This window comes from Vibrio sp. 10N.286.51.E5 (assembly GCF_041469125.1).
Classification (GTDB): Bacteria; Pseudomonadota; Gammaproteobacteria; order Enterobacterales; family Vibrionaceae; genus Vibrio; species Vibrio crassostreae_C.
Window position 1 is genome coordinate 869 of the sequence record NZ_JBFRJZ010000014.1, and the last position, 56,852, is coordinate 57,720.

A 56,852-nucleotide genomic window follows, 5' to 3' on the forward strand; every position below is an offset into this window, starting at 1 on the left:
TCAGCAGGGAAGAACTTCAATGTGGTTAAGCCCATTTCTAGAGCGGCTTCTACTGTACTCGGGTTGTTGACCCCAGGAATGATATCAATACCAATCTCTTGGCAGGCTCTTACCGTGTTTGGATTAAATCCAGGAGAGACGACAAACGTTGCGCCTGCCTCTTTAGCCGCGATAGCTTGCTCACGATTGAGCACAGTGCCCGCGCCGATCAACATATCTGGTTGTGATTCACGGAGTAGACGAATAGCTTCTACAGCAGCCTCAGAACGGAACGTAATTTCTGCTGCCGGTAAACCATTTTCAGCTAACACTTTACCCAGAGGGATGATGTCTTCAGCGTTGTCGATAGCGATCACAGGGATAACTTTCAGTGTTTTCAGTTGTTGTTTGATGTTAGACATTGGTATTCCTTAAATGGCTGTGATGGCCGCTTGAGTGAGTTCTTTTGCAATAATGGCACCACGATGTTGGATAACGATGCCTGCCATAGTATTGCCGCGCTGGCACGACGTTATTAAGTCTTCGCCCGCAAGGTAAGCCGATAAAAATCCGCCATTGAATGAGTCTCCTGCCGAGGTCGTATCAACGACATGTTCAACAGGCAGGGTCGGCACCGCCCGTGGAGCCGAAGCGGTACCAGAATCTGGATTTATGTCACCCTGAATTGTGGCATCTTGAATGAGACAGCCATCTGCACCCAGTTTGACGATGCATCGCTTAACACCCAGCGCCGTTAGACGTTCGATAGTTTGCTCTGGAGAGCTATCTCCCCAAATTAACTGTTCGTCATCGAATGTGACCAACGCTAAATCCGTCAATGTATACATGGCCTGGTAGCTGTTTTTGACGGTTTGGTTTTCGTCTTGTGGCCAAAGTGCAGGGCGGAAGTTACTGTCGAAGGCAATCTCAACACCTTGTGCCTTCAACTCAACCAAGATGTTCAATAGCTCGATACGATCTTGTTCAGGCAGAATCGCTAATGTGATCCCGCTGAGAAAGACCATATCGACATTGCGCAGTGCCTGCTTTATCTGATTGAAATCTGGGTGCTGTAGCAGGTAGCGTGCAGCCGACTGGTTTCTCCAGTACAGAAAGGTACGTTCACCTGCGTCATCAAGCTGAATTAGGTATAGACCCGGAGTACGTTGGCTGTCTTGTAGAACAAGGTCCGTCGACACCCCCTCTTGTTGCCAGCGTTCTAACATTCCCTTGCTAATCGGGTCTGCGCCCAAAGCCGTGACGTAGGACACTTTTATGTCATCTTGATTGAGGTTGGCCTCGCAGCCGCGGCTTAGATAGACCGCAGCATTGAGTGTGTCCCCGCCAAACGTTTGATGCATTGAGCCGAACGGTTTGCCGTTCAGCTCGATCATGCACTCACCAATAATGGCGATATGTTTCATCGGTTACGCCCTCTCTTCGAAGTAGCGTTTTGCGTTACCAAAGCAGATGTCTTCGACCATAGGGCCAAGCAGTGACATGTCGTTTGGTACCTCGCCGTTTTCAGCCCAACGACCAAGCATGTCACACAGAATTCGGCGGAAGTATTCGTGGCGTGTGTACGACAAGAAGCTGCGAGAGTCAGTCAGCATGCCGACAAACTGGCTAAGCAGACCAAGTTGAGATAACTGTTCCATTTGGCGTTGCATGCCGTCTTTCTGATCGTTGAACCACCAACCAGAACCAAACTGAACTTTGCCCGCGATGCCGCCACCTTGGAAGTTACCAATCATGGTTGCCATCATCTCGTTATCGCGAGGGTTTAAGCAGTAAAGGATGGTGCGAGGTAACTCGTTGCTTTGATCCATTTCGTCTAACAGGTGAGCCAATTCGAAGGCAAACGTCTTATCGCTGATCGAATCAAACCCTGCATCTGCGCCTAACAGTTGGAACATGCGCGTGTTGTTATTGCGCTGAGCACCAATGTGAAGCTGCATTACCCAACCCATTGCGGCGTAGCGCTTGCCTAACCACACCTGAACCGCTGTTGAAAACTGCGCACATTCTAGATCGGTGAGCGTTTCGCCATTGAGGCGTCGAGTTAACAGGGCATCCAAATCCGATTCTGATGGAATAGGTGCGTAGCGAACCACTTCAATACCGTGGTCAGCCGCACGACAGCCATGGGCATTAAAGTGGACTAAACGCTTGTCTAGCGCACTCAACAGATCATCAAATCGACGGATCTCGATATCGGCTACTTGACCAAGTTGGCGCAGGTAATCGACAAAGGTGTCGAGTTCGATTTTGAAGGCTTTATCTGGGCGCCAGCTTGGTAACACTTGTACATCAAATGAATTGTCTTGAGCGATCGCCTTATGGTGTTCAAGAGAATCAATTGGATCGTCTGTCGTACCAGCCATCACCACATTCATCTGCTTCATGATGCCGCGAGCACTAAATTCTGGTGTCGCTAATAGCTCGTTGCCTTCGTGCCAAATTTGGTCTGCGGTTTCTGGACCAAAGAGAGTGCCAGTAATACCAAATGGGCGGCGTAGTTCTAAATGAGTCCAATGGTAAAGTGGGTTGCCCAAGGTTTGAGGGACGGTTCTAGCCCAGGCCATGAACTTATCATAATCGCTTGCGCCTCCAGTAATCAGACGCTCATCAATCCCTGCTGAACGCATACCACGCCATTTGTAGTGGTCACCTTCAAGCCAAATCTTAGACATGTTTTCGAACTGACGATCTTGAGCCACTTCTGCCGGGTTTAGATGGCAGTGATAGTCATAAATCGGCTGGTGGCTTGCGTGTTCATGGTACAAACGACGTGCAGTCTCATTCGACAGTAAAAAGTCTTCACATAAGAAATTCTTCATTGTTTGTACTCCTTATAACGCAGCCACGGTCGCAACGGCACCTTGTTCAATTAATGATTGGTACGCTGAACTTACCGCATCAATGACCTGCGGGTCTTGGCCTAGCTCGGCAGGGAAAATCGCTTCAACCGCAAGTAATGCTGGAACCACAGAAACATTGAGTCCATGCTGGTCGCAGATCTGGCGAAGTGTGTCTGCCATTGGATCGCGGACATCAATCTCATTGCCTTGCTCATCAACGCCAGATACATAGCGCATCCAGCCAGCGATGGCGGTTGCAAGCCACGAGAAATCTGAGCCTTGATCTAAATGGAATCGTAAGCTGCCACCCATACGTTGAGGGATCTTCTGGCTGCCATCCATCGCAATCTGCCACGTCTTGTGCTTCAAGCTTGGGTTAGTGAAGCGGTTGATCAGCAAGGTTGCGTAACCTTCTAAATCAGTCCCTTCAGGCATCGTTAACGAAGGTGCCTGTGATTTCATCATCATGTCAAAAGCGGCTTTTCGGTAGCCAGCATCCGTCATAGTGTCGGAAATATGGTCGTAGCCACCAAGGTATCCAAGGTAAGCAAGGAAAGAGTGACTGCCATTGAGCATACGCAGTTTCATCTCTTCGTAAGGCACCACATCTTCTACGAACTCTGCGCCAGCGACATTCCAATCTGGACGACCTGCCACAAAGTTATCTTCAATCACCCATTGGCGAAAGGGTTCACAGGCGATGCCACATGGGTCTTCACAACCAAGCAGTTCTGCAATTTCTGTCAGTGTTTCTTCTGTTGCTGCGGGTACGATACGGTCAACCATGGTGCATGGGAAGGTGACATTGGTTTCAATCCAATCACGTAATTCTGGGTCAAGCAGTTGAGCAAACTCAATGATCGCTGCTTTTGCTACATGACCGTTCTCTTGCACGTTATCGCAAGACATGACCGTGAATGGTGTTAAGCCACGTTCACGTCGAATTTTGAGCGCTTGCACAATGTAACCTAATGCTGATTTAGGTTCGCTTGGGTTAGCTAGGTCAGCGATGACTAATGGGTTATTTTTGTCGAGTTTTCCTGTCGCTGGGTCTGCGCAGTAGCCTTTCTCTGTGATGGTCATAGAAACGATAGCCACTTGAGGTTCGGCCATTTTTTCTAATACGGTTTCGATGCCGTCTAGGCTTGGGTGAAGAGATTCGGCCACTGAGCCGATCACTTTAACGTCTGTGGATTCAGCGCCTTTTTCAGCAACCGTGTAAAGGTGATCTTGCGTGCGAAGTGATTCAATTAAGTCTTCGCCTCCGAATAGGTTAATTTCGCAAATACCCCAATCAGTGCTGGTCTTGCTGAGCATTTCATTGGTGAACAACGCTTGATGCGCTCGGTGAAATGCACCGAAGCCTAGGTGCACGATACGGCTTTGGAGTGCTGAACGGTCGTAGTCAGGTCGTAGTACAGTGTTTGGCAGCGTAGAGTTAGCAACAGTCTTCATTATTCAGTTCCTTTTCCCGCCAGCGAACCAGCGGGATTTTATTATTTGATAAAGCGTTTGAGTGTTTAGCAGTCTTAGAATCTATCTGTGACCAAATTACGAACCGTAGCCCAGTACCAATTCAGGTAGGAACAAGCTCAGCTCAGGGATAAAAGTAACGGCCATTAGGGCTGCAATAAGTGCGGCATAGAATGGCAATAAAGGCTTGATGACTTTGTCGATGGCAATGTTGGCAACCGAACAACCGATGAACAGAGCACTACCTACTGGCGGTGTACAGATACCGATAGCAAGGTTGAAGGTCATCATGATGCCGAAGTGCACAGGGTCGATGCCTAGGTCTAGCGCGATTGGTAAGAAGATTGGTGTGAAGATAAGAACCGCAGGGGTCATATCCATAAAGATGCCAACAATCAACAGAATCACGTTGATAATCAGTAGGATCATTAGTGGGTCTTCGGAAACCGCGAGTAGAGCATCGGCAATCATGTAAGGTACATCGGCGTTCGCCATTGCCCAAGACATGCCCATTGATGCGCCAACCAGTAATAGAACGATAGATGTTGTTACTGCAGACTCAAGGATGATCTTTGGAATATCACCCCATTTCACTTCGCGGTAGACAAGCACAGCTAAAACAAACGTGTATACCACAGCAATTGCGGAAGCCTCAGTCGCAGTAAAGATACCGCCAATGATGCCGCCCATGATGATGCCGATCAGTGCTAAAGAAGGTGCTGCTTTTAGGAAGGTATTCCATACCATTGATGTGGAAGGACGAGCTGCGACTGGGTAGCCACGACGTTTCGCGATAATACCTGCCACCATCATGATGCTCAGCCCCATCAATAGGCCTGGGATGTAGCCTGCTAAGAACAATGCTGCAATAGAGGTACCACCAGAAACTAATGAGAACACGATCAGCGTGTTGCTGGGTGGGATAAGCAAGCCCGCAGGACATGACGTAATATTTACCGCAGCCGAGTAGTTTTCGTCATATCCATCTTTCTTTTGCAGAGGAGACATAGTGCCACCAACTGCAGCAGCCGATGCAACCGCTGAGCCTGAGATAGACCCAAACATCATGTTTGCCATCACGTTTACGTGGGCGAGTGAACCTGGTAGACGACCACCCAACACTTTCGCGAAGTTGATCAAACGCAGCGCGATGCCGCCTTGGTTCATGATGTTGCCCGCCAAAATGAAGAACGGAATTGCTAATAGTGCAAAGTTATCAAGGCCTGCCGCCATACGTTGAGCAACTACAGCAATTGCAGGCTCAAGCGGTAAGCTCATTAAGATGGTTGCTAGTGACGATAAACCAATCGCAAAAGAGACCGGTACACCGATTGTAAGCAGTACAGCGAAACTACCGAATAATGTCAGTATTACTTGCCATTCCATTGTGAAATCCTTCTATCAATCAAGTTGTGAGTCGGTGATCAAATCGTCACCTGACATTAATTGTTTAACGCGTTCGTAGGTAAATACGACTGAGTAAAAAATCATCAAAGCGCCACTAACCGGTAAGCAGAAGTAGATGTAGCCCATTTCTAAACCTAGAGCGGGAGTCAGTTGTCCCATCGCAAGTGTTTTAGCTGCAAGTTGGCTGCCACCGTGTACTAGAACGATATAAGAGAAAGAAGCGATGGCTATTTGGATAATGATTTCGTTGATTAATTTACGTTTGCCAGTCAGCTTCATCGTAAGTAGGTCGATGGCAAGGTGGCGTTTCAGACCTGTTGTGTAAGCAGCACCAATCAGGGCTACCCACATAAAGAGGTAACGAGCGAGCTCGTCGGTAACAGTACTTGGTTTGCCAATAACATAGCGGGATAGAACCTGCCATATCACGCATAGCACCAAGAAAGACGATAGAGACACTGTAAAGGCGGCCAACCCTCTATTTATGTAACTGACCAATTTATTCATGTTTATTTCCTTTCAACAAAATTGCGTATCTCATAACAATTGGTTTACCAATGTAAGAAACTGTTTCTATGTAGGGATGGGATGTTCAAAAATCTGGCTGAATCATAAGCTATTCATTTTTTGGTTGGCGTGAGCAACTTCACAAATGATTTTGGTTGACCAATTTATGGGTTTTTATTGTGATATTGGTCAATCAATTTTAATTTCAGCTTTGACGGTTCCTTTTTTGAGCCCCAATATGAGCCCATAACAAAAAACACCCTACATTTTGGATAACCAATCCACGGAGAATAAGAATGATGATGACGCGTAAAACTTTGATTAGTGCGGTTGTCGGTGCTGCTTTGACTTTTGGAGCAACAGCTTCTGCTTATGCAGCGACAACATTGAAACTGAGCCATAACCACCCTCGTGACCATGCAGTACATGAAGCGATGACGTTTATGGCGAAAGAAGTACGTGAATTGACTGATGGTGAGGTGCGTATTCGTATTTACCCTGATGCTCAATTGGGTACACAGCGTGAATCTATGGAGCTGATGCAGAACGGCGCTTTAGATATGGTGAAAAGTAATGCTGCTGAGCTAGAAGCTTTTTCTCCTGCTTATTCATCATTCAACATGCCTTACTTATTCCGCGATCAAGCGCACTACTACAGTGTGACTGATGGTGAAGTAGGCCGTGACATTCTTAACTCTTCTCGTGATAGCGGCTTTATTGGTGTGACTTACTACGACGCTGGTGCGCGTAGCTTCTATACCAATAAGCCAATTAACACACCAGAAGATCTGAAAGGTTTGAAAGTTCGTGTTCAACCAAGCCCATCAGCAATTGCGATGGTGAAAGCGTTAGGCGGTAACCCAACGCCACTAGCTTACGGTGAGTTGTACACAGCACTGCAGCAAGGTGTCGTAGATGCGGCTGAAAATAACATTCCTTCTTTCAGCTTGAGCCGTCACAGTGAAGTGTCTAAATACTTCAGCTTAGATGAGCACACGATGGTTCCGGATGTGTTGGTTATCTCAACCAAAGCATACGATAAACTGACTGCAGAACAACAAGATGCGCTAATGAAGGCGGCAAGTGATTCATCTGAATTGATGAAAAAATTGTGGGCTGAATCGGAAGCAAAAGAGCGTGCTAAAGCCGAGAAAATGGGCGTTACTTTTGTGGAACCAGACAAGGCTGCGTTCGCACTAGCGGTTCAACCTATGTACGACGCGCTAGATAAAGCGGACCCAGAATTGAGCGCATTGATTGACCGTATTCAGGCTGTTGAATAACGAGCAAATATAGAAAAAAGAGTAATACAAAAACAAGGTGTTACTGCATTTTAAGATATAGAGGTTGACCAATTATATTTGGTCATTATGATGGCGAGAGAAATACAATGGAAAGAAGTGACAATATCATCATGATGCCTTTCGAGCCGAAAAGACCTTATCAGGAGATAGGGTTAGTACTAAGAAAAGAACTGATTGAAGGCCTGTATAAGGTCGGAGATAGGTTACCTCCAGAACGCGATATTGCTGATCGTCTAGATGTAAGCCGCACTGTGGTGCGTGAAGCGATCATCATGCTGGAGCTTGAAAACTTAGTTGAGGTGAAAAAAGGGTCGGGTGTTTATGTCCTGAACATTCCAACTCATTCTCGCGAGAATGTGGTCAGTGATGACGCTGGTCCATTCGAGATGCTGCAGGCCCGCCAATTACTGGAAAGTAATATCGCGGAGTTTGCGGCAACTCAGGTCACTCCGGGCGACATCATTAAGATGCGCTCTGCACTCGAACTCGAGCGCGAAGAGCTTGCAAGCGGCACTACCGATTGCAGCGGAGATGAAAGATTTCACATGTGTATTGCAGAGGCAACTCAAAACTCTGTGCTGGTAGATATGTTGAAACAATCCTGGGATCGACGCGAAAAGAGTCCAATGTGGAATAAACTCCACTCTCACATCAGTGGTCAAGATTACCGTGAAGAATGGTTAGATGATCACGCTCGTATCCTCGCCGCCTTACAGCGCAAAGACCCTGTCGCTGCTAAGAACGCAATGTGGCAACACCTTGAGAATGTTAAACAGCGTTTGTTAGCGCTCTCAGACATTGATGACCCAAACTTTGATGGTTACTTATTTAGCTCCAACCCAGTGGTGCTGCTTAGCTCAGAAAGCTAGTTCTGAAGCTAATGTTGAATTCAGCGACAAGGCTCCTCTTGAAAGCTGATTCATTCACTAGGTTGTAGATAGGTAATCGTCTTTAGACCGGCGTAGACCGGTGCTATCTCGGGCAGTAATTGTCATTGCTGCCATTAAGAAGTCGTTATTGCATTTAGCTTGATTAATTCGAGCCGGCTAAGTGCGTCTTAAAGAAAGGTAAGTCTCATGGAACAAACGTGGCGTTGGTACGGCCCTAATGATCAAGTTTCGCTAGACGATATTCGTCAAGCGGGCGCAACTGGTATTGTGAATGCACTGCACCATATTCCAAATGGTGAAGTTTGGACAAAAGAAGAAATCCTTAAGCGTAAAGCCATTATCGAAGAGAAAGGTTTAACGTGGTCGGTTGTAGAAAGCGTGCCTGTGCACGAAGAGATCAAAACTCAAACTGGCAACTACCAGCAGTGGATTGATAACTATAAGCAAACTCTGTCTAACCTTGCTGAGTGTGGCATCGATACGGTTTGTTATAACTTCATGCCCGTGTTGGACTGGACGCGTACCGATTTAGAATTTGAAATGCCTGATGGCTCTCGCGCACTGCGTTTTGACCAAATCGCGTTTGCGGCATTTGAGCTGCATATCTTGAAGCGCCCAGGTGCAGAATCGGGCTATTCAGAATCAGAGCAAGCTCAAGCGTTGGATTACTTCAACAACATGACGCCAGAGCAAATTCAGCAACTGACCAATAACATCATCGCTGGCCTGCCAGGCGCTGAAGAAGGTTACACACTAGAAGCGTTTCAAGCACAGCTAGATCGCTATGCGGGAATCGACAAAGACAAGCTACGTGAGCACATGTCTTACTTCCTCGCTGAGCTGATGCCTATCTGTGATGCGAATGGCTTGAAGATGGCGGTTCACCCAGACGATCCACCGCGTCCGATTCTAGGCTTGCCTCGCATCGTTTCAACGATCGAAGACATTGATTGGTTGACCGAGCATGTACCAAGCAAAATGAATGGCTTGACGATGTGTACGGGTTCATACGGTGTTCGTGGCGACAATGACTTGGTCAACATGATCAAAAAGCACGGTGACCGAATTTACTTTACGCACCTGCGTTCAACTAAGCGTGAAGAGAGCAACCCAATGACATTCCACGAAGCAGCCCACCTAGATGGTGATGTGGACATGTACAACGTTGTGATGGCTATTTTGGATGAAGAAAATCGTCGTGCAGAAGTGGGCGATCACCGCTTAATTCCAATGCGTCCGGATCACGGTCATCAAATGCTGGATGACCTAAAGAAAACAACTAACCCAGGTTATTCGGCGATTGGTCGACTGAAAGGCTTAGCTGAAGTTCGTGGTTTAGAGATGGCATTGAAACGCGCTTTCTACACCAAGTAACGACCGCATCTAGCTTTAAAATACGCCTAAAAACCAGAACTCATGTTCTGGTTTTTTTGTATCTGAGCTCAGTAAAACTTCAGAGTTTGGATAACAATAATCACGCTGCTAACTTGGTAAAGGCCAACGGGGTTTGTCCGGTTTGCTGTTTGAAAAAGGCGATAAACGCACTGTTAGATGAGAACTCTAGCAGATGAGCCACATCACCGACTTGTCGGTTTTCTGAGAGCAGTTCAATCGCTTTAAACAAGCGCCATTGCTGTCGCCACTCTTGATAAGCCATGCCTGTTTCGGCTTTGAATAATCGAGTAATCGTTTTGGTGCTTGCGCCAACCGAGTTCGCTAATGTCGAGAGGGCTGGGGCAAGAAAGGAAGCGGTTCGGACTTGTTTGCAAAAGCTTTTAAAGCGGCGATCTGTCGGTAGTGGCAAGATAAACGAGTGTTGGTTAGCGCTGTAAAACTCTTCCCAAAATAGGTTGGCGGTATTGGTGGTTTGCTCGCGGGCAACGTCCCAATCCCAGAAAGCCATCTTATTGATTAGGGCTTTTAAAAGCTCGTTCACTTCCACAATCTCAATCACTTCTGGGCAGGTGTAAATACTGCTATCAAAATAGAGCGACCGATAAGCAACCACGTTGGTCATCTGCGCTCGATGTTTGGTATAAGGCGGGATCCACACGGCTTTGGTCGGCGGCAAAATACAAATGGCGTTTTCTAAGGTCAAGGTGATGCAACCCTGCGGAGCATACAGCAACTGTCCTTTTACGTGGTGATGTATTCCTGAGTCATGCTGACCTAGCTCTGCCGCAATCCCTATTACGGGCGCAGGTAAGCTGTCTGCATCAAACTCAATGGTTTCGCTGATTAATGCCATTTGTCCTAATCTTGTTGTTTTTGGTTTTAATGTTGTTAACGAGCCAAGGTTAGTTTCCCCTAGACTCCTCGTCAAGTTCACTGGTCTTGGAAAAATGATGAAAACAAAACCTTCTTTATGGCAAATGGTGCTATTGCTGATGTTCCCTCAAATCGCAGAAACCATCTATAGCCCGACTCTGGATTCAATATCGAAATCCTTTGATGTCAGTTACACACAAGCTGCTCAAACCCTATCGATTTACTTCTCTGCATTTGCGGTGGGTGTGGTGGTATGGGGCGTGTTAGCTGACAAATGGGGGCGCCGACCAACCATGTTACTGGGCATGGGGTTATTCGCCTGTTCAGCACTTATTGCTATGCAAACCGACAGCTTTACGTGGTTGATGATAGCCAGAGCCATGGGTGCTTTCGGGCTTGCGGTGGGCTCGGTGGTGACACAAACCATGTTGCGCGATGCCTTTAGCGGCGCGGAACTGGCCAAGGTGTTTGGTTACATGGGGATGGGGCTGTCGATTAGTCCAATCATCGGGCTGCTTCTTGGCGGTCAACTAAGCCAAGCGGGCGGGCATCAATATGTGTTTATTGCCTTGTTTATTATGGTGTTAGCGTTGTTGGCACATAGCCTATGGTCATTGCCTGAAACGCAACAATCTAAGCAGCCATTGCAGTTAAAGTCACTCAGTATTCACATGATCAAAGATAGCAATATATGGATGTCTGCGTTGCTGGTTGCGTCGTTCAATATTGCACTGTTTTCCTATTATCAATTGGGTTCATTTGCCTTCATTCAACTTGGATTTAGCGTTGAGCAGTTTGGCTACAGCGGCATTGTGCTTGGGTTCGGGACTCTGTTGGGAAGCTTGGTGAACAAGACATTGTTGAAGAGACAAGTGTCTTCAATGTCTCTGATTGGTATCGCAGCAGGGCTTCAAACATTAGGTGCGGTGGGTGTGTATTTTTCACAACACACGATCTGGTTCTTGCTTCCAATGATGTTGGTGGTTATGGCGTTTGGCATTGCGATTCCCAATGTATTGAGCCGAGCGTTGGTACGTTACCAATCTCAAGCAGGAAGTGCAGGCGCACTGTTTGGTTTGATGTATTACACCTTGATCGGCTCAGGGCTCGCTTTAGCGGGAATGCTCCAAGATCTAGGTGTAGTGTTGGTACTTTGTGGCGCGTTATCTGTTCTGGTGACGATACGCAGTCGACTCCAGCTTAAACGCTAAGTCTCTCATCTGTATTGATAAATTCCGTGTCCTGTTTGGCGCGGAATTTATCATTTCTTGGTTTGTAAATTTGGATATTGACAGGGGTAGAGTGATCGTTCTACTCTGTAGGTAGAACAATCATTCTACACTTTGTCGGGTATTGAGAGAGCACTATGTTGAGAGAACAGATTGCAGCAAGCTTAGAGGTGGCATTTAGCCAGCAAGGTTTTGCTGAGCCGAGCGTTGCACAGCTGAAAACGGCGTGCGATGTAAGCCTAAGAACCTTGTATAAACATTTCCCTTCAAAAGAAGCGATGATCGTTGGTGCCTTGGAATATCGACACCAACGCTACTTAGATTTCTTGTTGGAAACGTCGCCTGAAAAGGGGCTCGCATCGGTTACTCATATCTTCAACAAGCTCCAACAATGGTTAGAAGAGTATGCGCCACATGGGTGCATGTCGATGAATGCGATGGCTGCGTTTCCCGATAATGAGCTTATCAGCCAAGCGGTTACACAGCATAAAGAACAAGTTCGTTTGCTAATAGGCCAGCAGAGCCTGCGAGAGGATCTCGCGACACCGCTGTTTTTACTTCATGAAGGCGTATCAAGCGCGTGGCCAGTCTTAGGCGAAGAAGCAGTGGCATCGGCGCAGAATATGGTGACAAAATTACTCAAGGAAACAGTATGAAATTCGAACTACCAAAGACAATGAAAGGCGCAGAGATGCTAGGACACGGCGGAGCAGAAATGCTGGGGTACCGTGAAGACATTGCTGTTCCACAAATTGAGCCTAATGAAGTGCTGATCAAAGTCATGGCAGCAGGCGTTAATAATACCGACATCAACACGCGAATTGGTTGGTATGCGAAAAGTGATGATTCAGACGATGCCAGCTGGTCTGGCGAAGCGTTGAAATTCCCTCGCATCCAAGGAGCCGATGTGTGCGGTTTCATCGTAGCCGTTGGTAACGAAGTTTCGGCTGAACGTATTGGCGAGCGTGTTCTGATTGAGCCTTGTTTGACTGAAGTTTACGGAAGAGATCTGCCACAGCCATGGTATTTTGGTTCGGAGTGCGATGGTGGTTTTGCTGAATACACCAAAGTAGCAGCTAAGCACGCTTACGCGGTGAACAGCACAATGTCGGATGTTGAATTGGCGTCTTTCCCATGCTCTTACTCGACCGCAGAGAATATGCTGACGCGTGCCAATGTGGCTGAAGCTGATCGCGTGCTTATCTCAGGTGCATCGGGCGGTGTGGGCTCTGCGGCTATTCAGCTAGCAAAAGCTCGCGGCGCGTATGTTATTGCCATCACTAGCCCAAGCAAGAACCAACAGTTACTTGAACTTGGCGCTGATGAAGTGATTGCTCGTGATGCGGATTTGGTTAAAGCGCTAGGCGAAAGCAGCGTGAATGTGGTGATCGATTTAGTCGCCGGTGACAAATGGCCGGAATTCCTTGAAGTGCTGAAACCACATGGTCGCTATGCCGTATCTGGCGCAATTGGTGGCGCTATGGTTGAGCTTGATGTTCGCACTTTGTATCTCAAAGATCTCAGCTTTTTTGGTTGCACGGTTTTAGAACCGCAAGTATTCCAAAACTTGGTTAATCGTATCGAGAAACAGCAGATTGGCGCCATCGTTGCAGAGTCTTATCCGCTAGCCGATATCCATAAAGCGCAAGATGAGTTCTTAAAGAAAAAGCATGTTGGTAAGATCGTGTTGGAAGTGGCAGAACGCTAGTTTTAGTCAGCTTCACGGTTTAGATTTATGGAAGAGCGAGCAAGCGTTATGTGCTCGCTCTTTTTGTTTCTAGCAAATACTGGCGGGCATAGTTTCTCAGTCCGTTGAGTAACAGATCTTATACAGCTGAGAAATTAATGATTCATTTGTCACTGTGTGGTTTATGAATTAACTGTGCGATAATTACCGCCATTATATATCCCTATCTATGTTGTATTTATCTAGGAGCCGTATTGATGTTTAAAAGGGTATTGCAGGCACTATTCTCACCTTTTGTTGATTCAAAAAACAAACCCTCTGCAGAGCCTGCCCAACAAGAGCAACAACAAATCGTTGCTACTGATTCTGTTCAGTCTTCAATCTTTGTTCCGCCGTCGTCCACTCAGCCATCATCATTAATCGTCGATAAGACGCTTAGCCTTCACGATGGTGAGTTCCTTGATTATTTGTTTGGAGAGTCTCGCCTTCGAACGGAGTCAGACCCATTTAGTGATTTTGTCGCTTGTCAGATCGAACGTTTGATTCGCTCTCCAAAAGCCCTGCTTAATGAACTGCCAGTGATGCCAGCCTCTGTAACCACGTTAATGGCAGAATTACAGAGCGACGAGTTTGATGTCGATGCATTGTTAAGAGTGATTGAGCGCGAGCCGAGTATGGCTGCCGATGTGATTAAACTGGCTAACAGCGCCTTCTACAAACGCAGTGAAAAACAAGTTACTGACTTAAAAACTGCTTTCCTCAATATGGGTTCACAAGGGCTAATTGAAGGCGTGGTTAATTCTTACATGAAGAACTTCACGCCGGGGAACAATATTTACTGGCGTCACTTCGGTGAGAAAATTTGGAATCACAGTGTTCAAACCGCGTCGTTTTCTAAGGAGTTGATGAAAGACTCTTCACCTCAAGAAGATCAAGCAGCGGCATACTTTGTTGGGTTAATTCGCAACTTAGGCAAGATGATCATTTTCCAGATGATGGTAGAAGCCTTCAAGCATATTGATCCTTCTGTTCCACCTAACTCGTTGGCATTGAAGCGCCTGATGAACAGCTACTCTATTCGCCTGACTTACACCATTGCTAAGTTCTGGGAACTGCCAGAATCAGTGTTGACCGCAATTGGTTACCAAGAGTCGAGCCGATACGAATGCACGCCACTTGGTCAAGCTGTGTTTGAAGCTAACTACTTGAGTGAGCTGTGCTATTTACTGGAAGAACAAACGATTGAAGTCGAGCAATTTAAGCGCAGATGCAAAGAGACACTGATGTCTCCGGCTGCATACAAAGTGGCTAACCGTATCTATAAAGAGTCTGAATTATCGCTAGTGAGCTAACCCTTAGCCTATTCGACCTACGCTGTGACTGAACATAATGATTGGTTGCAGCTTGGTTGGGCTAGGTTGTGAAATACATTCAGCTACGAAATACGCTTACAAATGGCTAATCCACAGCTTGTCGAGTTCGCACCAACCGAAACCATTTACTTGTGCGCCGTGTATCTTTTCAGAAACCTCTAAGTTGAACGCCTCTTGCTTGAGCTCAGTCACAACCCCAGATTCATGCAACCAATGCCGAAGCACCAACAGTGCATTCATCGCTAACTCAAAGTCTGGTTGGTTTGTTATTGAAGCTAAGCCTTGTTCGATTGTCTCTAGCATCTCAGAAGGTAAAGTTAATTCCTCAAACGGGAAGCGAGTGAAAAAGCTTAACCACGAAGTGAAGGTGTCGTTCTCATCAATAATACTGCACAGCGCGACGTCTTTGGTAGTTAGGTAGTGCCCATATTCCACGCTGGTTTTGTGGTCGCCGGATACTGATAATTGCTCGAAAAGGGTTTGGCATTCAGAGGTGTCTTCAACGGTGAACTCCCGCTCTGTTTTCGACAACGCTGGGTTTTGAATTTTGAAGAAGGTTGAGCCGAATTCCGGTTGGGAAGCATGGACATCGCAACGCACAGTGGTCGTTTTCTCGGGCAGTTTCACGCACACCTGATTTTGAGCGCAGGCTTTGCTCTGTGCCCATTCCGGGTAGACCCACAACTCGACTCGATTAAGAATCGGCGTGCTGTGTGAATACGCGCTATTGCGGCTCAATCTCAACATCTTGCTTGAGAAGATGTCTAATGAGAACGCGCCAGATCCAATCAGCCTATCAGTCGGTGATGAGTGATCGAATACGGAGGCTTCAGCCCTAGCAAGTAGGCGCGGTAAATGCCAATCAGGTTGATTCAATTTCACGACAACCACATTGCCTGCCAAGACAGAGACCTCATCAATATGCTGATAACAGCGACGCCATATTTTGCTTTGGCAGAGCGAGTTAAGGTTGCGTGCTATGTCTTGAGGTTCGAGTGTTCGACCGTTATGAAAGTGAACACCATTGCGAATCTGAAAGTGCCACTGTGTCGCATCTTGATTAGGCTGCCAATGATAAGCCAGATCGCCGCTGAGTTTGCCGTGCTTAACGGAGGTTAGGCGTTGGCAAACTTGCATAACTAAGAAACGTTCGGTGCGTCTAAGCACGCGTTGAGGGTGAAGCGCTTCGAGTTCTCGGTGAAACGGGATGTACGCGATATTCTGCGTCGACGGATTGGTATTGCTTAGAAAGGCTTGCAACTCAGTGCCAGCATTGCGGCCGTTGAAGCTCAAGGTGCTAAACACCTGTTCTATGTTGCCTGCGTCAGCTTGGGTTTGTGCGTATTGGTAACACGCCTCAATGGGTTCAACCAGACACGTGAGTTGTGCCTTCTTGCTGCGGCCTGAGCTAGCTTGCCACTCAATCCAGCCTTGTGCTGTCATCGCTTTGAGTAAGGTCTGAACGTGACGTTCACTCACGTGCAGCAGTGTGGCCAGTTGGTTGACCTGACAATGTGATACTCCAGGCCCAAAAGCCTGAAATATCTTTTCATACAGTTCAAGCTTGCGCTTAAGGTTGCCCAATTTGCTTTTCCTAACGACGAGGTTGAGTTAAATGTGGACAGCCAGAGTCAATCAGTGCTTTTTCCATCGTGCCGAGAACTCGAGAGGTTATCTCTGAGCTTAGGATATTCGATTCAGTTTTGCCTTGAAGCACCAAATCTGAAAAATGGTCGATTTCAAACTCGAATCCATTCCCTGTCACTCGGTAGTTAATGGTCGACTTTTTGCCTTGATGTTCAATCTCAATAAAGGCCGGATTCCACCATTTTTCGTGAATGGTGATTTTGGTTTCAGGTCCACTCAAGTGTGCTGTTCGGGGAAGGTTTTGCACTGTTGATGCCGATATCTTACCGCTTATATCACCAGAGAATGTAAAGCATGCATTGGTATCAACATTCGCTCCCTCATAAAGACACGACATCTCTACCTGAGGTTTTGAAGGGTTTACACCCAGCGTTCGGCACAGATCGTAAAAGAACCAAAGCCCATAGACCCCAACATCGAGTGTTGCTCCGCCTGACAAATCCGGATTGAAGATAAACAAATCGGGCTCATAGTCATGATGGTTACCAAAGCTGGCTTCGATTGAATCTATCTGAATGTTGTTATCGACCAAGAATGATTGGAGCTCACGATATGCGGGAAACACCACGGTTTTCATTGCTTCTAACAGCATCACGCCATTTTGCTTCGCGAGAGCTTTCATCTCAAGCCAGTCACCAAGGTTGGTAAAAGCCGGCTTCTCGACCAATACATGTTTTTTATTCTTTAGAAACAACTCAGTGAGTGGCTGGTGGTATGGGTGAACCGTAGCGATGTAAACCGCTTCAACACTTGGGTCATTCGCCATCTCTTCATAAGAACCATAAGCCTTGTCGCAAGCAAACTTGTTGGCGAACGTGGCTGCGCGTGAGTGATCTCTGGCGGCAACCGCATCAAGCTCACCATGCAGAGAGTGCTCTGTGACTGCGGTTGCGAATCGATTGGCGATATTGCCTAGCCCTGCGATGCCCCATTTAATTTTTCGTTGCGTGTCGCTCATCAGTTGCTCCAAATCGTTGTTTTGTATCAGTGTACTCAGAGACGTCACATACAAATAGAGAACAGATTTCTCAACCTGTTCTCTATTTATTTTATTCTAGTTGAAGCTCAGGATTAGCTCTGTATTGAGTGTTTCCAATCGGCTAGGGCTTTAATGTGTTTTGGCCCGATGCCACAACAGCCACCGATAATATTCGCGCCCAGTGCATGCCAGCGTTTTGCGTAAGCTAAGTAACCTTGGCCATCCAGTTCACGCATTTCTTGAAACATGTCATTAGCTTTATGTTCGCTGCTGATAGGCGCAAAGTTGTTGGCGTAGACACCAATGTCTAAATCACTGCCTATCTCATCGATTACTTTCTTGGCATCGATAATGGCTTGATCCATCACTTCAGGCACTGAGCAATTAAACATAATGCCTGTCGCGTTCGATTGGCAGGCAAGTTTGATGGCGTCTGTTACGCTCTCGCCAGAACGAATATTGGCAGAATCACCCTTGGTGTCTTCCAAACTGAACGCGTAGTAACACGGCTTATCTGACTGCTTAAGAACCGCATGAATGGATTCGAATTCTTGCAGGCTACAGATGGTTTCCGCGATCCAAAGATCGATGTTTGGAGCCTGGGCATCGTAAAGCGTTTGGATGATTGGCGCCGCCTCTTCTACCTTAAATAAGTCTGGTCGGTAGCTGCCAAATGGCGGTGGAATCGCGCCTGCTACTTTCACCGTGTGGGTAGCATTGTCTGCAACTGCTTTAGCCAGCTCACCAGACAGTGTGGCTAGTTCAAAACCGCGTTGCTCGAACAGCTCTTCACCCAAATGAAAAGGCACACAGGCGTAGCTATTGGTGATTAGGATTTCAGCACCTGCATCGACAAAGTTTTGATGCGCTTGGCTAACAAATTCGGGTGCTTCAATCAGCGCTTGAGCACTCCAAAGCGGTTGAGAAAATGGCGCGCCAATTTCTTTGAGTTCTCGGCCCATGCCGCCATCAAGTATGGTTAGTGTTTTCATATTTAATACTATCTAAAACAGTTGCTGAAGTTCTGCCGTCACCATATCAGACAACCTTGTCAGACAGAAGCCATCAAGCCAAGGTTCAACTATCGATGAGGGAGTTTCGTTATAAGCCGTCTAGCGGGCTAGTCGTGCCACTAAAGTGTTGCCCAATAACGTGAGTGTAAATCTGAGTTGTCTTAACATCACTGTGCCCCAGTAGCTCTTGAACCGTTCTGATATCAGAGCCTGACTTTAGAAGTTGCTTAATAAATTGATTGTATAAATAGGCTAGAGCATTGAGAGCTACCTTTTGAGTATTGATGGCTACTTTTTGTTGATTAGCTAAATGAGAAAGAAAGGAGACAACTTCAGCGGCATGCATCTGTTCAGGGTGTTTAAGCTTATGAAAATGAATGAAGTATTTTATCCAGTAACAGTAGGCTTTGATTGTCTTGCGACTATAGCCTCGCATCGTCATATGTTCGCAAATTGCCTGCATGAATTGACTCGCCATATATTCCCCTCACAAAATCTGTACATACAGACAGTTTATTGCTTGTTGAATAATTAATGACTTTAAAAAGAGTGGTTTTTAACTCTGATTGAGCACGAATTTAACGAGAGGCTTATTTTAAATTATTGATTATACTGCAGATTTATGCGTGGTTAAGAATGAGGCCGAGCGTTACATAGTCGGCAATATGTGCTTGCACGTTTTCACACTTATTGTTTAGACCCACTTTTATATTAAATGCATAGCATTCAGTTGGTTATGAGTGACCTTTTTGATATGTTAAGCGGATGGATTCGTGCTTGCACAATATTAAAATGTTATGGCGCAGTCAGACTTTGAAGTCAGTCGCAGCACTTCAATCATAATTCTCGATAAACTTTGTAAAGTCCTAGAGTTAAAACTAGCGTGCGCATAGCGAGGTGAAGATGGAAAAGGCAGAGTTCATTCAAAAACACCTAATTGAGAAGGGTGTCCCTGCAGATTTAACTAAGCCAACAGGGTTTATTTGGTCTAGATATAAAGACCCTTCCCAAAAGCCTCTAGCTTTTCAATCTCCTGCAAAAATACTCATAACCCATGGTTTATTTATGGGGCTATTATGGGGAGCGTTGATGTGGGTGTTTTTTTGGCATTCAGAGCCAAGTAATTGGGTAACGTATCTTGTCTCAGCATCTCTATTTGGTATTTGTATGGGACTTATCAACGTATTTCGCACCATTAAGGCTCGAAAGCTTTTGGGCGAAACAAACTGGGAAAAGTGGTGTCAGCAACACTACAAGTAAAGCGCCATAACAAATAAGGATTAAGGTGTTGCGCAGCCAACACTAAATCCCGAGTGTTGAACAAGCCCGAAGCCACTTTATTAAGTAAATTGTACGATTGAACTTGAAGGGCACATCGCTTTGAGGCTTTTCTCAAAGCGAGCGAAGCTAAGATAAGGTTGCGATAGCAATCATATCAATCAGTTAGCTATTTTTCGTTTCTTTCGTCGTTACATCTCCTCTGCTCTCGTCAATGCCATTCTCCTTGTTATCAATGCCTTTCGGCTAGATGGGTCGACTTACTCCAACACACGCCATCTGATGCTGACAGCAAGGGCATACTCGTATTGCTTTGGTTCTTATCGGTGCGGTTAGCGGCGGCATTATATAGAGCAAGTTCAATAACAACAGTTGAATGCGGGCTCTTAAGGCGTGTGCTTGACCACGTAAAAAACCGTAATCTCGTACTCGCTGCAACCCTTTGGGCAGCGCGTGCTGCAAAATGAGCAGTAAGAACTTCAGAGTGGGCAAGGTGCGCGTTCGCCATGCATTGGTCTGGCTCTCTTTATAGCGGAAGGTGACAGTATCATCTGTGATACTGATGATGTCTTCATCAGGCAGCACACCACGATAGAGATAGCGAGCCAAATAGCTCAACGCAGCCTGACCGTATCCCACTTGTCTGCAATCGACCACCCATTGTTTGGGTATGCCACTCGGCAACCACAACGTTGGGTGTTGATTAAGGGCCTCTAGCATTCTTGCTCGCCATACTTTGGCCAAAGCAAACGCGTTGAAGAGGTAATGCTTGTTGCCTTTGTGCCACGTTTGCCTCGACGCGTCGTATTGGCCTGCCGCCACGATAATGTGCAGATGTGGGTGCAAGTTTCGTTGTCGGCTGTGAGTATGCAACACGGCGGTAAAACCAAGTTCACCTTGCCGTTGTCGGTTGGCAAAATCCTTTAATACCCCTGATGCCACCTTAAACATACCGTTATATATCGCTTTAGGTTGATGTCTTGCCAGCACTCTCAATTGATACGGTAAAGTGAAGGTCACCATGAAATAGTGAACAGGTAACCGTTTTTGCTGTTGACGCTGTAGCCAGTCAGAAGTGGTGCGTTGTTGGCATTGAGGGCAATGGCGATGACCACAAGAAAGAGGCAATCGGTCATCGTGATGGCAGTGACTGCAGAACCATTGTGAGCGTCCTTGTTGCTCTGTTTTGCAACGGAGCATCGTCCCAATAGCTCGATGCATATCGCCATTTATCTGCGCATGATAGTGATGCTTAAGCGCACGATGATGCTGGCGAAGCAGTTCAATGAAAGTACTCATTTTATGCTCCATGTTAAGTCTAGATCATCCGTTAATTGGTTGATGGCCATTGCCGCATCACGCTGCTTTATCTGAGTCATTCGGGTGTATCGTGCCGTGGTGTTGAGGCTTGCATGACCGAGCAGTGATTGCAGTGAACGTAGGTCGACTCCTTGCTCAAGTAAGTGCGTTGCGAAGCAATGTCTGAGTGAATGAGGACTCGCATGCTTTTTGATACCACACTCTTTAAGTACAAGTTTCATCGTCTTTTGAATTCCGCCACGATCCATGGGGGTGTCGTGACATGTACCAAGTCCAGGAAATAAGTAGCAAGGATGCTTATGGGTAAGCCAGTGCGTGCGGAGTGCCTTAAGCGTTCGCTGCGGAAGCGGCACCATTCGGTCTTTTCCGCCTTTTCCTTCCCGTATGTGAACGCGCATTGTTTGGCTGTCGATATCATGAACCGTAAGATTTAATCCCTCACTGAGTCGTAACCCCATGCTGTACAGAGTAAGAAAAAACACCTGATAACGTGCTTGTCGAGTGTGAGTAATCAGCGAGCTGACTTGCTGTGGTGTCAGTATGTCGGGCAGTCGTTTTACTTGTGGCGGCTTGACGATATTGAGCCACTCCCACTGTTTATCGAGCGTGTAGCGATAGAAAAACTGCAAGCCATTACGATCGAGTTTTATGGTGCTCCACGAGTGGGTTTGAATAAGAGACGCGAAGAACTGTTTGAGGTCAGAGGTCGTTAATGTATCAGGGGCTCGGTCGAAATGAGCGGTGATCCGACGAACCGCACGGGAATAGGCATCAATGGTCGCGGGTCGTTTACCTTGCAGCTTTAGGTTGGTAAGGTGTTGTTTATAAAGGGTGTTGTAACGTTTTAAGTCATCGGGTTTCATGGGGTTACTCCTGTGAACGACCATCAGGGTGATGGTGTTACAAGAGTATGGTTCGCACTCGTTTTACTCTGCCGCGTAGCGGCTTCGTTCAACAAAGCATTGAAGACTGATTCCCAACGCTTGGCATTTTTCATTCCATCGTTGGGTTTCGTGTTTACGGCACAATGGTTTAGTTTGGGTGGTAGCGTTGTTCACACCTTAATGCGGCTATAACACAAAATCAGGCTATTGCTCAAAATTGCTATTTGAACTATTATTTGTACAGTAAATTGTACCATAGGGAGTTCAACATGAGCCGCATCCATTTTGATCAAGATATTCAGCCTTTGTCTGAATTTCGTGCTGGCGTGACGTCATTTATTAAACAGATTAACGAAACTCGCAGACCACTAGTTATCACACAACGTGGTAAGGGTGTTGCGGTTGTCCTTGATGTTGCAGAATATGAAGCAATGCAAGAGAAGATCGAGTTACTGGAAGAAATGCGTACTGCTGAAGCACAATTAGCTTCAGGTTTAGGTGTTTCCAATGAAGACGCTCGTGCTCAAGTATTGGGGCGCATTAAGAAATGAAAGTAGTCTGGTCACCACTAGCATTACAAAAGTTAGGTGATGCAGCCGAGTTTATTTCACTGGATAATCCAGTGGCGGCAGAAAACTGGGTTAATGAGGTTTTTGATAAAACTGATTTACTCTCAAGTATGCCTGACATGGGGCGAATGGTTCCTGAGCTGCCTCATACCAATTACCGTGAAATTTTGTTTGGTCACTATCGCATCATATATAGCCTTAGCCATGAAATTCGCGTCCTCACAGTACGAAATTGTCGTCAGATACTAACGGAAAGTGACGTGTAGCAATTGTGTTATAACAAGCAATTTAAGAGGGATTCACAACGCTTGGCACTTTTGCTCCTGCTTCAAGTTAAGTGTTTATGGCACAATGCGTTAGGTTTGGGTGGAGGCGTTGTTCACCCCTTAATTGGGCTAGTTGCCCAGAGGAAGTAATCAATCCATTGGGAACTTTTGTTTCTGGTGGAGTACGCGCATAATTCGGATAATGTCGCCTTCGATCCAATAGGGGACGATCATTGAAATCTCAGGAATTATAAGTAATTGCCCACGAATGCCGTCTCTCTGTACACCCATTAGAGGCTGCTCAAGCAAGTTTTCTACTTTTGTTTCAATGAGGTTGTCAGCGTTTTCTGCCGCATCAGGGTTGAAGTCATAGATAAACTCAAAGATCCTTTCACGATCATTGAGTGATTCTTCTTCCCATAAAATCATTGCTTACCTCGATTACGTATTCTGGCTTTGCGTTCTTCCATTCGAGATTTAGCAGTTTGGTGTTCAACGAAAACGGATTCTCCTGAGTCAAACTTCTCAAATGCTAGGTTTACTTGTTCAGTTAGCCATGCATCGTGAGATAATGTCTGTCTTTGTTGCTCAGCGAGTTGCTCAGTAAGCTCACGGCAAGCACCACTCAGTGTGCGACCTTGGCTCTCAGCCATCTGTTGAGCTAGGCGTTTTGTTTCTTCATCAACACGAAATTGAATTCTAGTGTCCATGATCTATTCCTTTATTGGTGTGTACAAATGTTAGCACTCACCTTTGAGATGGGCAACTGACAAGCTACTATGGCGCCAATAACTAACTTTTGGTGCTATGTTTCATCGCACATAGTCCCATATCTCATCAACCATTGCAGAACGTTAAATGGTAGGTCACCACTATCTGTAGAGGAAAGTGCATTGAAGTTAACGAATAAACTCGTACGTTACCCGCACATTGATGTTAATCGTGCGTTTGAAAAAGAAGCTGAATTATTGCAGCAAATTCAGGCGGGTGAGATTGGGCAAGCCTTAATGTTGTGGCAAGCAAAAGCGCCGACACTTGTTTTGCCCGCAGGTAAAAAGTGGCCTGTGACCGTAGAGTCTAGAAAACAACTCGCGGCACAAGGTTGGCAACTCACCTCACGTAAAACAGGCGGCGCTCCCGTTCCCCAACTGCCGGGGATCATTAACTTATCGCACATTTACCATTGGCCTCGTGATGAAGCCTACAACATCCAAAAAGCGTATCTACATCTGTGCAATGTCTTAACCCTGTTTTTTAAAGAACTGGGCATCGATGTGGATGTACACGCGACTCTCGGTTCTTATTGTGATGGTGACTACAACCTCAATATCAATAAACAAAAAATAGTGGGCACGGCGCAGCGTGTTTTGCTTAAACAAGGGGGCGGCCAAATCGTACTTTCGCAAGCTTGTATCTTGTTGGATGTCGACCTAGAGAACATCGTTGCACCCGTAAATTTTTATAATCAAGTTTGTGGAAATCCAACCGTGGTGGACGCGCAAGTTCATACTCCGTTGTCCGCACATCTGACAACTCTACCCAACGTAGACTCACTCTTTCAGCAGTTAAGCCAAGCTTTCATCAAGCATGCGTGATACCAACCTTTCGTTAACGCCATGCTAATTTGTCGGATGGGTTGAACTTAAGGCGGTGAGAACTTTATAATGTTACTTGTAACATAATAAAGAGTTCAAATAGTTATGACAGAACAGCAGAAGAAAACTCGAACCACACTTCAAGATGTTGCAGACAAAGTGGGGGTCACAAAGATGACCGTCTCTCGTTACATGCGCAATCCCGATTCAGTCGCAGCCAAAACTCGCGTTAAAATTGCAGCGGTTATTGAAGAGATGGGATACATCGAAAACAAAGCGCCAGCTATGCTCTCTAAATCGTCGAGTAAAGCGATCGGTATCTTGCTCCCTTCGTTATCAAACCAAATCTTTGCCGCGTTTGTTCAAGGTATCGAAACGGTTACTAAAGAGAATGGCTACGAGACGTTGCTTGCTCACTTTAGCTATGATGCTGTGGAAGAAGAGGAAAAGATTGCTTCGCTGCTTTCGTATCAAGTTGATGGGTTGATATTGACGGAAAGCCACCACACCCCCCGCACGTTACAGATGATCAAGAATTCAGGTGTTTCTGTTGTTGAAACGATGGAACTCCCAACCAATCCGATCGATATGGTTGTTGGCTTGGACCATATTGATGCTTCTTACCATGTCGTGAAGCGAATGATTGAAGCTGGTAAACGCTCTATTGCTTACTTTGGCGCTCGATTGGATGCGCGAACCAAGTTGCGTTTGCAAGGCTATGACAAAGCGATGTATGAGGCTGGATTAGAGCCTAAACACGTGTTGACTGAACAGCACTCTAACTTCTCTTTGGCTGAAGATCTGCTTGATCGCGCTCTTGCGGATTACCCAGATCTAGATGGCGTGTTCTGCACCAATGATGACATCGCGATAGGTACCTTGCTCATTGCCCAGCAACGTGGAATCCAAGTGCCGCAACAGCTATCTGTGGTGGGCTATAACGCGTTAGATATCGGTCAAACCATACGCCCAAAACTGACTAGCGTGGATACGCCACGTTATGAAATAGGTAAGAAAAGTGCCGAGCTACTGCTTGCCCGATTGAAAGGTGAGCCAGTCACGGAAACGGTAGTGGATATGGGCTATCGCATCACGGATGGCGAAAGCGTTTAACCAAGTATCGTGGAAACTGAAAGGGGCATCGAAATGATGCCCCTTTTGCTTTTACATTTAAGTAATGACACAGCTAGACGATAAAACTCGCCCCTTGTTCTGCACTCGAAACGCTTTGGCGCATCACGCTAAATAGGTTGCGCCCCATGGTTTGCTGGTTAGCGTCTACCTCAAACACCTTCGCTTGGCGAGACTGCATGTCGTTGAGGTTATTGAGTTCGCCACTCGCGCAATCTAAGCGCAGGATATCGCCTTCGCGAACAAGCCCAATAGTTCCTCCTCGAATGGCCTCTGGTGAGACATGAATCGCGGATGGGATCTTTCCTGAGGCTCCAGAAAGGCGCCCATCAGTAACCAGAGCCACTTTAAACCCTTGTTTCTGAACATTACCTAGAATCGGCATAAGCTTGTGCAGTTCAGGCATACCGTTCGCAGCTGGGCCATTGTTTATTACCACAACAATGCAATCTTTGTTGAGTTCACCTCGTTGATACGCGGCTTCTACCTTATGTTGGCAATCAAAAACTGCCGCAGGTGCTTCTATTACACGTTGCTCTTCTGCAACCGCTGACACCTTAATCACTGCGTTGCCAAGGTTCCCTGAAAGGACTCGCGTTCCGCCTGTGCTTTGGAATACCTGTTCTTGGCCTGCAATTACCTCTGCATCTGCCGACTGTTTGCATTTTTTCCACGTTAGCTTTCCATTTTCAAGCTCTGGAATACTCATTTGATCTTCAAACGAGCCAAAGGTAGGTGTGACATCTCGGTGCAGTAAGTTGGCTTGATCTAAACGGCGTAACAGCGCGGGAACTCCTCCTGCCGCTTGGAACGCATTCATATCTGCTGGGCCGTTGGGATAAACTCGAGCAAGTAAAGGCACTACATCGGATAGATCGCTGATGTCTTGCCAAGTCAGAATAAATCCTGCTGCGCGTGCTACTGCGACCATGTGAATGCTGTGGTTAGTGCTGCCACCTGATGCGAGTAGGGCAACAATGCCATTGATTAAGCTTTTAGCGGTAAAGACTTCAGAAAGCGGGCGGAAGTTTGCGGCTTGTGGTGTCATTGAAGCAATTTCAATGGCGGCATGCTGAGTGAGTGATGCGCGCAATTTAGAGTCAGGATGAATAAACGCTGAGCCCGGAAGCATCAGCCCCATCGCTTCAAATACCAGCTGATTGGTATTGGCTGTGCCGTAAAAAGTGCAGGTGCCCGCTGAGTGATAAGCGTTGCACTCCATGTCCAGCAAGGCACTTTTTCCTACCTTGCCAGCCGCGTACTCTTGGCGAATGTGTACTTTCTCATCATTGCTGATGCCCGTTGCCATCAAGCCTGCCGGAACAAAGGCAGTTGGTAGATGCGCAAAAGAGAGCGCGCCCATCAGTTGTCCTGGAGCTATCTTGTCGCAAATGCCAAGCAATAGGGTTGAATCAAACACGTTGTGACTCAGTGAAAGAGCCGTCGATTGAGCAATCAAGTCCCTTGAAAACAAAGACATATCCATGCCTGGTTGCCCTTGAGTTACCCCATCGCACATCGCGGGAACACAGCCCGCTACTTGAGAGGTGTGGCCGAACTTAGCTAACGCCTTTTTGATCTGATCTGGATAGTGTTGATACGGCTGGTGAGCGCTTAACATATCGTTGTAAGAGCTGATTAACGCCACATTGGATTTAGTGAGATCAAGAATCGAGCGTTTCTCATCGGAGCAAGAAGCTGCGACAGCATGAGCCAAGTTGCCGCAAGAAAGCCCTTTACCACCTTTGCCAGCAGAGGCTTGGTGTTGGGTTCGGTTTAGAAACGCTTCATGAGTCTCTTTGCTTCGTTCAATTAATCGTTGAGTCACCGCTTGGATGGTTGGAAGGGTCATGCTGTTTCTGCCTCATCAGTCATTGAAAGCACAATCGCAGCACAGTCCACAACGTCATCAATATCGCCATCAATGCTGATGACAACCGTATCTGGCTCGTGATCGGGTCTTTCTAATGTTTCGAACTGGCTTTTAATCATGTTCTCTTTCATGAAGTGGCCTTGGCGCTGACGCATTCGATGCAAGATCAGGTCAATGTTGCCATCTAAAAAGAGAAAGGTGAGGTTTTTGTTCCCTTCGCGAATTTGGTCGCGGTACTTCTTCTTCAACGCAGAACACACAATAATGCCGTGCTCATTTTTACTTTCTAGGCTGTACGCTGCATCACGAACGCGTTCCAGCCATGGAATGCGATCATCATCATTAAGAGGTTGGCCTGACGCCATTTTTTGAATGTTTGCTCGAGGATGAAGGTCGTCACCATCAATGAACTTACGCCCAAGTTTTTTTGCCAACTGCTCGCCTATCGTGCTTTTCCCACAAGCACTGACACCCATGACGATGACACTACTACCAGCCATAACTCAATCCTCTTAACAAATTTGCGCGTGATCTCAATTTTGAACATCGCTTGTAAATATGGCTTTATCTTATAAGCGTTACCGGTAACATGTTACCGGTAACTTATGGAAGTGTGATGAAGGACACAAAACAACAATTGTGATTGTTTTTGCATCCTACTGACGGAAAATTAGTCACATCTCACTATATTCGCGTTTAAAAATCACTGGAAAGAGATCTTTGGGGGATAAAATGGCCAACGATTACCGCGCAATTGCGAAATCTGTTGTTGAGCATCTTGGGGGCAAGACAAATGTGGCTGCCCTAACACACTGTATGACTCGACTACGATTCGTTTTACACAGCCAAGATGGCGTCGATATTAACAAGCTAAAAGCACTGAAAGGTGTGATGGGTGTTGTTGATAATGGAGACAAAGTACAAGTTATCATTGGTAACGAGGTATCGTATGCATACAAAGAAGTGATGGCGCTTTGTGAGCTATCCACTGTATCTGAGTCAGAGGTTCCTGCTAAAAAAGAGAAGCTAACGGCTAAGTCAATTGGTGCGAAAATGTTGGACGCACTGGTTGGTACCATGTCGCCTCTTATCCCAGCAATCATTGGCGCTTCAATGGTCAAACTGCTCGCCATGGTACTTGAGATGCTGGGCTGGGTTGAGCCAAATGCACCTACCTTGATTATCTTGAAAGCGATTGGCGATGGCGCCTTCTTCTTCCTACCGGTTATGGTTGCCGCTTCCGCATCGATCAAATTCAAGACCAATATGTCTCTTTCCATTGCGATTGCCGGTGTCTTAATCCACCCGAACTTTATGGAATTGATGGCGCAAGCAGCAGAAGGCAAGCACGTTGATTTCTTCGGTATCCCAATCACGTCAGTGAAATACACCTACACGGTTATTCCTGTACTTGTGATGACTTGGGCTCTTTCTTACATAGAACGTTGGGTAGATAGCATTACCCCTGCTGTGACTAAAAACTTCCTGAAACCTATGCTTATCGTATTGATTGCAGCTCCGGTTGCTATCGTACTTATCGGTCCATTTGGTATTTGGGTTGGTACTGCACTTTCAGCGCTTGTTTACACAATTCATGACACATTAGGTTGGTTGTCGGTTGCTATCATGGGCGCACTGTGGCCTCTACTTGTTCTTACTGGTATGCACCGTGTATTTACTCCAACGATTATTCAAACCATTGCTGAGACGGGTCGTGAAGGTATGGTTATGCCTTCAGAAATCGGTGCCAACCTCGGTATGGGTGGTGCGTGTCTGGCTGTTGCTTACAAAACCAAAAACAGCGCACTAAAGCAGACATCATTAGCCGCAGGTGCTTCAGCTATCTTCGCCGGTATCTCTGAGCCTGCATTGTACGGCGTGCTTGTTCGTCTGAAACGTCCACTTATCGCAACAATGATTACTGGTTTTATCGTAGGTGCATTAGCGGGCATGGGTGGCCTTGCGAGTCACTCGATGGCAGCACCAAGCTTGTTTACGAGTGTTCAGTTCTTCGATGTGAATGACCCAATGAGTATCGTTTGGGTGTTCGGTCTGATCGCATTGTCTATTGTTCTGTCATTTGTTCTAACCCTAGTTTTAGGCTTTGAAGATGTTCCAGAAGATGATGCCGATGAGAAAGCAACTTCAGAGTCAGCAAACAAAGAAGCTGGTAAGGCAGAAGACAAGCCGACAGTAGTGTCCGCGTCTTAATTAGAATTGATTAATTTATTCAGTCACCTTACTTCAGCGTAAGGTGACTTTTATTGTTTCCGAGGTATTCGATGTCAAACATTCAATTTCCCGAAGATTTCTTATGGGGCGGCGCTATTGCTGCAAACCAGTCTGAAGGCGCTCACTTAGCGGGTGGTAAAGGCCTAACAACCGTAGATATGATCCCTTATGGTGAGAACCGCATGCCAATTAAGCTTGGTCAGGTTGATAAGGTGACGCTCAGCGAAGACGAGTTCTACCCAAGCCATAACGCGATAGACTTTTATCACCGTTACAAAGAAGACATCGCCTTGCTGGCAGAGATGGGATTTAAAGTCTTCCGCGTATCCATCGCTTGGAGCCGAATCTTTCCAAAAGGTGACGAGCTAGAGCCGAACCAAGCTGGCTTAGATTTTTACCGTGATGTTTTTGAAGAGTGTAAGAAATACGGTATTGAGCCGCTCGTTACCTTGTGCCATTTCGATGTGCCTATGCACTTGGTCAACGAGTATGGTTCGTGGCGTAATCGTAAGATGATTGAGTTCTTTAGCCGTTACGCGAGAACCTGTTTCGAAAACTACAAAGGCTTGGTGAAATACTGGTTAACTTTCAACGAAATCAATATTTTACTAGCGAGCCCGTTTTCTGGTGCTGGATTGTTGTTTCAGGAAGGCGAAAATCACGATCAAGTGAAGTACCAAGCAGCTCACCATGAGCTAGTAGCAAGCGCTTTGGTAACCAAGATTGCCCATGAAGTTGATGAGCAAAACCAAGTGGGTTGTATGCTGGCGGGCGGTAACTTCTATCCATATTCATGTAAGCCAGAAGATGTGCTGATGGCTATGGAAAAAGACCGCGAGAACCTGTTCTTTATCGATGTTCAATCGCGTGGTTACTACCCATCTTATGCTCAAAAAGTGTTTGATAACAAAGGTGTGGTGCTTGAAACACAAGATGAAGATTTCGAGATTCTAAAGAACACCGTCGATTTCATTTCTTTCAGTTATTACGCTTCACGCTGTGCTTCCGCTGATATGAATGCAGGAAATACGAGTGCAGCGAACGTCGTTAAGTCCATCAAAAACCCTCATCTTCCAGCAAGTGATTGGGGCTGGGTCATTGACCCTACAGGTCTTCGAATTACGATGAACACACTCTATGACCGTTACCAGAAACCACTTTTCTTGGTAGAAAATGGCTTAGGTGCTCGTGATACCTTGGATGACAATGGAGAAGTGAACGATGATTACCGCATTGATTACCTTCGTCAGCACATTGTTGCGATGCATGAAGCAATGGAAGACGGTGTACCATTGATGGGTTACACACCTTGGGGTTGTATCGATCTTGTTGCGGCGTCGACCGGAGAGATGAGCAAGCGCTATGGGTTTATCTACGTGGACAGAGACAACCTAGGCAATGGTACGTTAAATCGTATTCCTAAAAAGTCATTCCACTGGTACAAAAAAGTGATCGCAAGCAACGGCAGCGACTTGGCTTAATTTGTCTGTTTGATAATGAGAGAAATGAACAATGAAAACAATTGAACAGCGACTCAGAGATATTCGCATCGTTCCGGTGATCGCCATTAATGACGTTGCTCAGGCTGTGCCGCTTGCGAAAGTATTGGTTGAGAATGGTTTGCCTTGTGCTGAAGTGACATTTCGTACAGAAGCGGCAGCAGAGTCGATTCGTTTGATGCGTGAAGCCTACCCTGAGTTACTGATTGGCGCAGGTACTGTGCTGACTACAGAGCAGGTGGATACTGCCATTAATGCGGGTGTTGATTTCATTGTCAGCCCAGGTTTGAATCCAACAACAGTCAAATACTGTCAGCAAAGAGGGGTTACGATTGTTCCTGGAGTGAGTAACCCAAGCTTGGTTGAACAAGCAATGGAAATGGGGCTTAAGACACTAAAGTTCTTCCCTGCCGAGCCATCTGGCGGTGTCGCAATGTTGAAAGCGTTGACGGCTGTTTACCCGGTTAACTTTATGCCTACAGGCGGTGTAAGCCCAGCGAACGTTGAGTCTTACTTAGCACTGAAATCAGTCGTTGCCTGCGGTGGAACTTGGATGGTACCGACAGACAAAATGGACAAGGGTGATTGGGATGGAATCGCAGAATTAGTCCGAGCGGTCGGCTCCAGATAGTTCGATAGAGAGATACATAGCTAGAAAATGAAAGGGCCAGCTGACACTGGCCCTTTTTGTGGCTGCTTCAAACGATGTAGAGGTTACTCGTTACCAAGCAAAGGTTTTAATGACGTTTTGCTTAGTGATTGGGTTATGCGCGATGTCTTGATTTATCTTATCAAGAAACGGCTTACGAGCCTGAGGCAACATGCCACGCATTGGTGAGATGTTATTGCCGTGGTCACCCCAGTAGTAGCAATCGAAATCTTCTAGGTTTTCGAGCAAGTATTTTTCTTCTTCCAGAATCTGCAATGGCGTTGGTAAAACAAACTCGCCACGGTTTACTTCTTTTTCCAATACCGATCCCGGTTGAACGGCTAAAGCCATTGGTGCAATCGCATCCGGCTGCATGATGTTCAGCAAGCTGGTGGTATTAATCGCATGCTCTATAGAACGCTCTTTGCCGCCAAGGCCAAAGATAAATGAAGCCAGCACCTTGATGTCTGCTTCACGGGCTAAGTTCATACCTTCAATTGCATGCTCACGCGTCATGCGCTTTTGAATGCGTTCAAGCACAATTGGGTCACCGGACTCCAAGCCGGAATAGGCCATGCTTAAACCTGCCGACTTAATCTCTTTTAATTCAGACAAGCTCTTACGGCGAAAGTCATTGAACCCTGAATACAGAGAAATGTTCTTGATCTCTGGAAAGGTGATTTTGATGTAATCCAGAATCGAAATCAGCATCTCGGTTCGGATTGCCATTACGTTACCATCGACTAAAAAGATAGACTCTACATGCGGGTAGATTTTTCTCGCCGCATCAATATCTTCAAAGATGTCTTTGATATCTCTTACTTTGAAACGCTTATCATCAAACATCGTGCAGAAGGTACATTGGTTGTTACTGCACCCCAATGTTGTCTGGATGAGTACGCTCTCTGCTTCCATCCAAGGACGATAAACTTTACCTTCAAAACGCATAAATGCTCCTCGGCCGTAGCCTGTGTTGTTTCGACGAGGGCAAGTTTAGCAATCTGCATCTTGGGTGATAATTGGGCAAAGCGGGGAATCAGTATTAAAGAAATTTTAATAATCGAAAGAGCGCGCAGTTCTTTGTCTGTATGGATAGAACTGCGGCTTGGATCGTGTGTGGGGGGAGTGTTAGTGGTCGTTTTTTACTAATTAATGATCAGTGCGTAACGCACAGCTTTTCTTCGAGTAATTGATTAAGCACTGTCACCAGCTTGTGGTTCTTAGTGTTGTCTAATGCGTCGGCGTGCGGGTCTTTGAACAACCCAGAATCATTATCAAAATATTGACCAGAAGCGTTGGCAAACTCATCACTGAGCGCAGCACGACAAAGAATATCGGCTCCAATCGCTAGGTCGTTTCCATCAACGCCATAAGCATCTTTTACTAATTTACTGCCAAGGAAAGAGGCTGGGTTTACAGGGATAATTGCGGTGCCTTTGTCTAAAAGAGTATTGGCTAATTCGATGGACCACATCGTTAGCGCCAGCTTACTTTGCGCGTAAACCGGACCATCAAGTTCACCCGCACTCGGGCTGATTAATGCCTCTAAATCGACGGGTGCTTGGGCTGCTGAAGATAGATTGACGATACGACCTGTCGCATCAAAAAGAGGAAGCAGCTTTTGTGTCAGGAGATACGGCGCAATGGTGTTTACGACAAAACGTACATCAAGATTGTCTGGAGTGGTGATGTCCGACACCTTATACACACCTGCGTTGTTAATGAGTATATCGAGTCGTTTGTGATCGCTTTTGATTTGGGTTACGAGCGCCTCAACTTCAGAGAGCGTCGATAGGTCTGCGATGTAGCTTTCGATGATTGCATTCTTAGACAGGCGAGACAAAGCGGTCACGACTTTTTTGACCTTAACTGGGTTGCGGCCATGAATCAGAACATGGTGCCCTTGCTGCGTTAGTGCTTTTGCGGTCTCTAAACCAATGCCATCCGTGGCACCTGTGATCAGAATTATTTTTTGCATATTCCGTCCTTCAAAAAATAGTTTGAACAACGTTATAACAAAGATTAATGACACATAGTTGCATTTGGCTCACAAGCTGAAGACTCAAATGTGAGTCTATGGGGCAAATAATGACCATTTTAACACTTGGTGGTTAACCGTTGGCGTTTAACGACTAAGTAAGACAATGGGTCAGTTTGTGGCTGACCCAAATTAAGAGAAGTGACCGAGTTATTTGATGTCTTGAACGTTCATAACCAGAGTTTCCCAGTTACGTTGGTTTTCCATATCGTGCTCTAGGCCTTGCTCATCGGCAATTTGGAAGCGCTTAACCGCAGGGGTTTTGCTCGTAGCTTGATACAACCAATAAGCTTCCGCTTTGAGTGCTTCGTCGATCGGTTTGTCGATAGACTCGTACACCGCTTGCTTACATGCATTGATCGATTCGGCAGGGAATTTTGAGATTCGTTTGGCTAGAGTATCAACATATTCGCCAATTTCATCCGGCTCTAGTGCCTTGTTGATGGTGCCGTATGCTTCGGCTTCGTCAGCATCAAAGTCACGTGCACTTAGGACGATTTCGAGTGCGCGACCTAAGCCGACTTGGCGTGCCATACGTGATGCGCCGCCACCACAAGGAAGGATGCCCATACCCACTTCCATTTGCATGAATTTGTATTTACCGCGAGCCGCGAATCGCATGTCACACGCCAGTGCAAATTCGTGGCCTCCACCTCGAGCGAACCCTTCAAGCTTGGCAATGGTGGCTTGTGGCAGTTTGCTGATTCTTTCTAGCACCACTTGCAGGTCGAGTAACTTCGCTTCTTCACGAGAAACGGCTTCTGTCGACATGTCTTTTAATAGATTAGTGTCGTAGTGGCAGACCCAAACTTCAGGGTTTGCTGACTGAAATACCACGACCTTGATGTCACGATCGCGCTCTAGTCTCATTGCTAAACCATTGAGGTCGGCAAGCATCTCTTGCCCTTGAACATTCACAGTACCGAAGTCAAAAGTGACGGTAAGAATTCCATCCTCGGCTTGAGCTTTAAACGTTGTATAACCTTGATATGCCATTTCCATATTCCTTCTGAGAGATTTCATTTCAGCCTATTCAGTGTGAATGCGACCTAAATTCAGGCTAGCGAGGAATGTTCGAACCAACAATTAACCATTAAACGAAACACTATTAACGAATTATTAAGAGTTTTGGCGGGTTTTTTAATTTCAATTTATTCAGTGTCTTAGATGGATATTTTAACGTTGAAGGTATCTTGCTAATTCGATTGTCAACGAAATCTAAAAACTCATTCCTTGTCTGGCGCTCTTATCCTTTTCATTTAGCTTCGTATACTGCTCAACTAGGTAATTAGCCCTAAGGTACAGACAAGAGTGAACCGACTTATGCAGATGAGATCCGCGACTTTGAAAACCATTATTGAGAAAACACTGCCACTGACACTGGGTGTGTTTGCGATCATGATGGTGCAATTGGTCGATTCGATCTTTATCGGTCAGCTAGGGGTGAATGAGTTGGCGGTTCACGGTATCACCTTGCCATTCCAAGCGGCGTTTACCGGGGTTCAAGTGGGCATCGGTGTGGCGGCAACGTCCATTATTTCTCAAGCTGTAGGGGCAAAAGAGCAACGTAAGGCCACCTCAATTGCCACGTTGTCGGTCGGGTTTGGTGTGGTGGTAATAGCCTTAATCTGCTTAGGCCTGATTGTTTTTAGCGATTCTGTTTTTGCGTCGTTTGTGAATGATGTCTCTGACGCTCAATACCAATCCATGCTGTCGATTTTTAATGTGTACTGGCCACTGTGGCTGTTCAGTGCATTGATGGTGGCAGTGCTTTATCTGGCCACCTGCGTTTATCGCGCCAATGGCGATACTAAAACAACCGGCAGCATGTTCTTGGCTGCCAGCGTGATTAACCTAATTCTCGACCCTATTCTGATCTTTGGATTGGATATGGGCATTGCAGGAGCGGCGATCGCATCGAGCATTGGTTACGCATTTGGTGCAATCTACATGCTAATCAAGTCTCGCGGCAACGGTTGGTTTGGCTTCAATGGCGCGTGCCGTAACCGAATCAAAGGCTACAGTTTTGAGCTATTCAAGACGGTAATGCCAACCACTGCGAATCAGATATTACCTGCGGTCAGCGCATTCTTCTCAATGCTTTTGATTGCGAGAATCGGAACCGATGAGATGGCTTTTTGGAGCTTACTCGCCCGTGTTGAAAGTTTTATGCTGGTGTTTTCTCTTGCTCTGACCATGTCTATCCCGCCTATGATTGGTCGTTACCTAGGGGCGCAGCAGCGATGCAAAATCCCCGAGCTATTGAATACAACAGCGAAGTTCTTACTGGTTTTCCACACTGTGATGGCCGCATTATTGGCGCTGTTTAGTGGCTGGATTATTCCTGTTATCTCGGAAGAACAAAGCATACGCAGCTGGTTTGAAGTGACCTTGTTATTTATACCGTTCAGCTATGGCCCACTAGGGCTGTGCATGTTGGTTGCTTCGGTGTTTAATGCTTTGGGTGTGCCTCGTAAAGCTTTGAATGTCTCTTTCTTACGCTTGTTTGTTTTCTACATTCCGGCGTTATGGCTCGGCTCTATAACAGGAGACATGATCAATGCGGTTATTGCTGCGACCGTCGCCAATGTTTTAGCGGGCGCTTTTGCATGGTTTAAGCTTAATGCCTATATTAAAACTCACATTATCCCTCGTGCCGCTGCGGCCAATAAGCAGCGTGTACTCAGCGCAGGCTAGCCATTATTGATGAATATTGAACATCTAAAATTGTTTGTGCGACTCGCGTCTACGCACAATATAAGTCAAGCAGGACAAGAGCTTGGGTTGTCACCCCCGGTAGCCAGTATTCACATCGGAAAGCTCGAAGAGAGCCTAGGTGCCCGTCTTGTGCATCGCACCACGAGAAAGGTTTCCCTGACCGAAGAAGGCATGGCATTTCTTCCTCACGCCAAGCAAATCCTTTTGAGTGTCGAAGCGGGCGTTGCCTCTGTCGGAACCGGTAATGAATTACCAAAAGGGGTGTTGCGAATATCTGCGCCTTCATCGTTTGGTCGCATGCATGTTATGCCAGCGCTAAAAGGCTTTTTGGCTAAGTATCCAGATCTGTCGGTCGATATTTCACTGAGTGATTCAATCGTCGATCTGGTCGATGGCGGTTTCGATGTGGCGATCCGTAATGCGGAGCTACAGAACTCGAGCCTGATCGCTCGTAAGCTCTCGACTGATAAACGTATTCTGTGTGCGTCGCCAGAATATCTGGCAGTTCATGGCTATCCGAAAACACCAGAAGACCTCAAGCAACATCAATGCATCAATCAAACCGGCTTAGAAGGTTGGACGTTCGATACACCAGAAGGCGATGTCACCATCAAGAAGAAAGGTGCGATTCGTGTTGATCACGGTGAAGCGGTAAGGGATGTATGTGTCGATGGCTTGGGCATTGCCATGTGCGCGAGTTGGATAGCATACAAGCAGCTCGCGGAAGGTTCGCTGGTTGAGGTGTTGCCGGATTACCCTTTAAAGGATGAGGCGGCTATCTGGGCGGTATACCCGAGTGCTCAGTTACTTGCACCAAAGGTGCGCGTATTTATCGATTACTTTGTTCAATATTATGGTTCACCTTCTTATTGGGATTGCGACGTAAACGGTCAAGCTGAGTAGCTATCAGCTTCAGTAAGAGTAGCGTTCAAGAAGCACTCATTGATAACAAATAAGAAAGCCCCGACCAAAAGGTAGGGGCTTGTTTTTATGTTCTTTATAGAACGTTTTTCTAGCTAACTGCTGTTGTTTTTATTTAGTGTATCTGGCGTTTAATGAGCGTGTACCGCTGAATCTTGGTATAGCTCTGCATCAACTTCTTCGCCTTTACTTGGGCGCGGTACAATCTCAAAAGAGGTGTCAGCTTCTGTCAGTGAAGACAGCAGTTTGTTAAGTGATGTCTTATCACCTTTCACGCCTGCTTGTCTGTCTTCTAACAGTTTTCCAAGGCTTGTTTTCTTAAGCACGATGTCAGACACGTCAGACTTATTGATGATCAGTGTCGTATCCGCATCTTGCAGCTCTGATACTTGGATGTTGTTCAGGTTGCCGTTAGACATCTCAACGTAGTAGAACTCTTTTACATCAGGCAACTGAATATTCAATGTAAATGGTGTTTCTTGTGCTTTTAGCGAATCCACTTTTACGGCTAAGTAATCGAGTAGGTTTTCAATCGTCATGTTCGCTAACACATCCGGAGATGCAGTTTTCGGTGCGCCCGGTTGTGTGCCAATACGAAGCTCTTGAGCGCCGGTTAGGTAGATGTTTCTCCAACCTGCACCTTCTGATTGATAACCCAACTGCTCGTATGTATCTGCCAATAAGCCACGTGCAACTTTGTTCTCTGGCTCAGCTTGAATCACCTTATTCAGTGCTGTTGCAACGAAGCGGTATTCACCTTCTTGGAAATCTTGCTGCGCTTTTTCAATCACAGCATCGCTGCCGCCCATGTACTCAACAAACTTCACCGATTCTGGCTCGATTGGTAATGGATTAAGGTTAGCTGGGTTCATGTCGAAGTAACCAAGATACATGTTGTACACAGCGCGAGCGTTGTGAGAGTAAGTACCGTGGTAACCATTGGTGTGCCAAGACTGTTGAATGCTGTCTGGCATTACCTTGTAAATCTCGTCACCGATGTCTTGTAGAACCACACCGTTATTGGCTAAACGAAGCGTTTGGTTATGAGTAAAACCGTAAGCATCACGCTGCATTTTTAGGTAATCAGAAATCTCTTGTTCACCCCAGATTGGGGCTGAGTGAGACGCAAACAGTACTTCTGTTTCTTCGCCCCAAGTGACTAACATTTCGTTGATCTTCTTAGACCATTTCAAGCCGTCACGTACTTTAGCGCCACGCAGCGTGTACAGGTTGTGCATGCCTTGGTAGGTCAGTTCGCCAGTCCAAAGTGCTTTCATGCTGGGAATATACGTCACCATTTCTGATGCCGCTTCGGTACCTGAAGCATCCATGAATTGCATTTCTAGGCCGTCGATAACCAGAGTTTCAATTACTTCGTTATGGTTCAGCTCGTAGTCTGGCAGGACGTAAGTAATGCTACCGGTTGATAGGCCTTTCGACAGTGCTGCATCCACAATACCGTGTTCATGTCGGTTCAGCGTTGCGCCATATTGATAAGCGGTACGACGAGACATTGCATTACCCGCCAATACGTTTTCGTCGACGATCTCTTTAGTAATGTTTTTCGAACCGTACACTTTTACATCTGGGTATGCGTCTTTGATTGCTCTTGCGCCACCAAAGTGATCAGCGTGCGAGTGAGAGTAAATCATTGCTACGACTGGCAGTTCGCCGCCATCAGGCACATTGTTTTTGAAGAATTTTAGAGATTTAGCGGCCGCTTCTTTGGTAAGAAGTACGTCATAAGCGATCCAACCGTTGTCACTACGAATGAAAGAGATAGACGCTAAATCCGCGCCTCGAACTTGGTAAACTTTACCCGGAACAACTTCATATAAGCCTTCTGCTGCTTGGTTCAATACCGCTTGGCGCCACAGTGAAGGGTTTACTGAATCTGGTGCTTGGTCTGCATTCGTCACACTTGGGTCGATAAAGTTAAAGCTATTGCGAATGATGTCGCCCGTCTCTTGGTCGAAGCTAGCAATAAGACCCTTGTTGTTATTGTCGAAAGCGCGAGTGTCGGCAAAGTTAAGTGTTTTTGCGAACTCTTGGTTTGCTTTGGTCGTCATCTCGGTTGCGCTTTTGCCACCTTGGTCGCCAATTTCGCTGAAGTGTGCGTGGTCATGGTTAGCTGCAATTGCCGGGAATGCGAGCGAGATAGCCAGGAACAGTGATGCATTTTTGAACGTGCGAGAAGTTGTCATAAGAGCCTCTTCATTTCAGAATTTTGTTTCGTTGAGGCGATTATAGGAATAAGACATATAGCAAAAAATAAAGTAAGCTTTATTTAATACATCACGATTGGCTATGTATTGAATCATGCAATGGTTGGGCGACGAAGACGAATCCTGACCTATGATTGATTAAGACCACATTGACAGGGAGAGTAACGGTGAGCGACGTGGAAAAGTTGGATTTAAATCTATTGAGCGTGTTCTTAGAAGTGTATCGATTAAAGTCGATCACGCTTGCATCAGAATCGCTTGGTATGACTCAGCCTGGGGTTAGTGGGGCATTGAAGCGATTGCAATCTCAGCTTGATACCGACCTGTTTATTCGTGAAGGGCGTGGGATTATTCCGACTAACGCTGCGGTGCAATTGGCAGACCGAGTAGAGCCTGCTCTAGAAGGGATAAGCAGCGCAGTAAGCACTTTAAAGACATTTGATAATCAGCAGCATCATGTGTTTCGTATCCTGGTGAATGAGATTGGATTAACCAAGCTTCAACCTCTCGTCGAGCAAGATGAGACGTTGGGCAATATCTCGATTGAATTCAATATGGTGCCGAACAACGAAGAAGAATTATTGCAAGGCTTGAGCATGCAACAAGCTGATTTAGCGATTGATATCCATTACCCGCAAGTTAACGGCTACATGAAGCAGCCGATGATTGAAGATGAGTTGGTGCTGATAGCTCGAAAGGGGCATCCGAGAATCAATGGCTCTGTGACGCAAGAGCAATATTACAACGAAAAGCATGTTACTTTTAGAATGCGTCGAACCCGTTTATACACGGCAGATTATTTTACCAAGTCGCCACTGAAACAGAGAAAAGTGAGTGCCGAGTGTGACTCGCTGATGACCATGTGTGTGCTGGTATCGGGCTCAGATTGTGTCGGCAGTACATCGCGTGATTTTGCCAATCAATTTTCCGAATCCTTCCAGCTTCAAGTCCTTGATCAGCCGTTTGAAATCTTACCTATGCAGCAATACATGATTTGGCATAAAAGAACCGATTTGAACCCTGCTCATCAGTGGCTGAGAAACAAGATTCAGCAATATATGGCTGATTAACGAGCCGCTCTTGCTGCTCGTTTCTGTTTGGCGCTCTCTATCATCTTAGAAGGCGTCATTCCTGTCACCAACATGGTGCCGGTGATAACCAGAATTGAACCAACAATCGTATTGATGCCAATTGCTTCATCTAAGAATAAGTTACCCCATAGAATACCAAATACCGGAATGATGAAGGTCACGGACAGGGCTGAAGGTGCGCCGAGTTCAGAGACGAGATTGAAGTAAAGTAGATACGCTAACCCAGTACATACCGCGCCTAATAAGACAACCGATGTAGTGATCGTAACGTCGGGTGTTTCTCTTATCGGAATAAAGAATACAAACGGCAAAACCAGCAATACCGCAGTCCACATGCTGCCATGAGCATTGTTGAATGCCTCAACTTTAGGGGCTTGTTTGGTATAGTTTGACGCTATTCCGTAGCTAAAGGCCGCCATCACTGCTGCAAAGATAGGAAGCACAGCCTCACGGCCAATGTTCATCGCATCCCAACCGACTAACACGCCAACTCCTGTTACCCCAATCCCAAGTCCCAATAGAACTTTCGCCTCGAGTGCTGTTTTGGTCCATATTGCACCAATGATTGCCGCCCATATTGGCGCGGTAGAGTTCAAGATGGCGAGTGTCGAGGCGTTAAGTGTCTGCGCGGCATAAGCGAAAAGCAAAAAAGGAAGTGTGGTGTTAAACAGGCCGAGAATGAAGAAGTGTTTTGCGTGATCATGAAAAGAGAGCTTCTTTTTTAAATAGAAAGAAACTAAAAGCAGAGTAAGTGCTGCAAACAGAACTCGCGCTTCAATTAAGACTGCGGGCCCTAATGGATTGGCGGCCATTCTCATGAAAAGAAACGAGCCTCCCCATATAGCCGCAAGTAGTATCAGTTTTAAAAAGCTCACAGTTTGAATCTCAGATTGTGTAAAACCTGACTATGGAGGAAAGATAACTATTACACAAACATAGATGCCAATACTGTGCAGTTATGGACATAAAATCGAGCCCGTTAATCAGGAACAATTTCGATGAATTTCGTTCTGTTTATTGTTCCTTATTTGATGAGTAATCTAGTGTTAGACATCAAACTTAGGCAAACAAAATGAAGATTGAACACATCGCAATTTGGACCAAACAACTCGAAGTACTGAAGCGATTTTATGAAGATTATTTCGGCGCGACATTGAACTCAAAATATCACAACCCAACTAAAGGGTTTTCTTCATACTTCCTCTCGTTTGATACGGGAAGTCGTTTAGAGATTATGGAAATGGACTCTGTCCCTGAATCGAAAGACGACATCTATGACCAGTTCACAGGCTTCATTCACATGGCGATATCATTAGGTTCGGAACAGGCGGTCGATCAACTGACTCAACACTTGGTCGAAGACGGCTATGAGCGCTTAGATGGCCCAAGAAGAACAGGCGATGGCTATTATGAGAGCTGTGTACTCGATCCGGATGGTAATCGTTTGGAACTTACCGTTTAATGTAGAGACTTAATTGAGTTACTCATCTACTAACGGAACTGAGGTATGACAATGATGAAGCTTGCTGTGACTTTCCTTTTTAGTCTTGGGCTTATGGGATGTGCTACCTCAGAACCGGTGTATGAGCAGGAGGCGGACTCAAAGCCTGAACCATCACAACCCATAGGTTACCTCGGTTTTAAAGCTCACCAAGAGTGGGCGATTCAATTCAATGATTGCACGGTCTACGATTTAATCGGTGCACAACCTTACCAGTGGTTTGATCGCACTTCAGCCTCTGTGAGCTGTTATACGTTTAAGCCAAACGATGCCATCGAGCCTTTATCTGTCTATGCCGACGCAAACTTCGACAGCAATAAGCTAGCCCCGATTAACCTATTTCAAGAGCTGCAGGTATCAGAGTCTGGCTGGGGCAAGTTTCCTGCCGTCTATGAGACCAACGGTACCAATTGGCTGAAAGTCAAAGAGGGTTGGATTCACCTCACACTAGCCGATCAGACACTCGTTCAGTTCTACCCTGGCACTCAAGACCAATCTGGCAAATCACTGCATGATCAGTATTTTGAACAGCATTGATCGTAATGCTGACTGTTGATTAGTCTGTAGTTCGATCAAAAAAGATCTTTTAACTATTGCTGAAACCGGTTTCAAACTGTATCTTTTCTTTTATTGAAATCGGTTTCAGAGTTGCAATGAGCTCTCTAATCCTGATCTTTTTCACGAATAACTTGTAGCGAGTAATGGTATGAACAACGAATTTCCGAACGATTTTTTATGGGGCGGTGCAGTAGCAGCGCATCAACTAGAAGGCGGCTGGGATGCGAATGGTAAAGGTGTCAGTGTTGTTGATGTATTAACAGCGGGCGCTCATGGTGTACAACGTCGAATCACCGATGGCGTGATTGATGGCGAAAACTATCCTAACCAAGTCGCAGTGGATTTCTACCATCGCTACAAAGAAGACATTAAGTTATTCGCTGAGATGGGCTTTAAGTGTTTCCGTACCAGTATCGCGTGGACGCGTATCTTCCCAAATGGCGATGAAGCTGAACCGTGTGAAGCGGGTTTAGCGTTTTACGATGATCTGTTTGACGAGCTGTTGAAATACGACATTCAGCCTGTGGTAACACTGAGCCACTTTGAAATGCCTTACCATCTAGCTAACGAATATGGCGGCTGGATGAACCGCAAAGTGATCGACTTCTTCGTTAAGTATTCAACTGCAGTGATGGAACGATACCAACACAAAGTGAAATACTGGATGACGTTTAACGAGATCAACAACCAGATGAACACCTCGGCAGATATTTTCGGTTGGTTATGCTCAGGCGTGAAGTTTCCACAATGCGAAAAGCCGCAAGAGGCGATGTATCAAGCGGTTCACCATCAGTTTGTTGCAAGTGCTTTGGTGGTTAAGAAAGGTCACGAGATCAATCCAGATCTTCAAATCGGCGCAATGTGTGCGATGGTGCCTTTCTATCCTCGTTCTTCTAAACCGGAAGACATTATGGTGGCACAACAAGCGATGCGTGACCGTTACTTCTTCTCAGATGTGATGGTTCGCGGTCATTACCCAAATTACGCTACGCGTGACTGGGCAATCAAAGGCTTCAACATTGAGATGCAGCCTGAAGATGAGCAGATCCTAAAAGAAGGTAAGGCTGATTACTTAGGTTTTAGCTACTACATGTCGAATACCTTGGATTCTTCTTCTCACCAATCTACAGAAGAAGCGATGGACGGCGGTCATGAAAATTCGGTCGATAATCCGTTCATCCAGTCTAGCGATTGGGGCTGGCCAATTGATCCGACGGGTTTGCGTTTCTGTTTAGCGTCTCTGTATGAACGTTATGAAGTGCCATTGTTCATCGTTGAGAACGGTTTTGGCGCGGTTGATACCATTGAAGAAGATGGCAGCATTAATGACGATTACCGCATTGCTTACCTTGGCGACCACATCAAAGAGATGAAAAAAGCCGTTTCGATTGATGGTGTTGATTTGATGGGCTATACCCCTTGGGGCTGTATCGATTTAGTTTCGTTCACCACGGGCGAGATGAAAAAACGCTACGGATTCATTTACGTAGATAAGCACAACGATCAATCTGGCTCACTAGAACGCAAGCGCAAGAAGTCTTTCGAGTGGTATAAAGGTGTGATTGCATCTAACGGTGCCACTATTTAGAATGCATTCCCCAGCGCAGTTATGTGAACTGTGAGCTGTCATTTTGCAATGAATTAGTCGGCCTATGTCGGCTAATTTTTTATAAAGGAAAAGAAGCGAATGGTAACCATGCTTGATGTCGCAAACCGCGCAGGCGTATCTAAATCGACCGTTTCTCGTGTCTTAAATGGCAAGAACATCGTGCGCCCAGATGTGGTGAAAAAGGTATTTGATGCGATTCAAGAAACAGGTTATCGACCGAACTTGTTGGCTCAGCAATTGGCGACCAAGAAGACCAATTTCATCGGCTTTGTAATTACCAATGAGTTGTTCAATGGCCCTTACTTCTCTTCCTTGATGTATCACGCGGCTTCTTATAGCGAAAAGTCGAATCACCAATTGGTGATCACCGATGGCAAACACAGCGCTGAAGACGAAAGAAAGGCGATCAATTTCCTGCTGGATATGAAGTGCGCGGGCATCATCCTCTATCCGCAATGTTTAACCGAAAGCGAGATAGCTCAGATCATCGAAAGCACTGACACTCCGATTCTGGTACTCAACCGAGAAATGCCGTCGAAGCCCAATCATGCTATTACCACCGACCATTATCAGAGCGCTTGTTTGATGGTTGAACACATCATCGAGCAGGGTCATACTGATATTGCAGTGATTCGTGGTAAAGCCGGTTCTTCGACCGATGAGCTGCGTTACCAAGCCTATCAAGATGTGTTAACTAAACATGGTGTTGCATTGGATGAGTCCAACGTTGTTCAAGGTGATTGGACGATGGAGAGCGGTTATCACGCGGCTCAGGCTTTGGCAAAAAGCAGAACCACATTCACTGCTATCTTGTCTGAAAACGATGATATGGCGATTGGTGCGATTAAGGCGTTAACCGAACTTGGGTACTCATTGCCTCAAGATGTTTCGATCGTCGGCTTTGATAACAGCAAAGTGGGGGCGTTTTTAACGCCAAGCTTAACGTCTGTCAGTGTGCCATTAGAGCAAATGACGCAAAAGGCGATCCTGCAAATTGTCGGTGAAACAGAGCAAGCGACCACCATCAATACCACTGGTAGTTTGGTGTTACGTGATTCGATAGCGAAGCTAAATTAGCACAGTTCGAATTTCATATTTTACCTACAAAAAGTGACGAGCTGCGCATCTCTTAAACCAAGCTCAAACACTCCTTATTCACTGTTATTTAGATGTGCGATATTGCGTTTTTGGTCGATGAATTGACCACCATTAGTTAAGTAATGTGAAGCTAGATAAGTAATATGAAAATAGCTAATTGATGTGAGAACAGGTAAGTAACGTGAAAACAGAAAAACAAAAAATGCTAGCAGGTGAACCTTATCTGGCTTGGGATAAAGAGCTTTATGCAGCTCGTATCGAATGTCGCAAGGTGCTTCAAAAACTCAATAACAGTATTCCTGGCACATCTGAATGGGAAGCAGCAACGCAAGAGCTCATTCCGGACTGTGAAAATGCGCATTTAGAACCTCCATTTCGTTGTGACTACGGCTCGAACATCAAGCTAGGCAAGAACTTCTACGCTAACTTTAACTGCGTGATTTTGGATGTGGCTGAAGTGACTATTGGCGACAATGTGCTGCTTGGTCCGAACGTTCAAATCCTGACTGCAGGTCACCCACTCGATGTGAAAGGCCGTGTAGAAGAAGGCGTTGAGTTTGGCACACCGATTAATGTTGGCAACAATGTTTGGCTTGGCGGTGGTGTAATTATCTGCCCCGGTGTCACCATTGGCGAAAACAGCGTGATTGGCGCGGGCAGTGTCGTAACCAAAGACATCCCAGCCAATGTGGTTGCAGTCGGTAATCCATGTAAAGTGCTGAAAGCGATCGATAACGAGTAATAATCAGATTGAATTGATAAAGCCCGAACCTAGGTTCGGGCTTTGTTTTTTATATTCTTGCTAGATGCTAGATGCTAGATGGAACAGCTTGCTGTGCTTGCTTCTTATCTAACGCACCACTGAATCGAGTCAGAACAAGAGCAATCAAAACGATCACAGCACCTACCCAAGGGGTGTTCATTAATCCAGATTTCGCGACAATCAAACCACCGCCCCATGAGCCTAATGCAATACCGACGTTGAAGGCTGCAATGTTCAATCCAGAAGCGACATCGACGGCGTCTGGTGTGTATTTCTCAGCCAGTTTCACAACATACACTTGTAGTCCTGGAACGTTACCGAATGCGAATGCACCCCAAACCAAAATGGTAGCAACAGCTGCGTAAGGGTTTACTGCGGTAAAGTTGAATACCACCAGTACTGCGGCTAAACCAGAGAAGATAACGGTCAGTGCTTTAATTGGGCCCATCTTGTCGGCCATTTTTCCGCCCCAGATGTTACCGACCGCCACTGACACACCGTAAACCAACATGATTAAGCTGATTGAGCTCGAATCAAACCCTGATACGTTTTCCAGTATTGGAGCAAGGAACGTAAACGCTGTGAATGTGCCGCCATAACCTAGTGCTGTGATAGCGTAAACCAACAGTAAGCGTGGTTGAGTTAGAACCTTTAGTTGTGCCGAAATCTTCGCTGCTGGTGGTTGCTTAAGGTTGCTTGGAACCAAGATAGCGCTGCCGATAAGAGCAATAAGACCAAGCAGAGCAACGATCAAGAAGGTCGCTTGCCAGCCAAAGGTTTGGCCGATATAAGTGCCCAGTGGTACGCCGGTTACCAATGCAACCGTTAAACCTGTAAACATGATCGCAATGGCACTGGCTGCTTTATCTTTTGAAACCAAACCTGTCGCGATGGTCGATCCAATCGAGAAGAACACACCATGGGCAAGGCCAGTCAAAATTCGTGCGGCGATCAGCGTGTTATAGCCTGGAGCTTGCCACGCCAATAAGTTACCAATGACAAACAATGCCATCACGGTCAGCAACACCGCTTTACGATTCCATTTGCCGGTTAATGCCGTTAAGACTGGTGCGCCAATAGCAACGCCAAGCGCGTATAAACTGACTAATAGGCCTGCTGATGGCAGAGATACATTCAAGTCGCTCGCCATGGTAGGAATCAAGCCTACGATGACAAATTCTGTGGTTCCGATGGCAAAGGCGCTGAGCGTCAATGCAAGTAATGCTAGTGGCATAATCATCTCTCTTACTGTTCTTTGTTAAGTACCGAGCGCGATAAAATGGGGCAGCTTGTGACTGCAATAGGAGCGCTTCGTTTGATGGCGAGGATTATCTAGCAAAATATATTTGTGAAAAATGCCATCATTAACAAATAACCTTTGTGATATTTGCAATAATTGGAGGGTTAGCCGATCATTGGATTAAGCTGATGAGATCGAAAAGACACCGTGATTTGAGCTGTGATGAGCACAAGCGAGATGACATTAAACAAAATGAAGATAGCGAAGGAGCCTCATGTTAACCCGTTCAGATGATTTAGAAATGGTACTCACCGTTGTCGATGCTGGTGGTTTTTCTGCGGCGGCAGAGGCGCTGGATGTGCAGGTCGCCAAGGTGTCTCGCTCGGTGAGTAAGGTTGAGTTACAACTCGGCGTCTCAATATTCAACCGAACAACGAGACGCGTGGAATTGACGGAGGAAGGACGGCAGTTTGTCGATTCAGTCAGGGTGGGATTACAGATGATTCAGAGCGCGGAAGAAGAAATCGTGTCGCGCGGTGAGTTGCCAAAAGGTCGTTTAAGAGTCGATGCCGCCAGTCCATTCGTATTCCATCAGCTAGTGCCGTTGGTGCAGTCATTCAAAGAGGCTTACCCAGACATTGAGTTGGAACTCACTTCCAACGAAGGCTTCGTTGATCTTCTCGAAAAGAGAACCGATGTTGCGATTCGAATCGGTAAGTTGTCCGATTCAACATTGCACGCTCGCCCGTTAGGAAAAAGTTTACTCCATATTGTGGCGTCACCTGATTATCTCGCTAAGCGTGGGCTACCCACCAAACCTGAAGATTTGAGTTCGCATCAAATTGTGGGATTTTCGGGTAACAAAGTGCTTAACCATTGGCCTTTGCCAAACCAAAGTTATGTCGCGCCTACTGTGACAGCCAGTAATGGTGAAACGGTGCGTCAACTGGTATTAGCTGGAAATGGGATAGCTTGTTTATCGGGGTTTATGGTGCAGGAAGATATGGCAGCAGGTCGCCTAATCCCTATTCTGGAACAAGACAAACTTGCCAACACAGACCGAGAGCGAGTGAATGCGGTTTACTACAAGTCGTCATCGGTCTCTAAACGTATCTCGGCGTTTATCGATTTTATTCAGCCCCGTTTGAAGCTCTAACTAAGGCAGTTGACGATATCCGCATAAATGAAAAAAGCCCCGCTGACGTGCAGCGGGGCTTTCAAATCGAACTCGATAGCTTGTCAGTGTGCTTTCTAGTAACAGACTACTGAAACTGTACTTAAGCGATCTTAGTCATCTCGTTAAGTGTAAATGACGTAACACTACCTTCGGTTGCTGCCATGTATTCAGCAAGGTGGGTATTACCCATGTGTGTTTGCCAAAGTTCACGCGACGTCCAGTTTTCGTAGAAAGTGAAATGTGCTGGGTTTTCATTGTCTTGGTGAAGGTCGTAGTTGATGCAGCCTTCTTCAGCGCGAGTAATATCAATCAGCTTTAGCAGCTCTGCTTTAACCAATTCAATTTTGTCTTCGTTAGCGACGATGTTTGCGACGATAGTTAGTTGAGTCATGTTGGTACCTATATTATTTTTCACCGAAATGGTGATTTGTCTGTGTTTACAGTGCCACTCTTTGTTCATTGAGCTGCAGTCTGTGTCGATGGATAAATAATAGTGGGAATATTTGAAACGATAAACAGTGCTACATTTGAATTATTGTCAAAAAATAATTGATAATAACTTGGGTATTATGTGCTACTAGGCGTAGGTGAGGAGTATTTAGAAGCCGCCCGCCCACGCATCAAAATCGTCAATATTGTCGAGCTCTTCTTTAGTTCTTGGGGCTGGGTAATAAGGCAGAGCCAATCTTTGAGTGGAAGGTTGCAGTTCCCAATCGGGTGTAATCTTGAGTCGGGTTAATTCATCGTTGAGGCGCACAGACATATAGTAGCCATCGGCATGGGTATTGGCGTAACTCGCGATTGTGGCGATATCTCCAGAAGGTAATTTTACGTCTCGACCCAGTGGATAGAGCTGGTGCAATGCGAAACTCACTTTGGGATCTTCAAGTTTGCCTTGCTTAAAGCGTTCTAATCCGATGGCGGTTGAAGTGGTGCGCGGCTTCCACCCTGTGAGGAACAATCCACTCAAGTTATCTTGGAACGGCTTACCCTTTCGATTGCCTTCATTGGTAATGAATTGAACCGTCAATGTATCTCCCGATTCTTGCAGAATATCTAAAAACTGTTCACCAGTGCGATCGACCAAAAGCTTCATAATATCCAGTTACCATCAAGAATGAGAGACAATAAAGGGTACTACTATAGGGAAGGCTTGTGTAGGGACGATAAACGTTATGTAGCGTGAACAATGTTTTCGGTGTTGATCCTTACATGCCCTTAGATCAACAACAGCTTTAGCGCTTATGTAAGTAATGCGTTTGCACAATCTCATATAAGTAAGTCGACACGCCTGTTAGTGTGAAATCAAGCGGTGAAACTAGATCTCCAAACAATGGTGAAGCATCACCCAGACCGAATAGAGCTCACCATTGACATGGTCGAAAAGCCGCTGAGTTTATACTGTTTGGCACTCACCCAACTTAAGTGATTTGTGGGCCAATTTACCGACCTTTAAATTTATACTGGATAATTACCTATAAATTTCAGGCTTTAGCAGTAATAATCAATGAATAGATCGGAATAGCTTGTTCATTGAAAAGCTGTACGGAAAGTTTCTAAAGACGCCATCGTGAAAAGGAAGTCAGATACATGCCTGTGCTCCAACGCATCAGTTTAACGTTAATCTTAATCGCCGTTTTAGGTGGGTGTTCTTCACTTCCTGAAGGCATCGATCATCCAACAGAACCGCCAACCTCTCCTGCACCTAGTTCTTTATCGGTTCTAACCAATGAATTTCAGCCTGAAGCTTTAGAGCAAGGCACCACTGCGGTTCGTCTGCAAGAGTCTGGTTGGGATGCCTTGGCACAGCGATTAGCGCTGGTCGAAAGTGCCGAGCACACCATCGACATTCAATATTACATCTGGAACTCTGACGAATCGGGCAGCTATCTCGCTAGCCGTTTATTAGCAGCGGCCGAGCGCGGTGTGAAGGTTCGCGTAATGCTGGATGATATCAACCTCAACGAACGTGAAGGGTTGCTGTCGGCACTGGATGCACACCCGAACGTCGAGATTCGTATCTTCAACCCAACACCAACACGCCGCGGTTTCAGTAAATGGCTGAGCTTTGTCGGCGACTTTTCTCGTTTAAATCGCCGTATGCACAATAAGTCGTTTACCGTCGATGGTGCTTTGTCTGTGGTGGGTGGACGTAATATTGGTGATGAATACTTCGACCTTTCTGATGAAATCAATTTCCGAGACCGCGATGTATTAGTCATGGGCTCGGTAGTTAACACCATCCAAACCAGTTTTGTTGAATACTGGAACAGCCGTTGGTCTTACCCTGTCGATATGCTGGGTGATGACGAGCAACCTGATCTCTCGAAGATAGATAATATTGTCGTTCCGCATTATCAAAATTACCCGGAATTGCCACTAGATCGTAAGGCTGCTGATAGTTTGCTGAAAGAGGTGATTGGTGAGATGGCATGGGTGAATGCGCGTTTTGTTTACGATCAGCCTGTTCCTGATGATTCAGACAATACCGATGAACCGAAAGCGACCGCGATTCTTCTAGGTAAGTTAGCGAGTGAATCGAAACAAGAGATCTTATTGGAATCGGCTTACCTTGTATTCGATGATGGTCAGCTTGAAGAGTGGCAAGTGTTGAACAATAAGGGCGTTGAGATAAAAGCGCTAACTAACTCTATGGCCTCTAATGATCTGGTGACTAATCATTCTGCTTATGCGGGCAGACGTTACGATATGTTGGAGCATGGCATCGATCTGTTTGAGCTAAAACCAGAATCTAAGTTGTGTGAAGCATCGACTCAAGACGCGTCTAAATGTGCGCCTGAGACAGCCTATGGCTTGCACGCTAAATCAGTCGTATTCGACCGCAGCATCGCGAGCATCGGCTCATTTAACTTCAACTTGCGCTCTACCTACCTCAATACTGAATCGGTTTTGATCATCGAAAATAAAGAGATTGCTGAAACGTTAGCAGACACTATTGAGCAAGCAATGAGTGAAGATAATAGCTGGCGCTTGGAATTGGAAGACGGTGATGTGTATTGGTATTCAGGCGATCAACGTTGGGACAGCGAACCTGACACTGGTCAATGGGAACGAATGCAGTCAGGCTTCCTACAGTTGTTACCGATTGAGAAATATCTGTAAGCTAGCCGCCTCCGGATAAATAAAAATGTCAGCGTATATTACGCTGACATTTTTGTTTGTGGCGATGGAAAGGTAGCTTATTTATCTAAGCAGCGTCTTGAACGTTATCTTTTAGTCAGTTGCTTACTGTTCAAATACGGCAGAATATGTGGGCGAGATTCGCCAGACAGCTTTTGAGTGATCTGCTGTGACCAACTGCTCTGCTTTTGGTTGCTTGAACGGCTTGCGTAGTAGCTTTGCACCGAATCATCGTAGCTGGCAATGTCATCTAGGCTCAGCGGTTGGTATTGGTTTTCGTGCATCACCACATGAGCAGGAAGGCGAGGCTTAACCTCTGGTTGCTGTGCCGGGTGACCTAAGCACATCCCGAACAACACGGCGGTATGTTGTGGTAGTTCTAACAGTTCATCGACTTGTTGTGCGCTGTTACGCAGCCCGCCAATGTACACGCCACCCAAACCTAGAGATTCAGCCGCCAGCATGCAGTTTTGCGCCATGATGCCAGAATCTACCGCGCCAATCAGGGTCAGTTCAGTAAAGTCGGTTTTCACTTCAGGGTTGATTTGAGCGTGGCGTTGATAGTCGATACAGAACACTAAAAACTCAGCCGCATTCTCAACGTAAGCTTGGTTACCTGCGTATTCAGCTAACAGTTTGCGCTTCTCTTTGTCTGTCACTCTCACGATAGAAACAGCCTGCAGTAAGCTCGATGATGAAGCCGCGAGACCAGCCTGAATAATCACATCAAGTTGTGCTTTTTCAATCGGTTGATTTGTATATTGACGAATGGAGCGGTGCCCCAGAATAGTTTCAATCGTGCTGTTCATAACTCTCAGACAGTCCTTGTGATGATGGCGTAGAGAATCACAATAACGACAATTACCATGAGCGTAAAGGGTGTTCGAGCCTTTCTGGTTGACATATTTCAGCAGCGTCAGCCCAGTTTTTGAGATTCTATTTATAATCGATTAATGCCAGCTGCTATGCCGCTGGCATTTTATTATTGAGCGAAACTTGCTTCGAAATAGGCACTAAATGATAAAAACTGTCGGATAAAATAGGGCATACTGGACTCAATATATAAACCAAAGAAAGTAACCACGCGCATGAATCCGATCTGCCTCAACGACCCTTTTTCTCTTCCTAATGGCCAAGTGATCAAAAATCGCCTGTTCAAATCGGCAATGAGTGAACAGCTAGGTGATAAACATCATAACCCTAAGCAAGGTTTAGTCACGCTTTACCAGCGTTGGGCTCAAGGAGGAATTGGCCTATCCATGACGGGCAACGTGATGGTCGATAGAGGTGCGCTTGGTGAACCTAAAAACGTTGTGTTGGATGAGCAAAGTGACTTAAGCGTATTTCGTGAGTGGGCGAAGGCTGGAACACAAAATGGTTCGCAGATATGGATGCAATTGAACCACCCAGGAAAGCAAATCCCTAAATTCTTATGTGATAGCCCGGTTGCGCCTTCGGCTATCTCTTTAGAGCGTGGATTAGAAAAAGGCTTTAATACGCCACGAGCTCTGACTGAGACGGAAATCATCGCAATCATTGATAAATTCGCGCTGAGTGCAAAGCTTTCAAAACAAGCGGGTTTTACCGGTGTGCAGATCCACGGTGCTCATGGCTATCTCGTGAGTCAGTTTTTGTCTTCAAGACACAATCAACGCCAAGACAAATGGGGTGGATCACTCGAAAACAGACTTCGTTTTGTGCTTGAGGTTTATCGCGCGATTCGAAAAGAGGTCGGTGAAGATTTCCCGGTCGGAATTAAGCTCAACAGTGCTGACTTCATGAAAGGTGGCTTCACTGAAGAAGAGTCGATGCAGGTTGTGCAAACACTGAGTGATAACGGTATCGACCTGATTGAGATCTCCGGCGGCACCTATGAAAGCCCATCGATGATGGGTTCAAAGAACAAAGCCGAGCCATTGAAGACCAGCACGGTAAAACGTGAAGCGTATTTTATGGATTACATGGTTAAGGCGAGAAAGCTTGTGAGCACGCTGCTGGTGGTCACGGGTGGTTTTCGAACCGCGCAAGCAATGAATGACGCATTAAACACCTCGGCGACCGATTTTATTGGCATTGCGCGCACAATGGCGGTTGATCCTGATTTCCCTAACAAGTTAATTGAAAACCCTAGTTACGGCATGCCGCTAACGGTGCCAACCACAGGAAAACCTGCATTAGACAAGGTGGCGATGGTCGGGCTGGTTTGGTATGAACATCAGATGTGGCGCATTGCCTCTGGCAAGAAAGCCGACCCAAAACTAAGCGCACTCGGTGTGGTGTTAAAAACAATTTTCAGCGCCGGCTGGCACGCTTTCAAAAAGCGCAGAGCGTAAGCAGTCATGGATTGTTAAAGCAGAACTTTGAGGAATTGAAGTTCTGCTTTTTTGTTTGTCTCCTTTTAAGTTCTCGATAAATACATCGCAGAGCACCCTCAGCCAGCTTAGCTGTGGTACTAATCTAATACCAACATGAGCATTGGTTATAGTGTTCATAAGTGGCAAATAAGAGTAGACAAACTAGGATGAATTGAATTAAACCCTACAAATAATTCAACAACATGGTAGTGCTATGAAGAAAATAACCCTTTTGTCAGTTGCGATTTTATCTAGCATCTCTTTCTCATCTTTTGCAAAGGATTGTGATCCCAACTTGCTGCCTTCTTGGAAGGACAGCGAGAGCAAATCCGCTATCGTCGACTTTGTTGGGCAAGCCACTAAAGCTGAGTCTGATACGTTCGTGGCAATTGAAGATCGCATTGCCGTGTTCGATAACGACGGTACGCTTTGGTCGGAAAAGCCTTATTACTTCCAATTAGCCTTTGCACTAGATCGTGTAAAAGAGATGGCGCCTGATCACCCTGAATGGAAAACCGAAGCACCGTTTAAGTTTGTACTCGAAGATGATATTGAGAGCGTTCTGGGCAGCGGTGAAGAAGGGCTATTGAAAATCATCATGGCGACACATTCTGGTATGACTGTTGAGCAATACCAGCAAGACGTTGAGCAATGGCTGACGGTAACAAAAGATAAACGCTTCAACAAAGCCTACACAGACCTTACTTATCAGCCAATGAAAGAGATGCTGACTTACCTGCAAGAGCATGACTTTAAGACTTATATTGTGTCGGGCGGAGGCGTTGATTTCATGAGGGCGTGGGCTCCTGATGCTTACAATATCCCGTTAGAACAGATCATCGGTAGCGCACTTAAATACAACTACAGCTACAACGACGGTAATCCGACCGTTACCAAAGGTTCGTCCATTTTGACCATTGATGACAAAGCCGGAAAGGTCAGCAATATTCAGCATATTATCGGTAAGAAGCCGATTCTAGCAGTAGGTAACTCAGACGGCGATCAAGCGATGATGCAGTGGGCAACCAGTCAACCAAACTCAATGGCGATGATTGTTCATCACACCGATGCCGAGCGCGAGTGGAAGTATGATCGTGAGTCCCATGTGGGTAAGCTTGATAAAGCACTCGACGAAGCGAACTCCAGAGATGATTGGACGTTAATCGACATGAAATCCGATTGGTGTGAGGTGTATTAACCCACACAAACATTCGGACAAAACAGCAAAGGCTCGGATGGTTCATTCGAGCCTTTTGCTAAATAGCGAAGACTTCGTCTCATTTTCAGCAAGATCGTACTATAAATTTTTAACGCATGACGCTTTAATCGGGATAGTCAGAAATTAAAGGAATAAAAAATGAAAACGATCGGTTTGCTCGGCGGTATGAGTTGGGAGTCGACAGTGAGCTACTACAAATCCATCAACGAGGGCGTTAAAGCCACACTCGGCGGGCTCAATTCTGCAAAGGTTTGTATGTACAGCGTGAACTTCGATGAGATAGAAAAGCTTCAACATCAAGGTCGCTGGGCTGAGACGGCGGATATCTTATCGGACGCGGCTTTATCGGTAGAGAAAGCCGGAGCGGACTTCATCCTGATCTGTACCAATACCATGCATAAGGTCGTTCCTGAGATCGAAGAGAAGATCACGATTCCTATCTTGCACATCGCTGATACCACAGCGCAGAAACTGCTGGAACAAGGAGTGAAGAAAGTCGGGTTACTCGGCACCGCTTTCACGATGGAACAAGATTTTTACAAAGGGCGTTTAATCGATAAATTCGGTATCGATGTTGTGATTCCTGCCAAGGATGACAGAGAGAAAGTCCACAACATCATTTACCAAGAGCTGTGCCGAGGCGAAGTAAAAGAAGAGTCTCGCGCTATCTATAATCAGATCATTGAGAGGCTAAGCCAGCAAGGATCAGAGGCCGTCATTCTAGGCTGTACTGAGATCGCCTTACTGATTCAGCAACAACATACCGATGTGCCCCTGTTTGATACTACAGCCATTCATGCAGAAGCCGCGGTGCGTTTGGCGACGAGTGACTAACTTCTAGTTCTTATTCTTAGTTCCATAGCTGTCCTATTTTCGCTCTTGTACGATTTTCATTCGTTGAAGTGAAAGTTTTTTGTACAAAAGCAGGTCGTTAGTTAAAGAAGCGATGCTTTGTTCATTAACCAAGGCCTTATCGGTAGGTAAGGTTTTAGTTAATGATTGAGGTATCCGCGCTTTTAAGCACTATGCTTTAGTCATGACCGAAAGAGGATTTATTATGAAATGGCTTATCTTATCTGTAACGCTATTGTTCGTGGCAGGATGCCAATCGACAGGCTCTGACACGTCTTCACATGATCAAATGAATCGAGTTCATTCTGGTGGTTGTAGCAGCTAATCCTTTTTTGAAAATACTTTTTAGCTGCTGTTATTATCATTTCTGTCACTGTTCTTATAAAGAACTCACTTCTACAAAGCCTTGCGATTATGAACTGACCCCCAATAGT

The 56,852-nt window shown here is 46.0% G+C and carries 54 protein-coding genes; 28 read left to right on the forward strand and 26 right to left on the reverse strand.

Annotated elements, in window-relative coordinates:
• The 6 genes from eda to AB4161_RS04710 form a co-directional block, all read right to left on the reverse strand.
• On the reverse strand, positions 1 to 401 hold a 401-nt coding region (gene eda, locus AB4161_RS04685), incomplete at its 3' end, for a bifunctional 4-hydroxy-2-oxoglutarate aldolase/2-dehydro-3-deoxy-phosphogluconate aldolase (protein ID WP_372051052.1).
• Positions 402 to 410: 9 nt separating this feature from the next.
• Positions 411 to 1,403 (reverse strand): sugar kinase, encoded by a 993-nt coding sequence (locus tag AB4161_RS04690; RefSeq protein ID WP_372082888.1) that lies wholly within the window; start codon positions 1,401 to 1,403, stop codon positions 411 to 413.
• Between the two features lie 3 nt (positions 1,404 to 1,406).
• Positions 1,407 to 2,819, reverse strand: coding sequence for a glucuronate isomerase (gene uxaC, locus AB4161_RS04695; protein ID WP_102394443.1), 1,413 nt, complete (start codon positions 2,817 to 2,819; stop codon positions 1,407 to 1,409).
• Between the two features lie 12 nt (positions 2,820 to 2,831).
• Entirely contained in the window at positions 2,832 to 4,295 is a 1,464-nt protein-coding gene (locus AB4161_RS04700; protein ID WP_372082889.1) for a fructuronate reductase, read from the reverse strand.
• A 96-nt stretch (positions 4,296 to 4,391) separates the two neighbouring features.
• A complete protein-coding gene (locus AB4161_RS04705) occupies positions 4,392 to 5,699 on the reverse strand; it encodes a TRAP transporter large permease (protein ID WP_017068141.1) in 1,308 nt (435 codons plus the stop codon).
• Between the two features lie 15 nt (positions 5,700 to 5,714).
• Positions 5,715 to 6,227, reverse strand: a complete 513-nt coding sequence (locus AB4161_RS04710; protein ID WP_017068142.1) for a TRAP transporter small permease — start codon at positions 6,225 to 6,227, stop codon at positions 5,715 to 5,717.
• Between the two features lie 299 nt (positions 6,228 to 6,526).
• Between AB4161_RS04710 and AB4161_RS04715 the strand changes: the two genes are divergently transcribed.
• From AB4161_RS04715 to uxuA, 3 genes are all read left to right on the forward strand, one after another.
• Complete coding sequence (locus AB4161_RS04715; protein WP_029235323.1) at positions 6,527 to 7,510, forward strand: TRAP transporter substrate-binding protein; 984 nt, start codon at positions 6,527 to 6,529, stop codon at positions 7,508 to 7,510.
• Between the two features lie 107 nt (positions 7,511 to 7,617).
• Positions 7,618 to 8,400: an FCD domain-containing protein gene (locus AB4161_RS04720; RefSeq protein WP_017068144.1), complete on the forward strand. Its 783-nt coding sequence runs from the start codon at positions 7,618 to 7,620 to the stop codon at positions 8,398 to 8,400.
• Positions 8,401 to 8,607: 207 nt separating this feature from the next.
• Positions 8,608 to 9,795, forward strand: coding sequence for a mannonate dehydratase (uxuA, locus tag AB4161_RS04725; protein ID WP_372082890.1), 1,188 nt, complete (start codon positions 8,608 to 8,610; stop codon positions 9,793 to 9,795).
• Positions 9,796 to 9,895: 100 nt separating this feature from the next.
• Here uxuA and AB4161_RS04730 read toward each other — a convergent pair whose 3' ends face one another.
• Positions 9,896 to 10,669 carry a helix-turn-helix domain-containing protein gene (locus tag AB4161_RS04730; protein ID WP_372082891.1) on the reverse strand — a complete coding sequence of 258 codons (774 nt, stop codon included), beginning with the start codon at positions 10,667 to 10,669 and terminating at the stop codon, positions 9,896 to 9,898.
• 97 nt (positions 10,670 to 10,766) lie between these two features.
• Between AB4161_RS04730 and AB4161_RS04735 the strand changes: the two genes are divergently transcribed.
• The 4 genes from AB4161_RS04735 to AB4161_RS04750 all read left to right on the forward strand — a co-directional run bounded on the left by AB4161_RS04735 (position 10,767) and on the right by AB4161_RS04750 (position 14,957).
• Positions 10,767 to 11,900: a multidrug effflux MFS transporter gene (locus AB4161_RS04735; RefSeq protein ID WP_372082892.1), complete on the forward strand. Its 1,134-nt coding sequence runs from the start codon at positions 10,767 to 10,769 to the stop codon at positions 11,898 to 11,900.
• Between the two features lie 155 nt (positions 11,901 to 12,055).
• Positions 12,056 to 12,574 (forward strand): TetR/AcrR family transcriptional regulator, encoded by a 519-nt coding sequence (locus tag AB4161_RS04740; RefSeq protein WP_372057294.1) that lies wholly within the window; start codon positions 12,056 to 12,058, stop codon positions 12,572 to 12,574.
• Positions 12,571 to 13,626, forward strand: a complete 1,056-nt coding sequence (locus AB4161_RS04745; RefSeq protein ID WP_372082893.1) for an alcohol dehydrogenase family protein — start codon at positions 12,571 to 12,573, stop codon at positions 13,624 to 13,626. Before AB4161_RS04740 ends, AB4161_RS04745 begins: the two co-directional genes overlap by 4 nt.
• A 236-nt stretch (positions 13,627 to 13,862) precedes the next feature.
• Positions 13,863 to 14,957, forward strand: a complete 1,095-nt coding sequence (locus AB4161_RS04750) for an HDOD domain-containing protein (RefSeq protein ID WP_372082894.1) — start codon at positions 13,863 to 13,865, stop codon at positions 14,955 to 14,957.
• 96 nt (positions 14,958 to 15,053) lie between these two features.
• On the opposite strand, the gene AB4161_RS04755 is transcribed toward AB4161_RS04750, so the two are convergent.
• The 4 genes from AB4161_RS04755 to AB4161_RS04770 form a co-directional block, all read right to left on the reverse strand.
• Entirely contained in the window at positions 15,054 to 16,562 is a 1,509-nt protein-coding gene (locus tag AB4161_RS04755; protein WP_372082896.1) for an SgrR family transcriptional regulator, read from the reverse strand.
• A 10-nt stretch (positions 16,563 to 16,572) separates the two neighbouring features.
• Positions 16,573 to 17,583 (reverse strand): Gfo/Idh/MocA family protein, encoded by a 1,011-nt coding sequence (locus AB4161_RS04760; RefSeq protein WP_137001251.1) that lies wholly within the window; start codon positions 17,581 to 17,583, stop codon positions 16,573 to 16,575.
• A gap of 113 nt (positions 17,584 to 17,696) precedes the next feature.
• On the reverse strand, positions 17,697 to 18,596 hold the full coding sequence (locus AB4161_RS04765) for a homocysteine S-methyltransferase family protein (RefSeq protein WP_372082897.1): 900 nt from the start codon (positions 18,594 to 18,596) through the stop codon (positions 17,697 to 17,699).
• A gap of 109 nt (positions 18,597 to 18,705) precedes the next feature.
• Positions 18,706 to 19,095, reverse strand: a complete 390-nt coding sequence (locus AB4161_RS04770; RefSeq protein WP_017060182.1) for a phage integrase N-terminal SAM-like domain-containing protein — start codon at positions 19,093 to 19,095, stop codon at positions 18,706 to 18,708.
• A gap of 425 nt (positions 19,096 to 19,520) precedes the next feature.
• On the opposite strand from AB4161_RS04770, the gene AB4161_RS04775 reads away from it, so the two are divergent.
• Entirely contained in the window at positions 19,521 to 19,877 is a 357-nt protein-coding gene (locus tag AB4161_RS04775; protein WP_017060183.1) for a DUF6404 family protein, read from the forward strand.
• A 264-nt stretch (positions 19,878 to 20,141) separates the two neighbouring features.
• On the opposite strand, the gene AB4161_RS04780 is transcribed toward AB4161_RS04775, so the two are convergent.
• Both AB4161_RS04780 and AB4161_RS04785 read right to left on the reverse strand, forming a co-directional pair.
• Positions 20,142 to 21,194, reverse strand: a complete 1,053-nt coding sequence (locus tag AB4161_RS04780; protein WP_372082898.1) for a transposase — start codon at positions 21,192 to 21,194, stop codon at positions 20,142 to 20,144.
• The gene (locus AB4161_RS04785) at positions 21,191 to 22,078 is read right to left on the reverse strand and encodes a tyrosine-type recombinase/integrase (RefSeq protein WP_372082912.1); all 888 of its coding nucleotides are present in this window, start codon (positions 22,076 to 22,078) and stop codon (positions 21,191 to 21,193) included. Before AB4161_RS04785 ends, AB4161_RS04780 begins: the two co-directional genes overlap by 4 nt.
• 290 nt (positions 22,079 to 22,368) lie before the next feature.
• Here AB4161_RS04785 and AB4161_RS04790 point away from each other — a divergent pair, with 290 nt between their 5' ends.
• Together AB4161_RS04790 and AB4161_RS04795 are read left to right on the forward strand one after the other, a co-directional pair.
• Positions 22,369 to 22,650, forward strand: coding sequence for a type II toxin-antitoxin system Phd/YefM family antitoxin (locus AB4161_RS04790; RefSeq protein WP_011080399.1), 282 nt, complete (start codon positions 22,369 to 22,371; stop codon positions 22,648 to 22,650).
• Entirely contained in the window at positions 22,647 to 22,934 is a 288-nt protein-coding gene (locus AB4161_RS04795) for a type II toxin-antitoxin system RelE/ParE family toxin (RefSeq protein WP_017064044.1), read from the forward strand. Before AB4161_RS04790 ends, AB4161_RS04795 begins: the two co-directional genes overlap by 4 nt.
• A gap of 150 nt (positions 22,935 to 23,084) precedes the next feature.
• On the opposite strand, the gene AB4161_RS04800 is transcribed toward AB4161_RS04795, so the two are convergent.
• Complete coding sequence (locus tag AB4161_RS04800; RefSeq protein ID WP_372082899.1) at positions 23,085 to 23,363, reverse strand: type II toxin-antitoxin system RelE/ParE family toxin; 279 nt, start codon at positions 23,361 to 23,363, stop codon at positions 23,085 to 23,087.
• A complete protein-coding gene (locus AB4161_RS04805) occupies positions 23,360 to 23,644 on the reverse strand; it encodes a hypothetical protein (protein ID WP_017059448.1) in 285 nt (94 codons plus the stop codon). Before AB4161_RS04805 ends, AB4161_RS04800 begins: the two co-directional genes overlap by 4 nt.
• Before the next feature lie 183 nt (positions 23,645 to 23,827).
• Here AB4161_RS04805 and AB4161_RS04810 point away from each other — a divergent pair, with 183 nt between their 5' ends.
• Both AB4161_RS04810 and AB4161_RS04815 read left to right on the forward strand, forming a co-directional pair.
• Positions 23,828 to 24,529, forward strand: coding sequence for a biotin/lipoate A/B protein ligase family protein (locus AB4161_RS04810; RefSeq protein WP_372082900.1), 702 nt, complete (start codon positions 23,828 to 23,830; stop codon positions 24,527 to 24,529).
• Positions 24,530 to 24,634: 105 nt separating this feature from the next.
• Positions 24,635 to 25,642, forward strand: coding sequence for a LacI family DNA-binding transcriptional regulator (locus AB4161_RS04815; protein ID WP_017059450.1), 1,008 nt, complete (start codon positions 24,635 to 24,637; stop codon positions 25,640 to 25,642).
• A 73-nt stretch (positions 25,643 to 25,715) separates the two neighbouring features.
• Here AB4161_RS04815 and edd read toward each other — a convergent pair whose 3' ends face one another.
• Together edd and AB4161_RS04825 are read right to left on the reverse strand one after the other, a co-directional pair.
• Positions 25,716 to 27,512: a phosphogluconate dehydratase gene (gene edd / locus AB4161_RS04820; RefSeq protein WP_372082901.1), complete on the reverse strand. Its 1,797-nt coding sequence runs from the start codon at positions 27,510 to 27,512 to the stop codon at positions 25,716 to 25,718.
• Positions 27,509 to 28,033 carry a gluconokinase gene (locus AB4161_RS04825; RefSeq protein WP_017059452.1) on the reverse strand — a complete coding sequence of 175 codons (525 nt, stop codon included), beginning with the start codon at positions 28,031 to 28,033 and terminating at the stop codon, positions 27,509 to 27,511. The genes edd and AB4161_RS04825 overlap by 4 nt, the downstream gene beginning before the upstream one ends.
• A 232-nt stretch (positions 28,034 to 28,265) precedes the next feature.
• Between AB4161_RS04825 and ascF the strand changes: the two genes are divergently transcribed.
• From ascF to AB4161_RS04840, 3 genes are all read left to right on the forward strand, one after another.
• The gene (ascF, locus tag AB4161_RS04830; RefSeq protein ID WP_017064040.1) at positions 28,266 to 29,744 is read left to right on the forward strand and encodes a PTS cellobiose/arbutin/salicin transporter subunit IIBC; all 1,479 of its coding nucleotides are present in this window, start codon (positions 28,266 to 28,268) and stop codon (positions 29,742 to 29,744) included.
• Positions 29,745 to 29,815: 71 nt separating this feature from the next.
• The gene (locus AB4161_RS04835) at positions 29,816 to 31,246 is read left to right on the forward strand and encodes a 6-phospho-beta-glucosidase (protein ID WP_017067568.1); all 1,431 of its coding nucleotides are present in this window, start codon (positions 29,816 to 29,818) and stop codon (positions 31,244 to 31,246) included.
• Between the two features lie 31 nt (positions 31,247 to 31,277).
• Entirely contained in the window at positions 31,278 to 31,895 is a 618-nt protein-coding gene (locus AB4161_RS04840; RefSeq protein WP_065583747.1) for a bifunctional 4-hydroxy-2-oxoglutarate aldolase/2-dehydro-3-deoxy-phosphogluconate aldolase, read from the forward strand.
• A gap of 90 nt (positions 31,896 to 31,985) precedes the next feature.
• Here the strand turns inward: AB4161_RS04840 and AB4161_RS04845 are convergent, their stop codons facing one another.
• The 3 genes from AB4161_RS04845 to AB4161_RS04855 form a co-directional block, all read right to left on the reverse strand.
• Positions 31,986 to 32,861, reverse strand: a complete 876-nt coding sequence (locus tag AB4161_RS04845) for a radical SAM protein (RefSeq protein WP_017059456.1) — start codon at positions 32,859 to 32,861, stop codon at positions 31,986 to 31,988.
• A gap of 208 nt (positions 32,862 to 33,069) precedes the next feature.
• Entirely contained in the window at positions 33,070 to 33,891 is an 822-nt protein-coding gene (locus AB4161_RS04850) for an SDR family NAD(P)-dependent oxidoreductase (protein WP_372082902.1), read from the reverse strand.
• Between the two features lie 210 nt (positions 33,892 to 34,101).
• Positions 34,102 to 34,947 (reverse strand): enoyl-CoA hydratase/isomerase family protein, encoded by an 846-nt coding sequence (locus AB4161_RS04855; protein WP_004732302.1) that lies wholly within the window; start codon positions 34,945 to 34,947, stop codon positions 34,102 to 34,104.
• A gap of 327 nt (positions 34,948 to 35,274) precedes the next feature.
• Here AB4161_RS04855 and AB4161_RS04860 point away from each other — a divergent pair, with 327 nt between their 5' ends.
• Positions 35,275 to 36,648, forward strand: a complete 1,374-nt coding sequence (locus AB4161_RS04860) for an MATE family efflux transporter (protein ID WP_372082903.1) — start codon at positions 35,275 to 35,277, stop codon at positions 36,646 to 36,648.
• Between the two features lie 9 nt (positions 36,649 to 36,657).
• A complete protein-coding gene (locus tag AB4161_RS04865; protein ID WP_372082904.1) occupies positions 36,658 to 37,572 on the forward strand; it encodes a LysR family transcriptional regulator in 915 nt (304 codons plus the stop codon).
• A gap of 149 nt (positions 37,573 to 37,721) precedes the next feature.
• Here AB4161_RS04865 and AB4161_RS04870 read toward each other — a convergent pair whose 3' ends face one another.
• A complete protein-coding gene (locus AB4161_RS04870; protein ID WP_372082905.1) occupies positions 37,722 to 39,794 on the reverse strand; it encodes an alkyl/aryl-sulfatase in 2,073 nt (690 codons plus the stop codon).
• 188 nt (positions 39,795 to 39,982) lie between these two features.
• Here AB4161_RS04870 and AB4161_RS04875 point away from each other — a divergent pair, with 188 nt between their 5' ends.
• Positions 39,983 to 40,885, forward strand: a complete 903-nt coding sequence (locus AB4161_RS04875; RefSeq protein WP_017059462.1) for a LysR family transcriptional regulator — start codon at positions 39,983 to 39,985, stop codon at positions 40,883 to 40,885.
• Here AB4161_RS04875 and AB4161_RS04880 read toward each other — a convergent pair.
• Positions 40,882 to 41,781, reverse strand: a complete 900-nt coding sequence (locus AB4161_RS04880) for a DMT family transporter (RefSeq protein WP_372082906.1) — start codon at positions 41,779 to 41,781, stop codon at positions 40,882 to 40,884. The genes AB4161_RS04875 and AB4161_RS04880 overlap by 4 nt on opposite strands.
• Positions 41,782 to 41,978: 197 nt before the next feature.
• Here AB4161_RS04880 and AB4161_RS04885 point away from each other — a divergent pair, with 197 nt between their 5' ends.
• From AB4161_RS04885 to AB4161_RS04905, 5 genes are all read left to right on the forward strand, one after another.
• The gene (locus tag AB4161_RS04885) at positions 41,979 to 42,368 is read left to right on the forward strand and encodes a VOC family protein (RefSeq protein ID WP_017064032.1); all 390 of its coding nucleotides are present in this window, start codon (positions 41,979 to 41,981) and stop codon (positions 42,366 to 42,368) included.
• Between the two features lie 51 nt (positions 42,369 to 42,419).
• Positions 42,420 to 42,944 (forward strand): hypothetical protein, encoded by a 525-nt coding sequence (locus AB4161_RS04890; protein WP_029235182.1) that lies wholly within the window; start codon positions 42,420 to 42,422, stop codon positions 42,942 to 42,944.
• Between the two features lie 169 nt (positions 42,945 to 43,113).
• On the forward strand, positions 43,114 to 44,553 hold the full coding sequence (locus AB4161_RS04895) for a 6-phospho-beta-glucosidase (RefSeq protein ID WP_372082907.1): 1,440 nt from the start codon (positions 43,114 to 43,116) through the stop codon (positions 44,551 to 44,553).
• A gap of 99 nt (positions 44,554 to 44,652) precedes the next feature.
• Positions 44,653 to 45,651 (forward strand): LacI family DNA-binding transcriptional regulator, encoded by a 999-nt coding sequence (locus tag AB4161_RS04900; RefSeq protein ID WP_136982442.1) that lies wholly within the window; start codon positions 44,653 to 44,655, stop codon positions 45,649 to 45,651.
• A gap of 202 nt (positions 45,652 to 45,853) precedes the next feature.
• Positions 45,854 to 46,414, forward strand: coding sequence for a sugar O-acetyltransferase (locus AB4161_RS04905; RefSeq protein WP_372082908.1), 561 nt, complete (start codon positions 45,854 to 45,856; stop codon positions 46,412 to 46,414).
• Positions 46,415 to 46,481: 67 nt separating this feature from the next.
• Here AB4161_RS04905 and AB4161_RS04910 read toward each other — a convergent pair whose 3' ends face one another.
• A complete protein-coding gene (locus tag AB4161_RS04910) occupies positions 46,482 to 47,669 on the reverse strand; it encodes an MFS transporter (protein ID WP_017062388.1) in 1,188 nt (395 codons plus the stop codon).
• A gap of 280 nt (positions 47,670 to 47,949) precedes the next feature.
• On the opposite strand from AB4161_RS04910, the gene AB4161_RS04915 reads away from it, so the two are divergent.
• On the forward strand, positions 47,950 to 48,831 hold the full coding sequence (locus AB4161_RS04915; RefSeq protein ID WP_136982441.1) for a LysR family transcriptional regulator: 882 nt from the start codon (positions 47,950 to 47,952) through the stop codon (positions 48,829 to 48,831).
• 121 nt (positions 48,832 to 48,952) lie between these two features.
• On the opposite strand, the gene AB4161_RS04920 is transcribed toward AB4161_RS04915, so the two are convergent.
• Positions 48,953 to 49,243 carry a putative quinol monooxygenase gene (locus tag AB4161_RS04920; RefSeq protein WP_017062386.1) on the reverse strand — a complete coding sequence of 97 codons (291 nt, stop codon included), beginning with the start codon at positions 49,241 to 49,243 and terminating at the stop codon, positions 48,953 to 48,955.
• Between the two features lie 207 nt (positions 49,244 to 49,450).
• Positions 49,451 to 49,948: a hypothetical protein gene (locus AB4161_RS04925; protein WP_108092185.1), complete on the reverse strand. Its 498-nt coding sequence runs from the start codon at positions 49,946 to 49,948 to the stop codon at positions 49,451 to 49,453.
• Positions 49,949 to 50,442: 494 nt separating this feature from the next.
• Between AB4161_RS04925 and AB4161_RS04930 the strand changes: the two genes are divergently transcribed.
• On the forward strand, positions 50,443 to 51,975 hold the full coding sequence (locus AB4161_RS04930; protein WP_136982440.1) for a phospholipase D family protein: 1,533 nt from the start codon (positions 50,443 to 50,445) through the stop codon (positions 51,973 to 51,975).
• Between the two features lie 104 nt (positions 51,976 to 52,079).
• Here the strand turns inward: AB4161_RS04930 and nfsA are convergent, their stop codons facing one another.
• Entirely contained in the window at positions 52,080 to 52,802 is a 723-nt protein-coding gene (nfsA, locus tag AB4161_RS04935; RefSeq protein WP_102320702.1) for an oxygen-insensitive NADPH nitroreductase, read from the reverse strand.
• A gap of 279 nt (positions 52,803 to 53,081) precedes the next feature.
• On the opposite strand from nfsA, the gene AB4161_RS04940 reads away from it, so the two are divergent.
• The 3 genes from AB4161_RS04940 (at position 53,082) to AB4161_RS04950 (ending at position 56,400) form a co-directional block, all read left to right on the forward strand.
• Positions 53,082 to 54,326, forward strand: a complete 1,245-nt coding sequence (locus AB4161_RS04940) for an NADH:flavin oxidoreductase/NADH oxidase family protein (RefSeq protein WP_372082911.1) — start codon at positions 53,082 to 53,084, stop codon at positions 54,324 to 54,326.
• Between the two features lie 235 nt (positions 54,327 to 54,561).
• Entirely contained in the window at positions 54,562 to 55,545 is a 984-nt protein-coding gene (locus AB4161_RS04945) for an HAD family phosphatase (protein WP_102320700.1), read from the forward strand.
• 159 nt (positions 55,546 to 55,704) lie between these two features.
• On the forward strand, positions 55,705 to 56,400 hold the full coding sequence (locus tag AB4161_RS04950; protein ID WP_102398428.1) for an aspartate/glutamate racemase family protein: 696 nt from the start codon (positions 55,705 to 55,707) through the stop codon (positions 56,398 to 56,400).
• Positions 56,401 to 56,852: the final 452 nt, after the last annotated feature.

What these genes read in the sequence shown, in the direction of transcription:
- AB4161_RS04690 (WP_372082888.1), bottom strand. Translation starts at nt 1,403, where the DNA reads ATGAAACATATCGCCATTATTGGTGAGTGCATGATCGAGCTGAACGGC.
- uxaC (WP_102394443.1), bottom strand. Translation starts at nt 2,819, where the DNA reads ATGAAGAATTTCTTATGTGAAGACTTTTTACTGTCGAATGAGACTGCA.
- AB4161_RS04700 (WP_372082889.1), bottom strand. Translation starts at nt 4,295, where the DNA reads ATGAAGACTGTTGCTAACTCTACGCTGCCAAACACTGTACTACGACCT.
- AB4161_RS04705 (WP_017068141.1), bottom strand. Translation starts at nt 5,699, where the DNA reads ATGGAATGGCAAGTAATACTGACATTATTCGGTAGTTTCGCTGTACTG.
- AB4161_RS04710 (WP_017068142.1), bottom strand. Translation starts at nt 6,227, where the DNA reads ATGAATAAATTGGTCAGTTACATAAATAGAGGGTTGGCCGCCTTTACA.
- AB4161_RS04715 (WP_029235323.1), top strand. Translation starts at nt 6,527, where the DNA reads ATGATGACGCGTAAAACTTTGATTAGTGCGGTTGTCGGTGCTGCTTTG.
- AB4161_RS04720 (WP_017068144.1), top strand. Translation starts at nt 7,618, where the DNA reads ATGGAAAGAAGTGACAATATCATCATGATGCCTTTCGAGCCGAAAAGA.
- uxuA (WP_372082890.1), top strand. Translation starts at nt 8,608, where the DNA reads ATGGAACAAACGTGGCGTTGGTACGGCCCTAATGATCAAGTTTCGCTA.
- AB4161_RS04730 (WP_372082891.1), bottom strand. Translation starts at nt 10,669, where the DNA reads ATGGCATTAATCAGCGAAACCATTGAGTTTGATGCAGACAGCTTACCT.
- AB4161_RS04735 (WP_372082892.1), top strand. Translation starts at nt 10,767, where the DNA reads ATGAAAACAAAACCTTCTTTATGGCAAATGGTGCTATTGCTGATGTTC.
- AB4161_RS04740 (WP_372057294.1), top strand. Translation starts at nt 12,056, where the DNA reads ATGTTGAGAGAACAGATTGCAGCAAGCTTAGAGGTGGCATTTAGCCAG.
- AB4161_RS04745 (WP_372082893.1), top strand. Translation starts at nt 12,571, where the DNA reads ATGAAATTCGAACTACCAAAGACAATGAAAGGCGCAGAGATGCTAGGA.
- AB4161_RS04750 (WP_372082894.1), top strand. Translation starts at nt 13,863, where the DNA reads ATGTTTAAAAGGGTATTGCAGGCACTATTCTCACCTTTTGTTGATTCA.
- AB4161_RS04760 (WP_137001251.1), bottom strand. Translation starts at nt 17,583, where the DNA reads ATGAGCGACACGCAACGAAAAATTAAATGGGGCATCGCAGGGCTAGGC.
- AB4161_RS04765 (WP_372082897.1), bottom strand. Translation starts at nt 18,596, where the DNA reads ATGAAAACACTAACCATACTTGATGGCGGCATGGGCCGAGAACTCAAA.
- AB4161_RS04770 (WP_017060182.1), bottom strand. Translation starts at nt 19,095, where the DNA reads ATGGCGAGTCAATTCATGCAGGCAATTTGCGAACATATGACGATGCGA.
- AB4161_RS04775 (WP_017060183.1), top strand. Translation starts at nt 19,521, where the DNA reads ATGGAAAAGGCAGAGTTCATTCAAAAACACCTAATTGAGAAGGGTGTC.
- AB4161_RS04780 (WP_372082898.1), bottom strand. Translation starts at nt 21,194, where the DNA reads ATGAGTACTTTCATTGAACTGCTTCGCCAGCATCATCGTGCGCTTAAG.
- AB4161_RS04785 (WP_372082912.1), bottom strand. Translation starts at nt 22,078, where the DNA reads ATGAAACCCGATGACTTAAAACGTTACAACACCCTTTATAAACAACAC.
- AB4161_RS04790 (WP_011080399.1), top strand. Translation starts at nt 22,369, where the DNA reads ATGAGCCGCATCCATTTTGATCAAGATATTCAGCCTTTGTCTGAATTT.
- AB4161_RS04795 (WP_017064044.1), top strand. Translation starts at nt 22,647, where the DNA reads ATGAAAGTAGTCTGGTCACCACTAGCATTACAAAAGTTAGGTGATGCA.
- AB4161_RS04800 (WP_372082899.1), bottom strand. Translation starts at nt 23,363, where the DNA reads ATGATTTTATGGGAAGAAGAATCACTCAATGATCGTGAAAGGATCTTT.
- AB4161_RS04805 (WP_017059448.1), bottom strand. Translation starts at nt 23,644, where the DNA reads ATGGACACTAGAATTCAATTTCGTGTTGATGAAGAAACAAAACGCCTA.
- AB4161_RS04815 (WP_017059450.1), top strand. Translation starts at nt 24,635, where the DNA reads ATGACAGAACAGCAGAAGAAAACTCGAACCACACTTCAAGATGTTGCA.
- edd (WP_372082901.1), bottom strand. Translation starts at nt 27,512, where the DNA reads ATGACCCTTCCAACCATCCAAGCGGTGACTCAACGATTAATTGAACGA.
- AB4161_RS04825 (WP_017059452.1), bottom strand. Translation starts at nt 28,033, where the DNA reads ATGGCTGGTAGTAGTGTCATCGTCATGGGTGTCAGTGCTTGTGGGAAA.
- ascF (WP_017064040.1), top strand. Translation starts at nt 28,266, where the DNA reads ATGGCCAACGATTACCGCGCAATTGCGAAATCTGTTGTTGAGCATCTT.
- AB4161_RS04835 (WP_017067568.1), top strand. Translation starts at nt 29,816, where the DNA reads ATGTCAAACATTCAATTTCCCGAAGATTTCTTATGGGGCGGCGCTATT.
- AB4161_RS04840 (WP_065583747.1), top strand. Translation starts at nt 31,278, where the DNA reads ATGAAAACAATTGAACAGCGACTCAGAGATATTCGCATCGTTCCGGTG.
- AB4161_RS04845 (WP_017059456.1), bottom strand. Translation starts at nt 32,861, where the DNA reads ATGCGTTTTGAAGGTAAAGTTTATCGTCCTTGGATGGAAGCAGAGAGC.
- AB4161_RS04850 (WP_372082902.1), bottom strand. Translation starts at nt 33,891, where the DNA reads ATGCAAAAAATAATTCTGATCACAGGTGCCACGGATGGCATTGGTTTA.
- AB4161_RS04855 (WP_004732302.1), bottom strand. Translation starts at nt 34,947, where the DNA reads ATGGCATATCAAGGTTATACAACGTTTAAAGCTCAAGCCGAGGATGGA.
- AB4161_RS04860 (WP_372082903.1), top strand. Translation starts at nt 35,275, where the DNA reads ATGCAGATGAGATCCGCGACTTTGAAAACCATTATTGAGAAAACACTG.
- AB4161_RS04865 (WP_372082904.1), top strand. Translation starts at nt 36,658, where the DNA reads ATGAATATTGAACATCTAAAATTGTTTGTGCGACTCGCGTCTACGCAC.
- AB4161_RS04870 (WP_372082905.1), bottom strand. Translation starts at nt 39,794, where the DNA reads ATGACAACTTCTCGCACGTTCAAAAATGCATCACTGTTCCTGGCTATC.
- AB4161_RS04885 (WP_017064032.1), top strand. Translation starts at nt 41,979, where the DNA reads ATGAAGATTGAACACATCGCAATTTGGACCAAACAACTCGAAGTACTG.
- AB4161_RS04890 (WP_029235182.1), top strand. Translation starts at nt 42,420, where the DNA reads ATGATGAAGCTTGCTGTGACTTTCCTTTTTAGTCTTGGGCTTATGGGA.
- AB4161_RS04895 (WP_372082907.1), top strand. Translation starts at nt 43,114, where the DNA reads ATGAACAACGAATTTCCGAACGATTTTTTATGGGGCGGTGCAGTAGCA.
- AB4161_RS04900 (WP_136982442.1), top strand. Translation starts at nt 44,653, where the DNA reads ATGGTAACCATGCTTGATGTCGCAAACCGCGCAGGCGTATCTAAATCG.
- AB4161_RS04910 (WP_017062388.1), bottom strand. Translation starts at nt 47,669, where the DNA reads ATGCCACTAGCATTACTTGCATTGACGCTCAGCGCCTTTGCCATCGGA.
- AB4161_RS04915 (WP_136982441.1), top strand. Translation starts at nt 47,950, where the DNA reads ATGTTAACCCGTTCAGATGATTTAGAAATGGTACTCACCGTTGTCGAT.
- AB4161_RS04920 (WP_017062386.1), bottom strand. Translation starts at nt 49,243, where the DNA reads ATGACTCAACTAACTATCGTCGCAAACATCGTCGCTAACGAAGACAAA.
- AB4161_RS04925 (WP_108092185.1), bottom strand. Translation starts at nt 49,948, where the DNA reads ATGAAGCTTTTGGTCGATCGCACTGGTGAACAGTTTTTAGATATTCTG.
- AB4161_RS04930 (WP_136982440.1), top strand. Translation starts at nt 50,443, where the DNA reads ATGCCTGTGCTCCAACGCATCAGTTTAACGTTAATCTTAATCGCCGTT.
- nfsA (WP_102320702.1), bottom strand. Translation starts at nt 52,802, where the DNA reads ATGAACAGCACGATTGAAACTATTCTGGGGCACCGCTCCATTCGTCAA.
- AB4161_RS04940 (WP_372082911.1), top strand. Translation starts at nt 53,082, where the DNA reads ATGAATCCGATCTGCCTCAACGACCCTTTTTCTCTTCCTAATGGCCAA.
- AB4161_RS04945 (WP_102320700.1), top strand. Translation starts at nt 54,562, where the DNA reads ATGAAGAAAATAACCCTTTTGTCAGTTGCGATTTTATCTAGCATCTCT.
- AB4161_RS04950 (WP_102398428.1), top strand. Translation starts at nt 55,705, where the DNA reads ATGAAAACGATCGGTTTGCTCGGCGGTATGAGTTGGGAGTCGACAGTG.